At 64.2% G+C, this 56,276-nt stretch carries 52 protein-coding genes and 1 tRNA gene (2 of these 53 only partly in view); 21 read left to right on the top strand and 32 right to left on the bottom strand.

All coding sequences use genetic code 11. The annotated features are described in order from the left end of the window. The 5 genes from IC234_RS11210 to IC234_RS11190 all read left to right on the top strand — a co-directional run. Nucleotides 1-194, top strand: partial view of a glycoside hydrolase family 26 protein gene (locus tag IC234_RS11210; RefSeq protein ID WP_190924509.1) — the 3' portion only. It extends 979 nt beyond the left edge of the window; 194 of the gene's 1,173 nt are visible here — the last part of the coding sequence; its start codon lies off the left edge, out of view; its stop codon occupies nucleotides 192-194. A 185-nt stretch (nucleotides 195-379) separates the two neighbouring features. After that, nucleotides 380-1,507: an alanine dehydrogenase gene (ald, locus tag IC234_RS11205; RefSeq protein WP_190924507.1), complete on the top strand. Its 1,128-nt coding sequence runs from the start codon at nucleotides 380-382 to the stop codon at nucleotides 1,505-1,507. 140 nt (nucleotides 1,508-1,647) lie between these two features. Further along, nucleotides 1,648-3,555 carry an LTA synthase family protein gene (locus tag IC234_RS11200; RefSeq protein WP_190924505.1) on the top strand — a complete coding sequence of 636 codons (1,908 nt, stop codon included), beginning with the start codon at nucleotides 1,648-1,650 and terminating at the stop codon, nucleotides 3,553-3,555. A 34-nt stretch (nucleotides 3,556-3,589) separates the two neighbouring features. Continuing rightward, the gene (locus IC234_RS11195) at nucleotides 3,590-3,865 is read left to right on the top strand and encodes a hypothetical protein (protein WP_190924503.1); all 276 of its coding nucleotides are present in this window, start codon (nucleotides 3,590-3,592) and stop codon (nucleotides 3,863-3,865) included. A gap of 2 nt (nucleotides 3,866-3,867) precedes the next feature. Further along, nucleotides 3,868-4,170, top strand: a complete 303-nt coding sequence (locus IC234_RS11190; protein ID WP_190924501.1) for a hypothetical protein — start codon at nucleotides 3,868-3,870, stop codon at nucleotides 4,168-4,170. A gap of 143 nt (nucleotides 4,171-4,313) precedes the next feature. On the opposite strand, the gene IC234_RS11185 is transcribed toward IC234_RS11190, so the two are convergent. Continuing rightward, entirely contained in the window at nucleotides 4,314-4,799 is a 486-nt protein-coding gene (locus tag IC234_RS11185; RefSeq protein WP_317173366.1) for a type I restriction enzyme HsdR N-terminal domain-containing protein, read from the bottom strand. A 100-nt stretch (nucleotides 4,800-4,899) separates the two neighbouring features. Here IC234_RS11185 and IC234_RS11180 point away from each other — a divergent pair, with 100 nt between their 5' ends. Further along, nucleotides 4,900-5,670 (top strand): AMP nucleosidase, encoded by a 771-nt coding sequence (locus tag IC234_RS11180; protein ID WP_190924499.1) that lies wholly within the window; start codon nucleotides 4,900-4,902, stop codon nucleotides 5,668-5,670. Nucleotides 5,671-5,835: 165 nt separating this feature from the next. Next, nucleotides 5,836-7,503, top strand: coding sequence for an amidohydrolase (locus tag IC234_RS11175; RefSeq protein ID WP_190924497.1), 1,668 nt, complete (start codon nucleotides 5,836-5,838; stop codon nucleotides 7,501-7,503). 201 nt (nucleotides 7,504-7,704) lie between these two features. On the opposite strand, the gene IC234_RS11170 is transcribed toward IC234_RS11175, so the two are convergent. The 4 genes from IC234_RS11170 to IC234_RS11155 form a co-directional block, all read right to left on the bottom strand. Beyond that, nucleotides 7,705-8,214 (bottom strand): DinB family protein, encoded by a 510-nt coding sequence (locus IC234_RS11170; RefSeq protein WP_190924495.1) that lies wholly within the window; start codon nucleotides 8,212-8,214, stop codon nucleotides 7,705-7,707. A gap of 50 nt (nucleotides 8,215-8,264) precedes the next feature. Further along, nucleotides 8,265-9,689: an MFS transporter gene (locus tag IC234_RS11165; protein WP_190924493.1), complete on the bottom strand. Its 1,425-nt coding sequence runs from the start codon at nucleotides 9,687-9,689 to the stop codon at nucleotides 8,265-8,267. A gap of 205 nt (nucleotides 9,690-9,894) precedes the next feature. Continuing rightward, nucleotides 9,895-9,982: transfer RNA gene (locus tag IC234_RS11160), tRNA-Ser, on the bottom strand. Between the two features lie 118 nt (nucleotides 9,983-10,100). Then, a complete protein-coding gene (locus IC234_RS11155) occupies nucleotides 10,101-11,186 on the bottom strand; it encodes an asparaginase (protein ID WP_190924491.1) in 1,086 nt (361 codons plus the stop codon). An 83-nt stretch (nucleotides 11,187-11,269) separates the two neighbouring features. On the opposite strand from IC234_RS11155, the gene mqo reads away from it, so the two are divergent. From mqo to IC234_RS11140, 3 genes are all read left to right on the top strand, one after another. Continuing rightward, on the top strand, nucleotides 11,270-12,805 hold the full coding sequence (gene mqo / locus IC234_RS11150; RefSeq protein WP_223827610.1) for a malate dehydrogenase (quinone): 1,536 nt from the start codon (nucleotides 11,270-11,272) through the stop codon (nucleotides 12,803-12,805). A gap of 217 nt (nucleotides 12,806-13,022) precedes the next feature. After that, a complete protein-coding gene (locus IC234_RS11145; RefSeq protein WP_190924487.1) occupies nucleotides 13,023-13,472 on the top strand; it encodes a MarR family winged helix-turn-helix transcriptional regulator in 450 nt (149 codons plus the stop codon). Nucleotides 13,473-13,524: 52 nt separating this feature from the next. After that, nucleotides 13,525-13,956: an organic hydroperoxide resistance protein gene (locus tag IC234_RS11140; RefSeq protein WP_190924485.1), complete on the top strand. Its 432-nt coding sequence runs from the start codon at nucleotides 13,525-13,527 to the stop codon at nucleotides 13,954-13,956. A gap of 74 nt (nucleotides 13,957-14,030) precedes the next feature. On the opposite strand, the gene IC234_RS11135 is transcribed toward IC234_RS11140, so the two are convergent. After that, nucleotides 14,031-14,768, bottom strand: a complete 738-nt coding sequence (locus IC234_RS11135; protein ID WP_190924483.1) for an SDR family oxidoreductase — start codon at nucleotides 14,766-14,768, stop codon at nucleotides 14,031-14,033. Nucleotides 14,769-14,898: 130 nt separating this feature from the next. Between IC234_RS11135 and IC234_RS11130 the strand changes: the two genes are divergently transcribed. Beyond that, nucleotides 14,899-15,438 carry a GNAT family N-acetyltransferase gene (locus IC234_RS11130; protein WP_190924481.1) on the top strand — a complete coding sequence of 180 codons (540 nt, stop codon included), beginning with the start codon at nucleotides 14,899-14,901 and terminating at the stop codon, nucleotides 15,436-15,438. Nucleotides 15,439-15,503: 65 nt separating this feature from the next. Next, on the top strand, nucleotides 15,504-16,265 hold the full coding sequence (locus IC234_RS11125) for a hypothetical protein (RefSeq protein ID WP_190924479.1): 762 nt from the start codon (nucleotides 15,504-15,506) through the stop codon (nucleotides 16,263-16,265). 6 nt (nucleotides 16,266-16,271) lie between these two features. Here IC234_RS11125 and IC234_RS11120 read toward each other — a convergent pair whose 3' ends face one another. Continuing rightward, nucleotides 16,272-17,141, bottom strand: a complete 870-nt coding sequence (locus tag IC234_RS11120) for an SDR family oxidoreductase (protein WP_190924477.1) — start codon at nucleotides 17,139-17,141, stop codon at nucleotides 16,272-16,274. Between the two features lie 94 nt (nucleotides 17,142-17,235). Between IC234_RS11120 and pncA the strand changes: the two genes are divergently transcribed. Further along, a complete protein-coding gene (gene pncA / locus IC234_RS11115) occupies nucleotides 17,236-17,862 on the top strand; it encodes a bifunctional nicotinamidase/pyrazinamidase (RefSeq protein WP_190924475.1) in 627 nt (208 codons plus the stop codon). Between the two features lie 70 nt (nucleotides 17,863-17,932). Here pncA and IC234_RS11110 read toward each other — a convergent pair whose 3' ends face one another. Further along, on the bottom strand, nucleotides 17,933-20,821 hold the full coding sequence (locus IC234_RS11110) for an endo-beta-N-acetylglucosaminidase (RefSeq protein WP_190924473.1): 2,889 nt from the start codon (nucleotides 20,819-20,821) through the stop codon (nucleotides 17,933-17,935). 132 nt (nucleotides 20,822-20,953) lie between these two features. Between IC234_RS11110 and IC234_RS11105 the strand changes: the two genes are divergently transcribed. Further along, nucleotides 20,954-21,295 carry a hypothetical protein gene (locus tag IC234_RS11105; RefSeq protein WP_190924471.1) on the top strand — a complete coding sequence of 114 codons (342 nt, stop codon included), beginning with the start codon at nucleotides 20,954-20,956 and terminating at the stop codon, nucleotides 21,293-21,295. A 23-nt stretch (nucleotides 21,296-21,318) separates the two neighbouring features. On the opposite strand, the gene IC234_RS11100 is transcribed toward IC234_RS11105, so the two are convergent. Beyond that, nucleotides 21,319-22,146: a phosphatase PAP2 family protein gene (locus IC234_RS11100; protein ID WP_190924469.1), complete on the bottom strand. Its 828-nt coding sequence runs from the start codon at nucleotides 22,144-22,146 to the stop codon at nucleotides 21,319-21,321. Between the two features lie 187 nt (nucleotides 22,147-22,333). Continuing rightward, nucleotides 22,334-23,527 carry a DUF1624 domain-containing protein gene (locus IC234_RS11095; protein WP_190924467.1) on the bottom strand — a complete coding sequence of 398 codons (1,194 nt, stop codon included), beginning with the start codon at nucleotides 23,525-23,527 and terminating at the stop codon, nucleotides 22,334-22,336. Nucleotides 23,528-23,701: 174 nt separating this feature from the next. Between IC234_RS11095 and IC234_RS11090 the strand changes: the two genes are divergently transcribed. Beyond that, nucleotides 23,702-24,796: a mechanosensitive ion channel family protein gene (locus IC234_RS11090; protein WP_190924465.1), complete on the top strand. Its 1,095-nt coding sequence runs from the start codon at nucleotides 23,702-23,704 to the stop codon at nucleotides 24,794-24,796. Nucleotides 24,797-24,803: 7 nt separating this feature from the next. On the opposite strand, the gene IC234_RS11085 is transcribed toward IC234_RS11090, so the two are convergent. The 5 genes from IC234_RS11085 to hutU form a co-directional block, all read right to left on the bottom strand. After that, on the bottom strand, nucleotides 24,804-25,406 hold the full coding sequence (locus IC234_RS11085) for a GrpB family protein (RefSeq protein ID WP_190924463.1): 603 nt from the start codon (nucleotides 25,404-25,406) through the stop codon (nucleotides 24,804-24,806). 100 nt (nucleotides 25,407-25,506) lie between these two features. Beyond that, nucleotides 25,507-26,313, bottom strand: coding sequence for an alpha/beta hydrolase (locus tag IC234_RS11080; protein ID WP_223827609.1), 807 nt, complete (start codon nucleotides 26,311-26,313; stop codon nucleotides 25,507-25,509). A 316-nt stretch (nucleotides 26,314-26,629) separates the two neighbouring features. Further along, on the bottom strand, nucleotides 26,630-27,868 hold the full coding sequence (locus IC234_RS11075) for a tetratricopeptide repeat protein (protein ID WP_190924461.1): 1,239 nt from the start codon (nucleotides 27,866-27,868) through the stop codon (nucleotides 26,630-26,632). Between the two features lie 169 nt (nucleotides 27,869-28,037). Further along, nucleotides 28,038-28,595 (bottom strand): hypothetical protein, encoded by a 558-nt coding sequence (locus tag IC234_RS11070; protein WP_190924459.1) that lies wholly within the window; start codon nucleotides 28,593-28,595, stop codon nucleotides 28,038-28,040. Between the two features lie 205 nt (nucleotides 28,596-28,800). Next, entirely contained in the window at nucleotides 28,801-30,561 is a 1,761-nt protein-coding gene (gene hutU / locus IC234_RS11065) for a urocanate hydratase (protein WP_190924457.1), read from the bottom strand. Nucleotides 30,562-30,705: 144 nt separating this feature from the next. Here hutU and IC234_RS11060 point away from each other — a divergent pair, with 144 nt between their 5' ends. Then, nucleotides 30,706-30,978: a hypothetical protein gene (locus IC234_RS11060; RefSeq protein WP_190924455.1), complete on the top strand. Its 273-nt coding sequence runs from the start codon at nucleotides 30,706-30,708 to the stop codon at nucleotides 30,976-30,978. A gap of 67 nt (nucleotides 30,979-31,045) precedes the next feature. Here IC234_RS11060 and IC234_RS11055 read toward each other — a convergent pair whose 3' ends face one another. Further along, entirely contained in the window at nucleotides 31,046-31,861 is an 816-nt protein-coding gene (locus IC234_RS11055; RefSeq protein ID WP_190924453.1) for a DUF4097 family beta strand repeat-containing protein, read from the bottom strand. 209 nt (nucleotides 31,862-32,070) lie between these two features. Between IC234_RS11055 and IC234_RS11050 the strand changes: the two genes are divergently transcribed. Beyond that, a complete protein-coding gene (locus IC234_RS11050) occupies nucleotides 32,071-33,090 on the top strand; it encodes an MBL fold metallo-hydrolase (protein ID WP_190924451.1) in 1,020 nt (339 codons plus the stop codon). A gap of 7 nt (nucleotides 33,091-33,097) precedes the next feature. On the opposite strand, the gene IC234_RS11045 is transcribed toward IC234_RS11050, so the two are convergent. The 4 genes from IC234_RS11045 to IC234_RS11030 all read right to left on the bottom strand — a co-directional run bounded on the left by IC234_RS11045 (nucleotide 33,098) and on the right by IC234_RS11030 (nucleotide 35,998). Next, entirely contained in the window at nucleotides 33,098-34,009 is a 912-nt protein-coding gene (locus IC234_RS11045) for an arginase family protein (RefSeq protein WP_190924449.1), read from the bottom strand. Nucleotides 34,010-34,051: 42 nt separating this feature from the next. Next, entirely contained in the window at nucleotides 34,052-34,594 is a 543-nt protein-coding gene (locus IC234_RS11040) for a hypothetical protein (RefSeq protein ID WP_190924447.1), read from the bottom strand. Between the two features lie 53 nt (nucleotides 34,595-34,647). Then, a complete protein-coding gene (locus tag IC234_RS11035) occupies nucleotides 34,648-35,415 on the bottom strand; it encodes a hypothetical protein (protein WP_190924445.1) in 768 nt (255 codons plus the stop codon). Between the two features lie 73 nt (nucleotides 35,416-35,488). Continuing rightward, nucleotides 35,489-35,998 carry a hypothetical protein gene (locus tag IC234_RS11030; RefSeq protein ID WP_190924443.1) on the bottom strand — a complete coding sequence of 170 codons (510 nt, stop codon included), beginning with the start codon at nucleotides 35,996-35,998 and terminating at the stop codon, nucleotides 35,489-35,491. A 196-nt stretch (nucleotides 35,999-36,194) separates the two neighbouring features. Here IC234_RS11030 and IC234_RS11025 point away from each other — a divergent pair, with 196 nt between their 5' ends. After that, entirely contained in the window at nucleotides 36,195-36,977 is a 783-nt protein-coding gene (locus tag IC234_RS11025) for a LytR/AlgR family response regulator transcription factor (protein WP_190924441.1), read from the top strand. Here the strand turns inward: IC234_RS11025 and IC234_RS11020 are convergent. Beyond that, nucleotides 36,974-39,106, bottom strand: a complete 2,133-nt coding sequence (locus IC234_RS11020; RefSeq protein ID WP_190924439.1) for a tetratricopeptide repeat protein — start codon at nucleotides 39,104-39,106, stop codon at nucleotides 36,974-36,976. The two genes, IC234_RS11025 and IC234_RS11020, sit on opposite strands and share 4 nt — an antisense overlap. 205 nt (nucleotides 39,107-39,311) lie before the next feature. Between IC234_RS11020 and IC234_RS11015 the strand changes: the two genes are divergently transcribed. The 3 genes from IC234_RS11015 to IC234_RS11005 all read left to right on the top strand — a co-directional run bounded on the left by IC234_RS11015 (nucleotide 39,312) and on the right by IC234_RS11005 (nucleotide 41,742). Next, nucleotides 39,312-39,797 carry a hypothetical protein gene (locus IC234_RS11015; RefSeq protein ID WP_190924437.1) on the top strand — a complete coding sequence of 162 codons (486 nt, stop codon included), beginning with the start codon at nucleotides 39,312-39,314 and terminating at the stop codon, nucleotides 39,795-39,797. Between the two features lie 119 nt (nucleotides 39,798-39,916). After that, nucleotides 39,917-40,651, top strand: a complete 735-nt coding sequence (locus tag IC234_RS11010; protein WP_190924435.1) for a YebC/PmpR family DNA-binding transcriptional regulator — start codon at nucleotides 39,917-39,919, stop codon at nucleotides 40,649-40,651. After that, nucleotides 40,651-41,742, top strand: a complete 1,092-nt coding sequence (locus tag IC234_RS11005; RefSeq protein ID WP_190924433.1) for an acyltransferase family protein — start codon at nucleotides 40,651-40,653, stop codon at nucleotides 41,740-41,742. The genes IC234_RS11010 and IC234_RS11005 overlap by 1 nt, the downstream gene beginning before the upstream one ends. A 35-nt stretch (nucleotides 41,743-41,777) precedes the next feature. Here IC234_RS11005 and IC234_RS11000 read toward each other — a convergent pair whose 3' ends face one another. The 11 genes from IC234_RS11000 to IC234_RS10950 form a co-directional block, all read right to left on the bottom strand. Next, nucleotides 41,778-42,977, bottom strand: coding sequence for an ArnT family glycosyltransferase (locus IC234_RS11000; protein WP_190924431.1), 1,200 nt, complete (start codon nucleotides 42,975-42,977; stop codon nucleotides 41,778-41,780). 76 nt (nucleotides 42,978-43,053) lie between these two features. Then, entirely contained in the window at nucleotides 43,054-44,559 is a 1,506-nt protein-coding gene (gene ftsZ, locus IC234_RS10995; protein ID WP_190924429.1) for a cell division protein FtsZ, read from the bottom strand. Between the two features lie 119 nt (nucleotides 44,560-44,678). Beyond that, the gene (ftsA, locus tag IC234_RS10990) at nucleotides 44,679-46,082 is read right to left on the bottom strand and encodes a cell division protein FtsA (RefSeq protein WP_190924427.1); all 1,404 of its coding nucleotides are present in this window, start codon (nucleotides 46,080-46,082) and stop codon (nucleotides 44,679-44,681) included. Between the two features lie 84 nt (nucleotides 46,083-46,166). Continuing rightward, a complete protein-coding gene (locus IC234_RS10985) occupies nucleotides 46,167-46,925 on the bottom strand; it encodes a cell division protein FtsQ/DivIB (protein ID WP_190924425.1) in 759 nt (252 codons plus the stop codon). A 50-nt stretch (nucleotides 46,926-46,975) separates the two neighbouring features. Next, entirely contained in the window at nucleotides 46,976-48,373 is a 1,398-nt protein-coding gene (gene murC, locus IC234_RS10980) for a UDP-N-acetylmuramate--L-alanine ligase (protein WP_190924423.1), read from the bottom strand. A gap of 91 nt (nucleotides 48,374-48,464) precedes the next feature. After that, the gene (gene murG / locus IC234_RS10975) at nucleotides 48,465-49,562 is read right to left on the bottom strand and encodes an undecaprenyldiphospho-muramoylpentapeptide beta-N-acetylglucosaminyltransferase (protein ID WP_190924421.1); all 1,098 of its coding nucleotides are present in this window, start codon (nucleotides 49,560-49,562) and stop codon (nucleotides 48,465-48,467) included. Nucleotides 49,563-49,702: 140 nt separating this feature from the next. Then, entirely contained in the window at nucleotides 49,703-50,875 is a 1,173-nt protein-coding gene (locus IC234_RS10970; protein WP_190924419.1) for an FtsW/RodA/SpoVE family cell cycle protein, read from the bottom strand. A gap of 97 nt (nucleotides 50,876-50,972) precedes the next feature. Further along, on the bottom strand, nucleotides 50,973-52,337 hold the full coding sequence (gene murD / locus IC234_RS10965; protein WP_190924417.1) for a UDP-N-acetylmuramoyl-L-alanine--D-glutamate ligase: 1,365 nt from the start codon (nucleotides 52,335-52,337) through the stop codon (nucleotides 50,973-50,975). A gap of 2 nt (nucleotides 52,338-52,339) precedes the next feature. After that, nucleotides 52,340-53,560, bottom strand: a complete 1,221-nt coding sequence (gene mraY / locus IC234_RS10960; RefSeq protein ID WP_190924414.1) for a phospho-N-acetylmuramoyl-pentapeptide-transferase — start codon at nucleotides 53,558-53,560, stop codon at nucleotides 52,340-52,342. Between the two features lie 22 nt (nucleotides 53,561-53,582). Next, nucleotides 53,583-55,055 (bottom strand): UDP-N-acetylmuramoyl-L-alanyl-D-glutamate--2,6-diaminopimelate ligase, encoded by a 1,473-nt coding sequence (locus tag IC234_RS10955; protein ID WP_190924411.1) that lies wholly within the window; start codon nucleotides 55,053-55,055, stop codon nucleotides 53,583-53,585. An 83-nt stretch (nucleotides 55,056-55,138) separates the two neighbouring features. Further along, nucleotides 55,139-56,276, bottom strand: the final stretch of a protein-coding gene (locus IC234_RS10950) for a penicillin-binding protein (protein WP_190924409.1). Its footprint extends 1,322 nt past the window's final position; only the last 1,138 of its 2,460 coding nucleotides appear in the window; the start codon falls outside the window, past its right edge; it ends in the stop codon at nucleotides 55,139-55,141.

Raw genomic sequence — 56,276 nt, 5'->3', positions numbered from 1 at the left:
TTAAAGATGCCCTGGCCAGCATGCCCTTCAAATACCCGGCGGTGAAGGCGGTGGTGCTGTTCAACAACTCCAACGACGTCTCGACCACCTACAAAGCCCTGGACTGGTCCATTACCCTCGACAAACCCGTGCTTACGGCCGTGCGGGAAGCCGTTGGCGGGTGGCACCCCGCCACCGCCAGCCCGGCTCTGTAAGAAGGGTCGAATCGAGCGACGCTTCAGGCGCTTAAGCAAAGGGCCGCCCCTCACCCAGGAGCGGCTCTTTGCTTAAGCGCCGAAGGAGGGCCGGAATTCTGCGCTGCCGAACGGAACCGGGCCGCTTATCTTTGCGTCTCGAACACTAACCTTCTGCTTTCACCTCCACTCCCACCACTTCGCACATGATTATCGGCGTTCCCAAGGAAATCAAAAACAACGAAAACCGCGTGGGCCTCACGCCCGCTGGCGTGGCTGAGCTGCGCAAGCACGGCCACACCCTGCTGGTGCAAAGCACCGCCGGCGAAGGCAGCGGCTTCACCGACGAAGAGTACCAGACGGCCGGCGCCACCCTGCTCCCCACCATCGCCGATGTGTACGAGCAGGCCGAGATGATTATCAAAGTGAAGGAACCCATTGCGGAGGAATATCCCCTCATCAAGGAGAACCAGCTGCTCTTCACCTACTTCCACTTTGCCAGCGGCGAGGAGCTGACCCACGCCATGATTGAGCGCAAGGCCGTGTGCCTGGCCTATGAAACCGTGGAGCTCAGCAACCGCGCCCTGCCCCTGCTCATTCCGATGAGCGAAGTGGCCGGCCGCATGGCCCCGCAGGAAGGCGCCAAGTACCTCGAGAAGCCCCTCAAAGGCCGCGGCATCTTGCTGGGCGGCGTGCCCGGCGTGAAGCCCGCCAACGTGCTGGTGCTGGGCGGCGGCGTGGTGGGCACGCAGGCGGCAAAAGTAGCCGCCGGCCTGGGCGCCCAAGTCACCATCATGGACATCAGCCTGAACCGCTTGCGCGAGCTCGACGACTTCATGCCCAAAAACGTGGTGACGCAGTACTCGAACGAGTACAACATCCGCGAAGCCATCAAGACGTCGGACCTGATTGTGGGCGCCGTGCTCATTCCCGGCGCCAAGGCGCCGCACCTCATCACCCGCGACATGCTGAAGAGCATGCGCCCCGGCACCGTGGTGGTGGACGTGGCCGTGGACCAGGGCGGCTGCATCGAAACCTGCCACCCCACCACCCACGAAAACCCGACCTTCATCATCGACGACGTAGTGCACTACTGCGTGGCCAACATGCCCGGCGCGGTGCCCTACACCAGCACCCTGGCCCTGACCAACGCCACCCTGCCCTACGCCGTGAAGCTGGCCAACCTGGGCTGGCAGGAAGCCTGCCGCCGCGACGAGGCCCTGCGCCTCGGCCTGAACGTGGTGCACGGCGAAGTGGTGTACAAAGGCGTGGCCGACGCCTGGGGCCTGCCCCTGGCGAGCGTGGAATCCGTACTGGAAGCCGCCGCGGTGTAAAATATGTGGGGTGCTGGCTCGTCTGGCACATGCATACCGAAGCCTCCCGCAGCCGCGGGAGGCTTTTTGTTGCCTTTGCGCGGGCGCCGGCACGGCGGCCTTGCTTCGCCGGGTCTTTCACTCTGAACGGTCGTTATACGTTGTTTCCCTCTCCTGCCATCCGCCTGCTGCTGCGCCGCTTTGCCCTGCTCATGGGCGTGTACACGCTGCTGCGGCTGGGCTTTTATGTACTGAACCACAGCACGTTTCAGCGCATCAACGGCGCCGACGTGGCGCGCGCCTACGTGCACGGACTGCGGTTCGATGCTTCGGCGCTGCTGTGGCTGAACCTGCTGCTGGTGCTGCCGTCGCTGCTGGTGCCGGTGGGCTCGCGCCGCGGGCAGCAGTGGCTACGGGTGCTGTTTGTGCTGCTGAACTTCCCGGGCTTTCTGCTGAACATTATTGATTGGCAGTACTTTAAATTCATTGGTCGGCGGCTGAGCAACGAGTGGAGCACCATCGGCGACGACATTGCGCAGCAGGCCGGGCAAATCGGGCTGCATTACTGGTACCTGGCCCTTCCGCTGGCCGGGATGGTGTGGCTGCTGTGGTGGCTGTGCCCCATGCCCACGGCCGCCGAGCTGGCGTTTCGGCCGGGCCGCCGGGCCTGGCTGCCGCGCGTGCTGGAAGCCGTGGTGGTGATTGGGCTGGTGGTGCTGGGCCTGCGCGGGGGCTGGCAGTTGAAGCCGCTGCGCACCGGCACCGCCTTCGAGCTGCAACCGGCCGTGCTGGGCCACCTGGCCCTCAACAGCACGTTTACGGTGCTGAAAACCCTGGACGTGGCGCCGGTGGAGCGGGTCAATTATTTTGCTTCGGCGGAAGCGTTGCGGCCGGCGCTGGGCGCCGCCACTCTGCCCGTGCGCCCGACCCCTACCACGCCCGACAACGTGGTGATTTTGCTAGTGGAAAGCTTCGGCTCGGAATACACCGGCGTTGAAAACGGGGGCCGCGGCGGCTACACGCCTTTCTTTGATTCGCTGGCCACGGCGCCCGGCTCGCTGCTGATGCGGGATAATTACGCCAACGGCCGCCGGTCCATCGAGGCCTTGCCGGCGGTGCTCTCGGGCCTGCCCTCGCTCATGGACGAGCCCTTCATCACGTCCAGCTTTCAGACGGCGGAGATGCACGGGCTGGGCGAAATCCTGGGCCGGCACGGCTACACCACGGCCATGTACCACGCCGGCACCAACGGCACCATGGGTTTTGATATGTTTGCCGGCATTGCCGGCATGCAGCATTACTACGGCCTGAATGAATACCCCGGCGGCGACAAAAGCCCCGATTATGACGGGCACTGGGGCATTTTCGACGAGCCTTACCTGCAGTACTTCAACCGGCAGCTGTCGGCCACGAAGCAGCCGTTTTTTGCCACGCTCTTCACCCTCAGCGCCCACGACCCCTTCACGGTGCCGGCCAAGTACAAAGGCAAATTTCCAACGGGGACGCAGCCCATTCACCCCACCGTTGGCTATACCGACTCAGCGCTGCGCAACTTCTTCCGGGCGGCCCGGCGGCAGCCGTGGTTTGCGCACACGCTGTTTGTGCTCACGGCCGACCACACTTCCCAAACCGACCAGCCCAGCTACCAAAATCCGCTGGGCTACCACAAAACGCCGCTATTACTGCTGCGCCCCGGCCAGCCCCTGCCCCCCGCCAACCCCCACCGCGTCAGCCAGCAGGCCGACGTGCCGGCCTCGGTGCTCGACGTGCTGGGGCTGCCGCAGGAGCAGAAGTCGCTGCTGCCGTTTGGCTCCTCGGTGTTCGACGCGGCCAGCCCCGGCCGGGCGCTATTCCGCGACGGCGACTCCTACTACCTCGTGCATTCCGACTTCGTGACGGAGCTCACGAATACCAACCAGGTGCGGCTCTACCCCTACCAAACTCATTCAATGCCCTTGAAGCCGGTGGCCAACCCCGACCCGGCGCTGGTGAAGAAATACGGCGACGAGCTACGTGCCTGCGTGCAGTTTTACGTGAACGGGCTCGTGGACAACCGGCTGTATAAGTGAATTACCGTTAAGTGAACCTTTACTTTTTCCTGGTATGCCTCGAATCAGTTACCTAACTCGCCGGTGTAGCTGGGTGCTGCTGGGGCTGCTCGCCCGTCCCGGCGCCCGCGCCCAGTCAGCCGCCGCCCTTCGGCTGGAAATCGTGCCCACCAACTACGCCAGCACGGCCTCGCCCCGGTCGGCCATCGCGTGCGGACATTTCCACGTGCTGCTGACCAACGCGTCGGCGGGACCCGTGGCCTTGTTCGAGGAAAGCAACGGCTGGGGCTATTACGGCTTATCCTTCGACCTCACCTACCCCGCCGGGTGAGGGTGACAAAACGGACCCGCCCGTGGACCTACAACGTTCCCAGCACCGTGACCATCGCCCCCGGCGGCTATTACGTGTTTGACGTGGACTTCGACCCCAAGACGTGGGACAACTCGCCCCTGCAGGAAAGGCGCACCCCCGTTCGGCAGCGCCCCGTCGACGGAGGCGCCCGCTGCCGGCTGCGGGCCCGCTACACCATCACTGCCCCCAAACCCGGGGACGTGCGCATCCGGAAGCCCAGCGGTGTGCCCCTGTGGACCGGGACCGTGTCCTCGGCCGAAAAAACCTACGTCCTGTGGCCGTAAAAGGTCCTGCTCGAAGGTCGAAACGCTCCGTTTGGTGAACTGACAATTCTAGACACCCAGCGTCCTTTCGTTGCTTGTGCCAAGTTTGATAAGCCCGTCTACCGATTTAAGTAAAAACATATTGAGCCGACGAGTTTCGTAACCTACCCCCGCACCGCATCCACAAAGGCCGGCACCTCTTCCAGCCGCACATTGGTTCGGCTCGCAAAATCGACCCGCCAGCAGTAGTGCACCAAGCCATTGGTGAGCAGCAGCAGCGGGGCGCCGATGGTTTGGTTGTAGGTGGTGGCCTGCCGGGCCACGGCCTGCGTGATGGGCACCGAGGGCGCTTTGCACTCCACCAGCAGCAGGGGCTGTCCTTCTGGGTTGAGAGCCAGCAGGTCGGTGCGCTTTTGGCGCTGGTTGTAGCGCAGGCCGCGCTCCAGGGCCAGCAGGCCGCGCGGGTAGCCGAGGTGGTCGGTGAGGTAATGCACCACGTGCTGGCGCACCCACTCCTCGGGCGTGAGCACGACGTGCTTGCGCCGGAGCCCGTCCCAGATGAGTGGCTGATTTGTGGCCGATTGTGTAAGTTTGGCCTCGAAAGGCGGCAGGTCCAGGGCTTGCATCACCTCCAAAGGTACCTTTTTCAATGGGTGAATGAGTGAATGGGTGAATGGGTGAATGGCTTAACGGCCAGGCCCCGTCGGCTATTCACCCATTCACCCATTCACTCATTCACCCATTGGCCCCATGAAGACCAAAGAAGAAATTGTTAATAACTGGCTGCCGCGCTACACGGGCGTGCCGCTGAGCGAGTTCGGGCAGTACATCCTGCTCACCAACTTCAGCAATTACGTGTACATGTTTGCCGAGCAGTTCGGCTGCGAAGTGCGCGGCACCGACAAGCCCATGCAAACGGCCACGGCCAACGGCATCACCATCATCAACTTCGGCATGGGCTCGCCCATGGCCGCCACGGTGATGGATTTGCTCTCGGCCATCAAGCCCAAGGCGGCCCTGTTTCTGGGCAAGTGCGGCGGCCTGAAAAAGACCAAGCTCGGCGACCTGGTGCTGCCCATCGCGGCCATCCGCGGCGACGGTACTTCCGACGACTACCTGCCCAAGGAAATCCCGGCCCTGCCCTCCTTCCGCCTGCAGCGCGCCGTGAGCAGCATGATTAAAAAGCACGAGTTGGACTACTACACCGGCACGGTATACACCACCAACCGCCGCGTGTGGGAGCACGACCAGGAATTCAAGGAATACCTGCGCCGGGTGCGCGCCCTGGCCGTCGACATGGAAACGGCCACCATTTTCGTGTGCGGCTTCATGAACGACATTCCGCACGGCGCCCTGCTGCTGGTGAGCGACAACCCGATGACGCCCGAAGGCGTGAAAACCTCGGAGTCGGACTCGAAAGTGACGGCCAATTTTGTGCAGCAGCACCTGCAAATCGGTATCGAGTCGCTGCAGGAGCTGCAGTTCTCGGGCGAGTCGGTGAAACACATGCGCTTCGAGTAGGCGACTCCCGCCACCGAAAGCACGTCATGCAGAGCGCAGCGAAGCATCTTGCCCGCAATAAGTAACTCATTCGATTGGATTACTATTGCGGGCAAGATGCTTCGCTGCGCTCTGCATGACGTGCTTTTTATTTCTCTCTTAAACCTCTTTCCTAACCTTTCTCGCATGGCCCACTTCTCCCCCTCGCTACTTCCTAAGCTCGCCTCGCCCCTGCTGGCCCTGACACTCCTGAGCGGCTGCGGCGCCAAACGGGAAGCCGTCGACCTGCTGGTAACCAACGCCACGGTGTACACCGTCGACTCCACTTTTTCCAAAGCCGAAGCCTTTGCGGTGAAGGACGGCAAGTTTGTGGCCGTGGGCTCGGCCGCCGACCTTAAAGCGAAGTACCAGGCGGCGCAGGAAGTAGACGCCAGCGGCCAGTACATCTACCCCGGCTTCTACGACGCGCACTGCCACTTCTACCGCTACTCCCTGGGCCTGAGCTACGCCAATCTGGTGGGCACCACCTCCTGGGACGACGTGCTGCAGAAGCTTCGGCAGCATCGGCAGCAGCACCCGCAGGCTGCGTGGCTGCTGGGCCGCGGCTGGGACCAAAACGACTGGCCCGACAAGCAATTTCCGACCAAAGAAAAGCTCGACCAGCTGTTCCCCAATGTGCCGGTGGCCATCATTCGGGTTGATGGGCACGCGGCGCTGGTCAATCAGAAAGCCCTGGACCTGGCCGGCGTCACGGCCGCCACGCCCATCAGCGGTGGCACCATCACGCGCGACGCACAAGGCCGCCTTACCGGCCTGCTCGTCGACAACGCCCAGCGCCTGGTAGGCAAAGACATTGCCGAGCCTTCGCCGGCCGAAGCCGCCCAGCTGCTGCTGCAGGGCCAGCAAAACTGCCTGGCCGTGGGCCTCACCAGCCTCGCCGACGCCGGCCTCGACAAGGCCGATATCGACCAAATGGCAGCCCTGCAACAGCAAGGCAAGCTCAAGCTGCGCCTCTACGCCATGCTGGCGCCCACGCCCCAAAACCGCGCGTACTACCTCAAAAACGGCCCCGTTCTGACCGACCAGCTCACCGTCAGCTCCTTCAAGGTGTACGCCGACGGCGCCCTGGGCTCGCGCGGGGCCTGCCTGGTGCAGCCCTACGCCGACCGGCCCAAGGAAACCGGCTTCCTGCTCTCCACCGAAAAGGAATACCGGGCGCTGGCCAAAGAGTTGGCCGCGTCGAAGTTTCAGATGAACACCCACGCCATCGGCGACTCGGCCAACCGCATCATCCTCAACATCTACGGCGAGGCGCTGAAGGGCCAGAAGGACCGGCGCTGGCGCATCGAGCACGCCCAGGTCATCACCCCGGCCGACATGCCCAAGTTTGGGCAGTTTGGCATCGTGCCCTCGGTGCAGCCCACCCACGCCACCTCCGACATGTACTGGGCCGGCGAGCGCCTCGGGGCCGAGCGCGTGAAAACGGCCTACGCCTACCGCGAGCTGCTGAAGCAGTACGGCCAGCTGGCCCTGGGCTCCGACTTTCCGGTCGAAGACATCAACCCGCTGTTTGGCTTCCACTCGGCCGTGGCCCGGCAAGACGCCAAGAACTACCCCAAGGGCGGCTTTCAGATGGAAAACGCCATTAGCCGCCCCGACGCGCTGCGTGGCATGACCACCTGGGCCGCCCACGCCGCTTTCGAAGAAAAGCGCAAGGGCCAAATCAAACCCGGCATGCTGGCCGACTTCGTGGTGCTGAACACCGACTTGCTGACCGCGCCCAACGAGCAGCTGCGCGGCGCCCAGGTACTGCAAACGTGGATAGGCGGGCAGCGGGTGTTTGAGAAGAAGTAAGGGTCATTGCGGGGGCGCAGCCCGCGGCGACCCGTCCTCTCTTCGCAACCAGCCCGGAGTTGCGACAACGTCTGTGATAAAATGCAAAAAGCCCCGCCTCTACCCAGAGCCGGGGCTTTTTGCAGCAATTGGGTTAGTCGCCCATAACAGGACGTATTGCTTCGCGACGCTTGCAATGACGGTTGAGGCCTAACGCTTCGCCTATTTCTCGTCGGCACTGGGGCCGTAGAGGCCGGGCACCGGAATGTCGAGCAAACGCAGGTACACCGTGAGCTGGCCGCGGTGGTGAATGCTGTGGTTGAGGCCCATGATGCGGATGGCAGTGGCTTTGGGGTAGTCGAATACCACGTGTTCGCCGCGGTGCAGCTTAAAGTTGTGGCTCAGCTTTTCGTCGTCGCTTTGCTGCAGTTCTTGCTTCAGAATGGTGCTGTATTCGTCGAAGCGAGCCAGCAGTTCTTCGTGGCTGGTGGGCGTGGGGCCGGGCTTGGGGGCATTGGGGTCGAGGAAATCGCGCGAGTCGTGCGTTACAAACAGCGTTTTGAAAGCCAGCAGGTTAACCGTATGGGTAGCCAGCTGCCACAGGCTCATGCTCTTGGGGTGCGGCTTGTAGTCGGCTTGGTCAAAAGGCACTCGCTCGAGGATGCGGCGGGTTTGCGTCAGCTCGTGGTTGAGCTCGGCGAGGATGTTTTTCTGAACAGAAGAGGTGTACATGCGACGGAGTAGTGGTGGGGTTTGGGTGGCGTAAAGTAAGCCCGCGGCGGCTACCGAGCCATGGGCGCGCCCATCTCGGCCGCGGCGGAGGCCGGCGGCGGGCCCGGCAGCGAGATGGGCCCCAACGATTCTTCGCGCAGCTTCTTGCCGCGCAGTTGCAGCAGGAAAATTAGCCCCAGGATAAAGAACACAATCAGGGCCAGCAGGCTGTTGCGCATCGAACCCGTTACTTGGTTAATGATGCCGAAAGTGGCGGTGCCAATCACAATGCTCAACTTTTCAGTCACGTCGAAGAAGCTGAAAAAGGCGGCCGAGTTGGGCGTGTTTTCAGGAATGATTTTGGAGTAAGTGCTGCGACTCAAACTCTGAATGGCGCCCATGGTGAGGCCAATGACAGCCGCCAGCGCGTAGAAGCTCCAACCGGCTTGTACGAAGTAACCGGCAATGCAAATCAGCATCCAGATGAACACCGACCAGCTCAGGGCGCGCGTGTTGCCGATGCGCTCAGACAGCTTAGCAAACAGGTAGGCGCCCGCAATGGCCACCACCTGCAGCAGCAGTATGGTGAGGATGAGCGCGCCCGATTCGAGGTGCAGCTCGTCGGTGCCGAAGAGCGTGGCCACGTACATCACCGTTTGCACGCCCATGTTGTAGGTGAAATAGGCGAGCAGGAATTTCTTCACGTTGGGCAACTGCTTGAGCTGGTCCCACACCTTGCCCAGTTCGCGGAAGCCGTTGAGCAGCCAGCCGCCGTCGGCAGCAGGCGCATCGGCCGGGCGGCCACGGTCGGGCGGCAGCGTGGCGAAGGGAATTTGGGCGAAGCCGGCCCACCACAGGCCGGTAAGCAGAAAGGAAATCTGGGCGGCGCGCTCGGCCCCAATGCCGATTTTGTCGTGAAACTGGTTAATCACCAGGCAGGTCACCAACAAAATGACCGAGCCGATGTAGCCCATCGAAAAGCCTTTGGCGGAGAGCGAGTCAAACTTCTCCTCAGAGCTGATTTCGGGCAAATACGAGTTATAGAACACGATGCTGCCCGAAAAGCCCACCGTGGCCGCCACGAAAATGAACGTGGACATGGTGAGCGTGGCCGGCGAAAAGAAAAACAGCCCCGCGCACGAGGCCGCCCCGATGTAGCAGAAGATTTGCAGAAACAGCTTCTTGCGCCCCGAAAAGTCAGCCAGCGACGTCAGGAACGGGCTCACAATGGCGATGAGCAGAAACGACACCGAAATGGCGTAGTTCAGCAGCGACGAGCCGGGCACCATCATGCCCAGAAAGCTCACGGGGCTTTGGCCGCTGTCGGTGTGCGTTATTTGCTTGATGACGCTGGACCAGTAAATGGGAAAAATGGAGCTGGTGATGACGAGCGGGTACACGGAGTTGGCCCAGTCGTAGAACGTCCAGCCGGTGGTGATGCGCTTGTTGTCTTTCTCGATGCCGGGGGCGGCGGTTGGCGTCGGGGTTGGGGTCATAAGTGCGCGCAGAAAGTGTGAGGGGTTGCGCCGGGGAAGGTAACGGGTTTTGGGCGTTTGCGTTGCGGGGGCCACGGTTGGGGCGCCTCCACCAACGGGCTGAACGGCCGGGGCAGCAATGCACCGGGCTCACTCCGCGTCAAAGCTACAGACCGGCCAAAAGGCATAAAAAAAGCCCGTTCCTGATTCAGAAACGGGCTTTGTGCTGAGGGGATGGGATTCGAACCCACGATGACCTTTTGAGCCATACACACTTTCCAGGCGTGCTCCTTCGACCACTCGGACACCCCTCAAGGTTGGCGGTTGATGGGGCAAAGATAGAGGCTAGTTGCCAGTTGTTGGTTGTCGGTTGTCAGTTTTATGCTCACCGACCAGTTCAACAACTGACAACCAACAACTGGCATCTTAAAATCAGGGCGTGATTTCGCCTCGCAGGTCCTGCATCAGCAGCTGGCGGGTGGGCTCCTCCCCCAGCCCAAGGCCGAGCACGAACATGAGCTTGGTCACGGCCGACTCGGTGGTGATGTCGTCGCCGCCCACAATGCCCAGCTCGGCGAAGTGGGCGCTGGTTTCGTACTTGCCCTGCACCACGCGGCCTTCCTCGCACTGGCTCACGTTCAGCAGCCACACGCCGCGCCGGCGGGCCTCGGCCAGGCAGCCCAAAAACCACGGCGCCGTGGGCGCGTTGCCCGAGCCGTAGGTTTCGAGCACGCAGCCGCGCAGCCCCGGAATGCCCAAGATGGCCGATACCACCGCCTCCGTGATGCCCGGAAACAGGCGCAGCACGGCCACGGCGGTTTCGAGGGTTTCGTGCACCTTGAGGCGGGCGCCGGGCAGCAGGCGAATGCTTTTGTCGTCGAACTCCAGGCTGATGCCGGCCCGGGCCAGCGGCGGGTAGTTTTCACTTTTGAAGGCAGCAAACTGCTGGCTTTCGACCTTCTTGGCCCGCGTGCCGCGAATGAGCACGTCGTTGAAAAACACGCACACCTCGGGCACGCGCACGGTGCGGCCGCGCGGATGGCGGGCGGCCGCGATTTCCAGCGCCGTGATGAGGTTGCGCTGGGCATCGGAGCGGTTGGCGCCCACCGGCACCTGGGCGCCGGTGAACACCACGGGCTTGCCCAGGTTCTCCAGAATGTAGCTCAGGGCCGCCGCCGAATAGGCCATGGTGTCGGTGCCGTGCAGCACCACGAAGCCGTCGAAATCGGCGTAGTGCCGCTCGATGAGGCGGGCCAGAAACAGCCAGTCGGCCGGCGTCACGTTGCTGCTGTCGATGGGTTCGGGCAGGCTCAGCAGCTCCAGCCGAAACGGCAGGCGCGTGAGCTCCGGCATCTTGCGGTCGAGGCGGCCAAACTGCATGGGCACCAGGCCCCCCTTGCGGTTCAGGGCCATGCCCACCGTGCCGCCGGTGTAGATGATGAGCAGGCGCGGGGCCGCGGTGGAGGTGGCGTCGGCGCGGGTGGGCAGGGGAAGCAGCGGCAGGTCGAGGGTGGGCATGGGTGGGAGGTGGTCGTTCGGCGGTGCAAGGTAGCGGGTTGGTTTTTTGTCCGCGGGGCAGCCTGGCGGCCGGTTCAGCCGTATTGGCTGGGTTCTTTCTCCATCCGTTTGCCATGACCCCAACCGACGCTAACCCCGACAAACCCGTTACCGACGTCATCGTCATTGGCGCGGGCATCATGAGTGCCACGTTGTGCGTGCTGCTCAAAACCCTCGACCCCACCATCACCATCGCCGGCTACGAACGCCTCGACGCCGTGGCCGCCGAAAGCTCCGACGCCTGGAACAACGCCGGTACCGGGCACTCGGCTTTCTGCGAGCTCAATTACACCCCCGAGCGGCCCGATGGCTCCATTGACATCAGCAAGGCCGATAAAATTGCCGAGCAGTTCGAGCTGAGCAAGCAGTTCTGGGCTTCGCTGGCGCTGGAAGGCGTGCTGCCCGACCCTACCTCCTTCATTCGCACCATTCCGCACATGAGTTTTGTGTGGGGCGCGGCCAACGTGGAATACCTGCGCAAGCGCCACGCCGCCCTGCTGCACTCGCCGCTGTTCCAGGGTATGGAATTCAGCGAAGACCCCGAGCAGATTGCCCAATGGATTCCGCTGGTGATGGATGGCCGCGACCGCAGCGTGCCGGTGGCCGCCACGCGCATGCCCATCGGCACCGACGTCAACTTTGGTGCCCTCACCCGCGCCCTGTCCAACTACGTGAAGGCCCTGCCGGGTGTCGACTTCAACCTCGGCCACGAAGTGGAAGACTTTCGGCGCAAGGACGACGGCATCTGGCGCCTGAAGGTGCGCAACCTGGCCACCGACCAAAGCCGCATCGTGCGGGCGCGCTTCGTGTTCATCGGGGCCGGTGGGGGCTCGCTGCCGCTGCTCGAAAAGTCGGGCATTCCGGAGGCCAACGGCTTTGGGGGTTTCCCCGTGAGCGGGCAGTGGCTGAAGTGCCGCAACCCCGCCGTGATAGCCCGGCACGAGGCCAAAGTGTACGGCAAGCCGGCCGTGGGCTCGCCGCCCATGTCGATGCCCCACCTCGACTCGCGCCAGATAAACGGGCAAAAAGAGCTGCTGTTCGGGCCCTACGCGGGCTTCAGCACCAAGTTTTTGAAGAAGGGCTCCTACACCGACTTGTTCCGCTCCATCGAATTGGGCAACATCCGGCCGCTGCTTTATGCCGGCGCCCGCAACCTGGGCCTGACCAAATACCTCATCGGGCAAGTGCTGCAGTCGCCCGAGGACCGCACCGCCGCGCTGCGCGAATATTACCCCACTGCCAACCCCGCCGACTGGCAGCTGGAAGTAGCCGGTCAGCGCGTGCAGGTCATCAAGAAAGACAAAAAGCAGGGCGGCGTGCTCGAATTCGGCACCGAGATGGTGACGTCGGCCGATGGCTCCATCGCGGCCCTGCTGGGCGCCTCGCCGGGCGCCAGCACCGCCGTGGCCATTATGCTGGAGCTGGTGCAGAAATGCTTTCCGCAACGCGCCGCCTCGCCGGAATGGCAGGCGCGCTTCCGCGAGCTGGTGCCGTCCTTCGGCAAGCATCTGGCCGACGACCCGGCGCTGACAGCCCAAGTGCGCGAGCGCAGCCGCCAAGCCCTCAAGCTGGACGCGTGAGGCATTTGGCATGACGCGTCGGACGCCCTTTTGTCTGTCATGCTGAGCGCAGCAGCTTCTCACCATTGAGTGCATCGTTCAATGGTGAGAAGCTGCTGCGCTCAGCATGACAAACTTTTTTTCTGACTGAAAATCAAGGATACAGCGCTGGATATAATATTTAATTGTGCACAATTAAAACTTATACAACTAGTTTTGACTTGTAATCCCGAAAGCCATGAAAAAGCTCCCCGATTCGGCCCTGAACCCGCTGCTCAAACTGGACAACCAGCTGTGCTTTTCGGTATATGCCCTGTCGCGGCTCATCACGAAAGCCTACCAGCCCCTGCTCGAAAACCTGGACGTGACCTATCCGCAGTACCTCGTGCTGCTGCTGCTGTGGGAGCACGAGGAGCTGACCGTGAAGCAGCTGGGCGAGCATCTGCTGCTCAATTCGGGCACGCTCACGCCCCTGCTCAAGCGCATGGAGCAGCGGCAGTGGCTCAGCCGCCGCCGCGACGCCCGCGACGAGCGCTCGGTGGTGGTGGCCCTCACGCCGGCCGGCCGCGCGCTGCAGGCCCAGGCCGCCCACATCCCGGTGCGGCTGGCCGAGAAAATGCAGCTGACCGAGCCCGAAATGGCGGGGCTGCGCACTCAGCTGCGCCAGCTGATGACCCTGTTATCCTAACGCCGTTCCGGCATTTTTTACTTCCAACCCCCTTTTTACTAAGTTTCTCCTCATGAGCATCCAACGCCTGTACACCGCCAAAGCCAAAACCTCCGGGGGCCGCGACGGTCGCGCCGTTTCTTCTGACAACGTGATTGACCTGCCCCTGAGCACGCCCAAGGAAATGGGCGGCCCCGGCAAACCCGACACCACCAACCCCGAGCAACTGTTTGCCGCCGGCTATTCGGCCTGCTTCGACGGCGCGCTGAACCTAGTGGCCCGCATGGCCAAAACCCCCATCACCGGCAGCACCGTGCAAGCCGACGTGAGCTTCGGCAAAGACGGCGACAACTTCGGCCTGGCCGTGGACCTGCTGGTGAACATCCCCAACCTGGACCAACAGCAAGCCGAAGAATTGGTGGCCAAAGCCCACCAGGTATGCCCCTACTCCCGCGCCACCCGCGGCAACATCGAGGTGACGCTGACCACGACGACCAACGCCTAAGGCGTCGGGGTATCGCCCAGGAAAAAGCCCAGCCGCAGCGTAGCGGCCGGGCTTTTTTGTGCGCCAGTTGGTTGCTACCGGTTGTTCATCATCCTGAAACGCTCGTCCAGTTCGGCGCGGGACGCCAGGCGGGCCTGCTCCGACGTGCCGAAGCCCACTTCTTCTTCGCCGGCCGCAAGGCGAGCCATCACGGAATCGGCAAACTCGTCCACGTTCACGCCAAAGGTGTGCAGGCCGGGCCCGCCGAGGTCGGTGTTGACGGCCGGGGGCACGATTTCGAGCACCGAAATGCCCGTGGGCTGGAGCTGGTGGCGCAGCGAGAGCGTGAAGGAGTGCAGCGCGGCCTTGGTGGCGCTGTAGATGGGCGCAAACGCCGCCGGCGCAAACGACAGGCCCGAGGTGACGTTGACGATGGCCGCGTGGGCCTGCCCGCGCAGGTGCGGGATGAGCAGGGTGCTGAGGTGAATGGGCGCCTCCACGTTGATGACGATTTCCTGGCGCAGGTGGTCCCAGTCGGCGCCGGGCTCGGCCAGCTGCACGCGGTTCTGGATGCCGGCGTTGTTCACCAGCACGTTGAGCCGGGGGTAAGTGGCGGTGGCCCAGCGCGCGAGCTCGGCGCGTTCGGCGGCGTCGGCCACGTCGGCCACGCGCGTGATGAGGCCGGGGTAGAGCTGCTGGGCCTCGGCCAGCTTTTCGGCGCGGCGGCCCACGATGATGACCGTGCTGCCGGCCCGCAAAAAGCGCACGGCCAGCGCCAGGCCGATGCCCGTGGCGCCGCCGGTGAGGAGAACGGTGTTGGTGGAAAGGTTCATGAAAGGAAAGGATAGGTGGGTGAAAGAAAGCCGCTAACAAGCCAAGGGGTGCGTTGGTTGAAGGGTTTATTTCCGAGGGCGCCCTTTTGCACCCGAACTTGCGGGGCCATTTCCGCTTTTCCCCCACTTTATGATTCAGCTCGAACCTTTCACCGCCAACGACTTCAACCAGCTCATTGAATGGGTGGACGACGAACGCCTGATGAAAGAATGGAGCGGCTCGCTGTTTTCCTTCCCCCTCACCGAGGCCGGCCTGAATTGGTACGTGGAAGGCTCCAACGACCTGAACGACCCCGACGTGTTCATCTACAAAGCGGTGGAAACCGCCACGGGGCAAACCGTGGGGCACATTTCGCTGGGCGGCATCAGCCAGCGCGACCGGGCCGGGCGCATCACCCGCGTGCTGGTGGGCAAGAGCACCGAGCGCCGCCGCGGCATCTGCCAGGGCATGGTGCGGGCCCTGCTGCGCATCGGGTTCGAAGACCTGAAGCTGCACCGCATCAGCCTGGGCGTCTACGATTTCAACCACGCGGCCATCAAATGCTACCTCAAATGCGGCTTTACGCAGGAAGGCGTGCTGCGCGACGTGGTGCGCCACGGCGATGACTACTGGAGCCTGGTGGAGATGGGCATCCTGGAAGACGAGTGGTGGGCGCTGCAGGCAGGCTAGTGCAGTACGGTGGCTTTCCGGAAAAAGGGTACATTGGCCAGCACCATTCATTCCTGCCCTTTTCCATGAAACCTTCTGTACGCCTGCTCCTGGGGCTGTGCCTGGCCGGTGCCAGCGCCCACGCCCAAACCTCCAACATCGCCAACCTGCCGGTGGCCCAACGCGACTACAGCAAGGAAGGCGCCAACGACTACGCCAACCTCAGCAACCTCACCAACGGGGCCCCGCACCTGCTCAGCCGCCACCCCAACACCGTGGGCTCGCCCTACGCCGACAACCGCTGGCTGACGGCCCACGTCGTGCTGGCCAACAAGCAGCCGCTGCTGCCCATGCTGCTCAAATACGACGTGCTGGACCGCGCCCTCGTCATGCGCAAAGAAGCGCCCTCGCCCGACTCGGTGGAGCTCAACGACAGCAAAGTGGCCTCCTTTGTGCTCGAAGAGCCGGCTTCGGCGCTGGGGCCGGCCCGTCGGCGGCTGTTTCGCCGCTTCGAGGAGGGCCCGGCCGCCCGGCAGCGCGACTACGTGGAAGTGCTGCACGCGGGCCGCTACGCCCTGCTCAAGCACCACCTCAAACAGATTAAGCGGGAAAGCTTCGGCGGCATGTACAGCAACGGCGCGCCCACCGACGAAATCGAAGACGCCTCCGTGTACTACCTGCGCTCGCCGGAAGGCACCCTCACGCCCGTGAAGCTGACCCTCAAAGCCCTGCAAGCCGCCGCCCCGGCCCTGGCCGAGCCGCTCAAAACGGCTGCCGCGGCCCACAAGCCTCGCAGCGAAGCCGGCTGGGGCGCCGTCCTCGACGCCGCCGACCCGGCCGCAAAATAGCCGCGCTTAATCCAGAAACCGGGCGCCCGTGAGCTCTTCGCTCAGCTCCCAGAGCTGGCGGGCGTGCTCGGGCGTGTTGAAGGGATGCTTCACGGCTTCCGCCTTTTTCTTGGCAAAAAAGCCGCCGCTGATGCTGGCCACTTCGGGTGCCGAGGCCAGGAAGATGCTGGTTTCGGCGCCTTTTTCTACCGAAATCATGAACGGACGGGCCAGGGCCGTGAGCTTGCTCAGCCAGCCGCCGGCACTGGCCCCAAAGCTGGTGGCCACCACGCCGGGGTGCACCGCGTTGGTCGTGACGTTGGCGATGCCCTGGCTGCGCAGGCGCCGCGCCAGCTCCTGCGTGAACAGGATGTTGTAGAGCTTGGTGTTGCCATACACGCGCATGGCGCCGTAGTTGCGCTCGGACTGAAAATCGGCGAGGTTGGGCTTGGCCACGCGGTACGCCTCCGAGGCCAAGTTCACGATGCGGGCGGCGGGGCTGGCGCGCAGCTTGTCGAAAAGCAGGGCCGTGAGCAGAAAGGGCCCGAGGTGGTTGGTGGCCACGCCCAGTTCGTGGCCGTCGGGCGAGAGCTGCCGCTGGGCGCCGAAGATGAGGCCGGCGTTGTTCACCAGCACATCCAGGCGCGGGTAGCGGGCGTTGAACTCGGCGGCGGCGCGGCGCACCTGGCTGAAGTCGGCCAGGTCGGCCAGCAGCACGTCGACGCGCTGGTGGCCGGCGGCGGCTTTCATTTCGCGCTGGGTGGCTTCGGCCTTGTCGGCGTTGCGGGCCAGAATGACGACGTGCGCCCCCATTTTCGCCAATTCGGTGGCGGTGACCTGGCCAATGCCGGACGTGGCACCGGTAACGAGTACGATTTGCTGCTGAAGGTCGGGCATGGGAAAATGCGTTGATGAAAATGCGGTGTGCACGTAGACGTAACTCCCGGGCTTTTGCTTGGTTTATTTGCCCACACGCTTCACTTTCGCCCGCATGAAAGCTCTTCTGCTCATCGACATTCAAACCGACTTCCTGCCCGGCGGCCGCCTGGCCGTGCCCGACGGCGACGCCATCATCCCGCTGGTGAACACGCTGCAGCCGCAATTTGAGCTGGTGGTGGCCTCGCAGGACTGGCACCCGGCCGGGCACCAGAGCTTTGCCAGCAGCCACCCCGGCCGCAGCCAATTTGAGCAGATTGACCTGCACGGCCTGCCCCAGGTGCTGTGGCCCGACCACTGCACCCAGGCCAGCGCCGGCGCCGACCTCGCCCCCGCCCTGCGCTCCGAGCGCATCGAGGCCATTTTCAGAAAAGGCACCTCGGTTGAAATCGACAGCTACAGCGCTTTCTTCGACAACGGCCACCGCAAAAGCACCGGCCTGGCCGACTACCTCCGCGGGCGCGGCGTGACCGAAGTGTACCTGGCCGGGCTGGCCGGCGACTACTGCGTGTACTATTCCGCGCTCGATGCCCTGGCGGCCGGCTTTGCCACCACCGTCATCACCGACGCCACCCGGGCCATCAGCGTCGAAGGCTTTGCCGCCGCGTTGGCCGACCTGCGGGCCAAAGGAGCCACGCTGGTGGAAAGCGCGGCGCTGCTGGGCCAGGCTTCAATGGCATAAAAACGGGGGCGGCGCTTGCCAATCAGCAGCGCCGCCCCCGTTTTCCGGTAAGCCGTTGGACGGGGACCTGCTATTGCCGCTCCAGCTTGGCCGAGGTGGTTTGAGTGGGCGTGCTGGCGCGCAGGATGTACAGCCCCGCGGCGGCCGGCACCGGCACGCTGGTGCGGGGGCCGCTCAGGCGCTGCTGCCACACCACGGCGCCCAGCAGGTTGCACAGCGTAAGCACCACGGGCTGGCCCTGGGCACCGCTGATTTCGACTTCGGCCTGGCGGCCGGGCACGGGGTTGCCGAGCACCTGCAGCTGCAGGCCGGCAGTGGCGCGGCCCGGCAGCACGGCCGTGATGGCCGGGCAGGCCGTGGGCACGTTGGCCGACCAGTCGGCGGCATTCATGCCGATGAGGTTGCCGGTGTGGCCGTGGCCGGTGAGGTCGTTGGCCACCTGCCCGGTGGCTTCGTTAAGCTTCCAGTAGCCTTCCAGGCCGGGAGCGTTGGCGGGCACGTCGCAGGCATTGGCCAGGATTTCGGCGGCCGTGAGGGCCCGCTGCCACACCCGCACCTCGTCGATGGAACCGTCGAGGCAGCGGCTGCTGGCGTAGTTGCGGCCGAAAGAGAAGGCCGCGTTCACCGTGGGCGTGGTGGTGGCGTTGAGCGAGGCATTGAGCACGCCGTTGATGTACAGCCTCATGGCTGCGCCGTCGTAGGTGGCCGCCAAATGGTACCAAGTGCCGGCCGTGAGCGTGGTGGCCGAGGTGAGCTTGCGCGACAAGGTGCCGGTGTTCATCACAAACTGCGGCCGGTCGCCGGTGATGTTAGCGTCGCCGAGGCGAATCTGGGCGTTGTTCACGCCGCCGTCTTCCATGCCAATGACGCTGGAAATGAACGGCGAGCCCGTTTTAAACGAATTCGCCTTCACCCAGCATTCCAGGCTAAAGCCCGCGGGGTTGAGGGCAATGACGCCGGCATCGACGTACTTGCCCACGCCGTCGAACAAAAGGGCCGTGTTGCTGCCCGCGGCTGGCGGCGTGACCACCCGGATGTAGGCCGTGCGGGTGAGCGAGTCGCGCCCCACCGCGTTTTGCGCGCGCAGCTTCACGGCGTAGGTGCCGGCCGCGGCGTAGCGCACCACGGGGTTCACGTCGGTGCTGGTGGCCGGGGTGCCGCCGGCAAACGTCCACACGAAGCTCGTGGCGTTGGTGGACGAGTTGGCGAAGGTGACGGGCTGGTTGGCAACGACGGTGGTGGCGTCGGCGGTGAAGTTGGCGGTGGGCTTGGTGGTCACCAGCGCGTTGTTGTACACGCTCAGGCGGCCCAGGTTGAGGCGGTAGGTGCGCACGGCGGTGTTGCTGCTCACGTCCACGCCGATGATGGCCAGCTCGCGGGCGGCGTAGGCGGCCAGCGGGAAGGAGGTGGTGTGCCAAAGCGTATCGGCCGCAACGGGCAGGTCGAGCAGGGCGGGCGTGGTCAGGTTGTCGCTGAAATACAGGGCCAGGCGCGTGGCGCTGCCGGCCGTGCCAGCCGCCTTGTAGGTGATGTCGAGCTTGGTGGGGGCCGTGATGGCCAGCTTGGTTTGGTAGAGCTTCACGTTGGCGGCGTTGGTGCCGCTGAGGCTGCCGGCCAGCTTGATGGAGTTGCCGGCGTAGTAGGCACGGTCAAAGTCGAAGCTGGCCGTGATGGGCGCCGAGCCGGTTTTGGCCCATTGCCAGGAGGGCAGCAGGCTTTGCTTGGCCATGTCGGTCCAGGGCTTGCGCACCTGCGCGCCGTTGTTGGCAAACACCTGCCCCTGCCCCACCGAGAAATACGTGTCGAACGGCAGCGTATTGATGACGCTGCGCACCGGCAGATACTGGCCGAAACCCTGCCAGCCGGTGGCGTCGGTGGTGGTCACGTCGAGGTCGTCGCCGGAGAAAAGGCGCTGCTCGGTGCGGTAGAAGTTGGCGTAGTCGGCGGGGTTGGTGCTGAAGTTGTTCTGGCCGCCGTTAAAGGTCATGTTGGGCGCAAACACGGCCAGCGAGGTGCGCGGCTGGGCGGGGCTGCCGCCGGTGTAGAAGTCGCTCAGCCAGCTGGTGTTGGTGAAGAGGCGCTGCGGGTTGCGGCCGGGCCAGATGTCGGCGCCGGTGTACACGTCGAACGGGCTGCGGCCCAGGCTGGCCGCCGTGCTCACCGCCGTATTAAACGTGCCGGCGCCGGTCCAGAAGTAGTTGGTGAACATGGCGTCGTTCACGCGGGCGGTGCCGTCCTGCAGCAAGCGGGCGTTGTTTGCGTTCAGCGTGTTTTGGTACGACACGGCCCCGCTGGGCAGCATGGAGTCGTACCAGTGAATCTCCATGCCCGCCGGCTTAAGGGCTTGGAGCTGCTTGAGCAGGTTGATGACTTCGCCGGCCTCGGTGGCCGTCAGGGCCGATTCTTCGTTGAAAAACCAGCCGTCGAACCCGTAGTAGTTGGCCACGTCCACCAGCTTTTGGGCGCCGAGGTAGTTGCCGCTGGCGTCCTTCTGGCACAGCGCCACGAAGCCGGCCCGGTCCGTAAACACCGTGCCGATGATTTTGACGCCGTTGCGGTGGGCCGTTTCCACCCAGGGCCGGCACGGAATGCCGATGGGACTAGCAAACCAGGTCAGCACGTCGACGTACTGCCAGTGCGTGAAGTTGTAGAGGTTGAACTGCGGCTGTTCGTTGAGGTAGCCCGAAAAGTTATTCATGCCGTCGGGGCACCAGTTCACCTTGGCGCTGAAGCTCTGGGCGGGGTTGAGCTGCGGCGCCAGGGCGTTTTGGCGGGTGGCCAGCGGCACGGTGCTGACGTTGGCCGGCACGGCCGTGGGGCCGGTGGCCGTCCAGGCCATGAGCTGGGCCGGGGTGAGGGTGGTGTACTGGGCGGCGGGCTCAATCTGGGCCTGAGCCGCCGGGCGCACGCCCAGCAGGACGAGCAGTAGCAGGCAGATGCGCGGGTAAAGGTTGGTCATGGGCAGCGGGGTGAAAAAGGGGAATGGGTATATACCGGGTGGTAAATTTTGGTCAAGGTACAACCCTCCCTTCCCCCTGGCAACGGCAGCTGGCATAATGCCTGCCAGAAGGTTACGCCCTAGCTTTGCCCTATGAAGCCTTTCCTCTCCGCCCTGCTGCTCAGCGCCGCGGCCACCCTCGCCGGCTGCCAGCAAACCCCGCCCGCCAACGAAAGCCCGCAAGCCCCGGCGGCAGCGCCCCAGCCTCCCACGGCCGGCAAAACCGAAGCCGAAGCCCGCACCCTGGTAGCGGCCTACGTCAAAACCCTGCCCACCCCCGAGCTATACGTCACGGACTCGGCCCGCGTGAACGACAACGGCGCCACCTGGCAGGTGCTGGTGCCCCGCCGCGACTGGGCCCGGCGCATGCCCAACAGCGCCCGCTTCGAGGTGCAAAAAGAAACGGGCGCCGTGAGTACAGCGCCCGTCAAGTAGGTCGGGAATAGAGGATTGGGCCGCTACAGCTGCTTGGTCAGCATCATGCCGCTGTAGGAATAGCCGTTCACGTTCAGGCCCTGCATGGGGGCCAGCGAGACGCCTGCGCCTTTGTTTTTGTGCAGCTGCGGCACCACAATGCCCATGGTGGCGCCCACGGCATAGCCCACGAGGTTGTCGGACAGAAAGTGCTTGCCGGCCTCGATGCGGAAGTACGCCACGGCGGCGGGCACCACGGCCGCCGCGCCCCACACCAGCCCCTCGCCTTCGTAGCCGGGGTTGAAATCGTGCAGCACCTTGGCGGCGAAGAACGTGGCCGTGGCCGTGTGCGCCGTGTGCCCGGCAAAGAAGGAATTGGTGGCAATCTTGCCCGAGCGGCCGCTGCCGCCCTCGCTGCCGTAGAGGTAGGGCCGGTAGCGGTAAATGTTGCCCACCGAGGTGGTGAACAAGGCATCCGAGGCCAGCATGGCTTCCACGTACATGCCCAGCACCTGGCCGTAGCGGCCCCGCACCTTGTCGTTGAGGGCCAGCAGGCCGGGCGCGATGACCAGCGTGGGGTAGCAGAGCAAGTCGCTGGCGGTCTGGGCGCTCTCGCTGTACCAGCCGGCCGAGAAACGGTCGAAGCTCGGCACGTCTTCTTTCTTCAAATTGGCCAGCTCGGCATCGCTCAGGCCGCTTTTCTGCTGCACGCGGTAGAGGCCGAAGGCGCTGGTGGCGCCCAGCCCCAGGATGATGGGCCCATCGACGGCAAAACGGGTGTGGTACGGCGACTCGGCGGTTTGTTGGGCCGTGGCCGTGGGGGCAGTGGCCAGCAGCGAGCCAGCCAGAGCAAGCGAGAAAAAGAACTTCATTAAAAAGAGCAAAGTGTGATAAGCGGCTGAAACGAGCGTTTGCAAGCTTGGGTTTAGCTCAACCGTGCCCAAACCTGTCTCCACCGCGCACATTCTGCCGCTACCGCCAGCTGCTGCTGCTCAACTGCTCCGACTCACTCAAACAAACCAGCTCATTACCACAGCAATATCATATTCCAAAGCTCGGCTACAGGTAGGAGAGCCACCAGTAGCTGTGCCGCTGCTTGTAGCCCTGGTACCAGCGGCACGGCCAGTAGAGCAGCAGCACCACGGCGGCCCACACCACGTAGGCCCGCGCCAAGCTGGGCTGGTAGCCCGCCGGCCAGTCTTTGGGCGTGGCGAAGGAAAAATTGAACGGGTGCCCAAACGCCAGCCACGACCACAGCCAAGCCCCGCCGCTGATGAGCAGCAGGTGCAGGAGGTAGTAGAAAAACGGCACCTGCCCAAACGTGCGCAGCCAGCCACTGAGCCGGCCGCGGGCGGTTTCGGTGCCGCTGAGCAGCAGCAGGGCCACGCCCAGCGTGAGGCACAGAAACAGCAGCGAAGGCGGGTATTTGGTGATGTTGATGAACGACAGCGCCGTGTAGAGCACTCCGCGCGGCTGCACGCTCCAGGGGCTGGGGTCGCCGTACACGTTCAGGGCCCGCACCACCGCGAACACCGCCAGCGCGGCCACGCCCGCCAGGCGCAGGCGCCGCGTGCGCTCGGGCAGCGGCAGCAAGAACCAGGGCCCGATGACGTAGCCGGCCAGCATCACGCCCAACCACGGCCCGATGGAATAGGCCACCAGCATGGGCGGCAAATGCGGCACCGGCAGCAGGAACGGGGCATTGTGCAGCAGGGCCCACGGGGCATTGGCCGCCGTCACGGGCTGAATGTTGGGCAGCAGGTTGTGCCCCGCAATGATGAGCAGCGCCAGCACCGCCAGCAGCGGCCGGGGCAGCCACAGCAGGCCCGCCAGCAGCACCATGCCCCAGCCAATGGCCCAGATTACCTGCAGCAGCAACAGGTTGTAGGCGCCCCACTGCAGGATGAAGTTGATGACCACCAGCTCCAGAAACACCAGCCACAGCCCCCGCGTGAGCAAAAACCGGCTCATATGGCCGCGGCTGGGCTGCTTTTGCTGCGAGAGAAAAATGCTGCAGCCCGACAAAAACACGAACGTGGGCGCGCAGAAATGCGTGACCCACCGCGTGAAAAACAGCAGCGCCGAGGCCTGGGCCACGTCTTCGGGCCGCACCGCGGTGGGGCTCCAGAACTCGCGGATGTGGTCGAGCGCCATGATGACCATGACCAGGCCCCGCACCACGTCGATGGCCTGCACCCGGACGCGGGGCGATGAACGGAGCGAGTGCGCGGGCAAAGCGTCGAGCTGCAGCATGAGCAAAGACTGAACGGGCGAAGAAGGGCGCCAAGGTAAAGATTTATTCGCCAGGCCCTACTCCTCGCCTTTGGCTACTCTTGGGCGCCCTCGAAGGGGCCGCGGCCAACCTTTGGAACCGGCCTTGGGTACACCGTGGTAGCCCCCCCGCGCCGCCCAGCCCCGCACCCGCCCATGACCGAAGTCCAGCATTACCTAAGCCATTTGCCCGACGTGTTCACGACCCTGGGCGTGCTGCTGGGCGGCTTTGCGAGCGGACTGGTGGCGCATTACCTCCTTTTTGCCGTGCTACAGGCCTTTGCGCGGCGCGAAGATTCGGCCGTGGCGCGGTCGCTGGCCCGGCACCTGCGGCGGCCCAGCGCGTGGTTTTTCCCCATTTTGGCGGTTTCGCTGGTACTGCCGCTGGCCATGCTGCCGCCCCGGCCCCACGAAGTGCTGCGCCGCATTGTGGAAATGAGCCTGACCCTGGCCTTTGCCTGGGGCCTCATCAAAACCCTCGACGTGCTGCAGGACCTGGTGCAGCGCCGCTACCAGCTCAGCAGCGCCGACAACCTGCGCGTGCGCAAGCTGTTCACGCAGCTGCAGTTTCTCAAAAAGCTGGCCGCGTCGCTGGTGCTGTTTGTGGCCGTGGGGCTGGTGCTCATGAGCTTCGAGACGGTGCGGCGCCTGGGCACGGGCCTGCTCACCTCGGCCGGCATTGCCAGCGTTATTGTCGGCTTTGCGGCCCAGCGCTCCATCAGTAACCTGCTGGCGGGCTTCCAGATAGCCTTCACCCAGCCCATCCGCATCGACGACGTGCTGGTGGTGGAAGGCGAATGGGGCCGCGTCGAGGAAATCACGTTTACCTACGTGGTGCTCAGCATCTGGGACGAGCGCCGGCTGGTGCTGCCCCTCAACTACTTCATCGAAAAACCCTTCCAGAACTGGACCCGCAACAGCGCGCAGATACTGGGCACGGTGTTTCTACAGGCCGACTACACGGTGCCCGTGGAAGCCGTGCGGGCCGAGCTGCGGCGCATCGTGGAAGGCAGCCCGCACTGGGATTCGCGCGTGTGCGTGCTGCACGTCACCGACGCCAAAGAGCGCACCCTGGAGCTGCGCTGCCTGGTGAGCGCCGCCAACGCCGGGGCCGTGTGGGAGCTGCGCTGCGCCGTGCGCGAGCAACTGGTGGCTTTTTTGCAGCGCGAATACCCCGGCAGCCTGCCCCGCACCCGCGCCGAGGTAGCCCCCGGGCCGGGCGCGGCCGGTGCGGCGGCCATCGGCGGCTAGCGCCGCCTCATTGGCCGGCAAAATCGGGCTTCCAGCGCTTTTTGGCGGCCCACAGCTCGGCCGCCTGGTAGATGAGGTGAAAAACCGGCTCCTTCAGGTAGAGGTAGCCCTCGATGCTGTCCGGAAACACCTCGCTGGCCCGGCGCTTCAGCAGCTCGTATTCGTCGCGGGCGGCGTCGTTGGCCCGCAGGTAGTCGCGAAACAGCAGCGCAAACCGGGCGTTGAACCGGCCCGTCTCGCGCACGTGGATGTGGGTGCGGCGCCCGCCCAAGGGTTCGCGCAGGTACAGCTTGCGCAGCTCCTCCGACTGGGCCGGCAGGCCGTGGTACACATCGTACTCGAAGGCGCCCTGCCGGAAACCGGCCTGCCACAGCGGGTGCGTAAGCTCGGCAATGTCGTTGAGGTTGGCCACCGTCACCTGAATGTCGATGACGTCTTTGGCGGCCAGCCCGGGCACGGCCGTGGAGCCAATGTGGTCGATGCGCAGCACGGCCGGACCCGCGGCGGCGCCAATGCGGCGGGCGGTTTCGGCAAACTCTTGGGCCCAGGTGGGCTGGTGGGGCAGCAGCACCACCGGCCGGGATTTTTTTAACCGCGCAGATGCAGGCATGGCTGTATGCTAATCAAACAATAAGCATCAAACTTACTGGATAAATACCATGCGCCAATGCCCTTGCCATGGTACCGCTTTGCAGCACCTTGGGCGGCGGCTATTGCTCCAGAAAACGCGACACGGCCGTGTTCATTTCCTGCTTTTGGGCTTCGGTGCCGCCGTCCCACATGTCGTTGTGAATGGTGTGGGCCAGCGGCACAATGGTGATGCCGTAGCGCTGCTGCTCGGCCGAGGTGGGCAGCACGCCGGGGTCGGCCACCTGGTCGGAGCTGCGCAGCGACAGCACCCGGGGCCGCCGCGCCCGCGGAAACGGCACCCGGCGGTTGTCGAGCGAAATCACGCGCTCCACCCGCTCGGGGTGCTGCTCGGCGTACAGCATCGACACGTCGCCGCCGTTGGAATGGCCGGCCAGTAGCAGGTGGCCAAAGTCGATGGCGGGGTAGCGCTTGTGCAGTTCCTGGCGCGCAAACTCGATGTTTTGCACGCCCCGGTCCCACATGGGGCGCCGCACCACGCGAATGACGCCGGTGTTGGGCATGGGCGCATCGGTGGGCAATTCGTGCTGAATGCTGGCCACCAGGTAGCCGTGCGCCACCAGGTTGCGGGCCAGAAACGAGTAGCCGGTGCAGTTGCCGCCGTAGCCGTGGCTGAAAATGGCGGCTTTGAGCTTGCCCTGAGTGGCGGGCTGGGCGGGCTGGTACACCATGACCGGCACCGCGCGCTGGCGGGCGGCGTCGTAGAGCTCGAGCCGGGTGGTGAGCAGGCTGTCGGTGGCCACGGGCGTGGCCAGGGCAGTGGCAGCGGTTTGCTGGGCGGTGGGGTTGCCGCTCATGCAGCCGGCAGCCACCAGGGCAAGGCCGGCCCACAGGCCCCAAACAGTACGGCGGGTAGAAACCAGAAGCATGAAACGGAAGCGCTAGCGCCCGGCATTGGCAGCCCGACAGCCGCTTGAAAAATGAACGAACTGGGTAAAAACGGGGCAATATACTGCCCCGGTGCAGGTAATGCCATGGGCGGCCTGCGGTGTCGAATGCTGCGCGCCGCGCGCCGGAACGGCCAGATTACTACAGGCCAGCGCAACACTCCCGGCCAGCGGTGGATGCTTTCCGCGGTTGGTAAACGTGAGGCACCCGGCCGGGGCCTAATCGTCGAGAAAAAATAGCGTCGCCGTGTTCACAGCGGGCTTTGCTGGGCGTCAGCAGGCCGGGCGACGGATGCGCCTACTGGTGGGCGCGCGCATACTCGTATAGCGCTTGCAGGTCGGGCGATTCAAACGGGTATTTATTGGTGGGGAAATACTGTTCGACCAAAGCCACCAAGGGGCCGATTTCCGGGCGCTCATTCTCGTTCAGCTTGCGGTTAAGTCTGTCCAGAATGCCGTAGCGCAAGGTTCTTACCATCATCACTTCGCTACCGCTGTTCATGTTGGCCGTGGCCACGAGCGGCAATACTTGCTTCATGCCTGCCAGATATTCCGTCAAGGACGGTTCGGGCTCGTTGCCGGCGTTCACCCGATGCACCACCAGTTGCTGCTTCAACTCGGTATTTGGCCGCAGGCCCAGCTGCTGTTCGGGCGGAAAGGCAGGGGTGAAATACACATCGCGCTTAAATCCATTGCCTTGCAGCAGGGCCAGCAGCAACACATCGGTGCGGTAGAGGTATTGGCTGTCAACGGTTGGCGCCACTTTCCAGGAAAATGGTAGCTGCGTGCGGGCATCCGGAATGGTTATCACCGTGGTTTTCCACGGCAAGTAGTCAATCGAATCCCGCAGAGTGCCCGGCAGCTTAAAGGCCACGGATGCAGCATTTTCCAGCAAGGCCGGAAACCACCTGGAGCCCAGCAGGCCAACATCGACCACCGTCACGTCGGGGCGCAGCCCGTTCATGGTTTGGAGGTACCAAAGCGGGAACGTGAACGCGTCGCCGGCCGATACCAGCAGGCCATTGGGACGGCACTGCTGCAGCAGGGCGGTGGCATTAGCCAGCACGAAGTCGCTGAAGCCGCCGCGCTTTCGGCCCTGGGCATACGCCCACCGGGCAGAATCAGGCTTCTGAATGGCGGTGTAATGCACGGCGAGTGAACTCCATTCGCTGGCTATTTTGGCATACGGGTCCAAGGCCAGCTCTTCGCCGCGGTAATGCGGCGTGAGGCGGTTAACGGTTTCAAACTCCTGGCTGGCCTTCAGGGTCAGTGGCAGCCGGGCCCGCGGCAGGGCCTCGCCGTCTTTGCAATTCAGGCGGCTGTAGGCGTAGCCCAGAAAGTAATGCGCTTCCGGGTTGGCGGGCTGCAGGCGCACCGCAGCCTCTAGGGTTTTGACGGCGGCCGCGTAGTTCTGCAGCGCAAATTCTTTTTTGAATTCGGCCTTGCCACGGGCCATCAGCTGTTGATATTGAGCGGATTGAGCGCGGCCGCTCAGTGCCCAGCACAGCAGCAGTAGCGAAGGCAGAAATCGTAACATGAATAGTCTCTTGAGTCTTTTACGCAGCAAAAACGACCTGCTATGCTTCGCGCAGCAGGCGATTTCAGGTCGTGGTTCCTGTTGATTGCGCCATGCCCGGCGTCGGTGTGGCGCCCATGCCGGAGTCGGGGGTGAGGATGCGGTGCAGGCGCTGGGCCTTTTCCGGAATTTACTCGGGCGTGGGCTCGGCCTGATTGGCGCTACGATGGATTATTTTGCGCAGCCTATAATCGAAGGTCACGGCTTGAGTGAGGCTGGGGCAGCAATGCCCGGAGCCCGGTCCAAATTCAAAATAATGGCCGTAGATTCTATTTGAGGCGATGCTGTCGACATGATAAAACCCATCCTGCGGGGGGGCCGAAGCCACCAGTTGGTCGAGCCGGAGGGTGTCGTTGAGCTGGTAGCCCGAGCCGTGCGAAAGCAACAGTACCGCTTCCTGGCTCCACATGCTGCCGTTGCCCCCGTCACACTGCTCCGGCGTGAAGGTCATCAGCCCGTCCAGCGTCCCGTCCTGGTTGAGGTCGGCGTAGGAGTACCTGATTTCTTCCGGCACCGGAAACGCATACTGCTCTTCCATGTCCTCGTCCGGGTGTTCGTCCAGCCGTTTGCGGTAGCTGGCGCAACTATCGGGCAGGGTGAACCGGCCCGCGGCTAGCTGCGCCTGCTGCCAGCGGTCGAATCGGGTGCGCAGGTCCGCCGTGCTAGCGGCAGCACGGCGGGGAGCCACCTGCGGGGAAGCGGTAGCAGTCGCGTCAGCCGCATGTTCGCCTGCCGATTCGCAGGCCAGCAGCGCCAAAGCCAGCCCGCCGAATAGAGAAAATCGGCAAGCGGAAAGAAAACGACGCATTACGTGAGCTGTTGGTCTATCATTATGCGGAAGCAGCGGCGCGGGCAGCCCGGAACCGGAAATCAGACGGCCCGCACCTTCTGGCTTAAAGGCCCGGAATCTTGGCACCGCGCTCGCGGGCCACGTCCTGGGCCAGCTCGTAGCCGGCGTCGGCGTGGCGGAAGATGCCCATGCCAGGGTCGGTGGTGAGAACGCGGCGCAGGCGCTCGGCCTTTTCGGGGGTGCCGGTGGCCACGATGACCATGCCGGAGTGGGTGCTGTTGCCGATGCCCACGCCGCCGCCGTTGTGCAGGCTCACCCAGTCGGCGCCGCTGGCGCAGTTGGCCAGGGCGTTGAGCAGGGGCCAGTCGGCCACGGCGTCGGAGCCGTCCTTCATGCCTTCGGTTTCGCGGTTGGGCGAGGCCACCGAGCCGCAGTCGAGGTGGTCGCGGCCGATGACAATGGGCGCTTTCACTTCGCCCCGCGCCACCAGGTCGTTGATGACGAGGCCGAACTTCTCGCGCTCGCCGTAGCCCAGCCAGCACACGCGGGCCGGCAGGCCGATGAAGGGCACTTTGGCCTGGGCCTTCTCAATCCAGCGGGCCAGCAGCTTGTTGTCGGGAAAGGTTTCGAGCAGGGCGCGGTCGATGCGCAGAATGTCCTGCGGGTCGCCGGAGAGGGCGGCCCAGCGGAAGGGACCTTTGCCTTCGCAAAACAGCGGGCGGATGTAGCCGGGCACGAAGCCGGGGTACAGGAAATGGCCAGCTTCGTCGCGCACGTTCAGGCCGCCTTTTTCGGCTTGGCCGCGCAGGTTGTTGCCGTAGTCTACGGCGATGGTGCCGCGCCGCTGCATCTCCAGAATGGCCTCCACGTGCTTCACGATGGACGCCAGCGCCTGGCGCTTGAACTCCTCGGGGTTGGCCGTTTTCAGGGCCAGCACCTCCCCTATCTCGCCTTCGGGAATGTAGTCCATCAGGTCGTGGGCCGAGGTTTGGTCGGTCACGATGTCGGCCTGGAAGCCCAGCTCCAGCAGGCGCGGCAGCACGGTGGCGGCGTTGCCGGTGAGGCCCACCGACCAGCCGTTGCCGTCGGCTTTGGCGCGCTCGCACAGTTCCAGGGCATGGGTAAGGTCGCGAGCCTGCTCGTCCACGTAGCCTTCGCGCACCTTCTGCTTCACCCGCTCGTCGATGGGCTCGATGACGAGGCAGACGCCGTCGTTCATGGTCACGGCCAGGGGCTGGGCGCCGCTCATGCCGCCCAGGCCGGCCGTCACGGTGATGGTGCCGCGCAGGCTGCCACCGAAATGCTGGTCGGCCATGGCGGCAAACGTCTCGTAGGTGCCCTGCAAAATGCCCTGGGTGGCAATGTAAATCCAGGAACCGGCCGTCATCTGGCCGTACATCATCAGGCCCATGCGGTCCAACTCGTCGAAGTATTCCTGGGTGCTCCAGGCGGGCACGATGTTGGAGTTGGCGATGAGCACGCGCGGGGCGTGGGGCCAGGTTTTGAGCACGCCCACGGCCTTGCCGCTTTGCACCAGCATGGTTTCGTCGGCTTCCAGCTCCTTCAGGGTTTTGACGATGGTCTGGTACTCTTTCCAGTTGCGGGCGGCGCGGCCGGCACCGCCGTACACAATCAGCTCGTCGTACACCAAGCTCACGGCGGGGTCGAGGTTGTTTTCCAACATCCGCAGGGCGGCTTCGGCTTCCCAGGTTTTGCAGCGTAGCTCGGTGCCGTGCTTGGCCTTCACGGTTTCCGTGGGCTTGAATTCGTAGAACATCGGGCGCTTGCCGTCGGGCCGGGGCGCACCGGAGGAGAGTGAAGTGGCTTCGAGGTTTAGCTCGGGGGTGGCGGTGTGGGTGGTCATGAGGGTGGGATGGTTTGGGTGGTGCGGCGAATATAGAGAAATGTAGCGTGGACTCTGCGAGTCCGTGCCGGGCTGCATGGAACGCCCGTATAATCTCCTACAACCAGGCGCGGACTCGCAGAGTCCACGCTACATTCGACAGACATGAGCACCAACTACAAACCCATCGACTGCAACTACTACGACCTGCTCGAAGCCGCCGCCACTCAGCGCCGCCGCGTCGACCTGCAGTATTTCAACGACCTGCGCCAGCTCTGCCTCGGCTCGGGCGTGATTGAAACGCTGTTCATTCGCGACAAGGTGGAGTACATGCGGCTGAAATCGGGCGAGGAAATCCGCCTCGACCACCTCATCCGCCTCGACGACCAGCCCGCGCCGGGCTACGCCGATTACCCCGATTTCAGCTGCGCCTGCTGATTACCGCCCAACGCAACAAGCCCCTCCTGCTACGGCACGAGGGGCTTGTTGCGTTGGGCAGCGGATTTTAGTCGCGGCTTTGCTCCAGGCTCACGCCGCCGTTGGTGGTCACGGCGCGCACCAGGGCGCCGCCTTTGCCGAGGTTGGTGGCCAGCTCGCGGCGCAAAAAACCCGTTCTGGTAACGGGAATATTGGCCCGGATGCTGCCCATGTTGGTGCTCGTGAATAGCTGGGCCGAGTAGTCCTGCGGCACGCTCCAGCGAATGCCGCCGTTGGTGGTTTGCACGTCAAGGCCCTTGCCTTCCCATTGCTTGCCGGTCAGGTTGATGGTGAGGCCGCCGTTCACGGTCTGGCCCGTCACCTGGCCGCCCATGTTGGCCAGCGAAACGCCGCCATTGGTGGCGTGAAACTTCACCTCCGACAGCATATTTTCGAGGTGAATGCCGCCGTTCAGGGTGTTGAGCACCAACGCCGTTTGGCGCGGCACAAATACCTCGTAGCTCACGCTGTATTGCTCGGTGGCGGCGGTGGAGCTTGCGCGCAGCGTGTTGTTGGCCGTGCCAATGCTCACGGCTTTCACGCGGCTTTGCGCTTCGGCTTCGGTGCTGGCCCAGCTCGTGACCTTGGCCCGGATGCGGACGTTGGGGCCCGACCAGCCGCGCACGGTGATGCCGCCGTTGGCCCCGCCTTCGATGGCCAGCGGCTGGCCGGCGGGCGCGCTCATGGTCAGGTCGCGGGTTTCGCAGAAGCGCTTGTTTTCGCCGTCGTGCCGGCCCCAGTTGCCTTCGTCGCACGTCATGTTGAAGGCGGGTTCGGGGGCGGTTTGGGCGGCGGCCGGCAGGGCCAGGCAAGCGAGGGCGAATGCAGAAAGAAGGATTTTCATGATGTGGAGAAAGTAAAAAAATGAAGGAGACGGTGCTGCCGGACCTGGCCCGGGCGCCTAGCCAGGTGGGCTTTGGCAACGAGTACCTGGCCCGGCGCCATTCGTTACAGCGCCCCGGCATTTTTATGTAAGCTCGGCCTTGGGCGCCTACTTTCTGCCGGGTTTGCCGTATGCTTGTTGCATTCCGTCTCATCCCAAACCGCTTTTCTATGGATACAGTAGCCGCCGGCGTCACCCAGCTGCGCATTCAGCGCTTTGTCAATGTCTACTTCGTCGAAACCGGCACCCCCGGCGAATGGGTGCTCGTCGACACCGGCCTGCCGGGCAGCGCCAAAACCATCATCGCCGCCGCCGACAAGCTTTTCTACCCCGGCACCCACCCCGAGGCCATCCTGCTCACCCACGGCCACCTCGACCACCTCGGCTCGGCCCGCGAGCTGGCCGACCACTGGAAGGTGCCTGTGGTGGCCCACCCCCTGGAGCTGCCCTACCTCACCGGCAAAGCCCAATACCCGCCGCGTGACCCCACCGTGGGCGGTTCCCTGGCCTTCATGAGCCGCTTTTTCCCTTCGCAACTGCCCAACCTGGAGGAGCGGGTGCAGGCCCTTAATACTGACGACCCGGCGGCGCCGTTCCTCATGAATTGGCGCTGGCTGCACGTACCCGGCCACGCCCCCGGCCAGCTGGCCTTCTTCCGGCCCGCCGACGGCACCCTGCTCGGGGCCGATGCCTTTGCCACCTGCCACCACGACTCGGTGCCCGCCGTGCTGCTGGGGCTGCCCAAAATCAGCCGCGCCGGCACGCCGTTCAATTACGACTGGGAGGCCGCCCGCACCTCGGTGCAAACGCTAGCCGACCTCGCGCCCAAAGCTATTGGCTGCGGCCACGGCCCGGTCATCACGGGTCCCGAAGCGGCCGCCGGCCTGCGCGCCCTAGCTGACAATTACCCCGTGCCCAGCCACGGCCGTTACGTGCACGAGCCCGCCCGCACCGACGCCAGCGGCGTGGAGCACCTCCCGCCCGCGCCCAAAGACAAGCTGCCGATGCAGGCAGCCATCATCGGCGCCGGCATGTTGGCGGCTGGGGCGGCCTGGCTGCTCACCGGCGGGCGGCGCCAGTCGCGCAAAGCCCACGCCCAGCACCGCGCTTACACCACAGCGTTGAAAAAGTCAAAAGGCTACCAGTCGCCGCCCGTTCCCCCGCTGTACCGCGGCGGCGTGGGCGACTAAGTAGCGCTTACGCCAATTGGCTGGCCACCCCGGTTAAATAGGCCGTGATGATGGTGGCGCACAAGCGGGCGGTCTGGTTGTCGCGGTCATAATGGGGGTTAAACTCCACGACCTCGAACAGCCGGACCGCCTCTTTTTGCCCGGCCAGGAAGGCCGCTTCCACCGCCTGGCGGGGCGTAAACCCATCGGCGCTGGGTGCCGACACGGCCGGCGCATACGCCTCGGCGCAGCCATCAATGTCAAAACTCACGAAGGCCGGCCCGCCAGCGGCCGCGCGGCTCAGGGCCCGGCCGGCGTAGAGCGCCATCCCGTCCTGCTGCACGTGGGCCAGCGGCACGATGTGCGCCTGCTGCCGGTGCAGAAACTCGATGTCCTCGCGGGTGTTGAGGTTGGAATGCAGGCCGATTTCCGTGAACCGCTCGCCCGGCACGAAGCCCTCGCGCAGCAGCTTGCCGAAGGGCGTGCCGCTGCTGATGAGGCCGGGCTTGTCTTTCACGTCGGCGTGGGCGTCGAAGTTGATGCCGCCCACGGGCTGCCCGCCGCTGGCATCCGCCAGCCCGCGTACCGTGGAGTAGGTGCCGTCGTGCGAGCCGCCCAGCACCAGCACGCGCGGGTATTGCCGCAGCAGCGCGGCCAACTGCGTACGAATTTCGGCGTGGTTGGCGGCGTGGTCGGCGTGGCGCAGCGCAAGGTTGCCGGCGTCGGCAATGCGCAGGGCGTCGAGGCTGACGTTGTGCTCCAGGTTGTAGGTCTTGTGGTAGCGGCGCAGCTCGCGGCGCATGGCGTCGGGGGCGCCGGCGGCACCCGCCCGGCCGCCTTCCAGCACAGTCCCAAAATCGAGGGGCAAGCCCACGAGGCACACGTCGGCGTCGGGCAGCTCGGCGGCGGGGCGAATGAGTTCGCGAAGAAAAACAGGCATACGCAGGGCGCTTAATTTTCCTCAAAGGAAAGCCCCGGCGCCTCAGTTGCCCATTTTCACGGTGCCGTCGTCGTTGAAGGTGCGCTTCACCGTTTCGGAACCCGCCACCACCAGCCCGAATACTTCGCGCCCGCCGTCGGCCTCCTGGTTCAGCACCATGGTCAGGGCCAGGGCGGGCTCGCTGTAGTCGAACGTGCCGCCGTAGGTTACGGCCTTGCCCTTGGAATCGGTGTACGTGAATTCAATGTTCTTGCCCTTCAGGGTGTAGCGCCCCACTTCGTCGAAATGGTTGGTGCCATAGGGCCCCGGGAATTTGAGCTTTTTCTCGTAGCGGCCCGTGGGGCCCAGCGTGAGCGTGCCGCCCACGCCGCGCGTGTTGGTGGGCTTTGGGCTGTACTTGGGCGCGTAAATCAGGTACACCGTGTAGGTGTAGGTGGTGTAAAACTTGGTGGGTAGGGCGCCGGGCGGGGGCGGCACGGCCGGGCGGCGGGCGGCGGGCACGTTTTTCGGGGGCGTTTTGGCCTGCGCAAAAGCTAGGGCAGCAGTAGCGCACAGCAGTGCGGTAGTCAGGAGTTTCCGATACATGCGGCGAAAATACATCGGGCTGAAAGGCATTTAAAAGCGAACCTGCCGGGGCCTCACAGCCGCTTGTAGGCCACGTTGTTGAAGTAAAAGCGCGTCACCTGTCCCGTTTTTTCGTTTTTCTCAATGGGGTAAGCCACGCCGCTGCTGGTGCGGCCCGCGGCGTCGGTGAGGGTCAGCGTCCAGCCGCTGAGGCTCCAGCGGCCGGCGCTGCCGCCACTGCTACCGGCCGAGTACGTGCTGGCCCCGGCCTCATTGCGCCCGCCGAAGCTGCTGGCGCTGCCGCCGCTGTAGGTGCCATTGGCCCGGAAAGTCAGGCTACTCACTGCCGCCGCGCTGCCGCTGCTCGTGCTGATGGAGTTGCCGCCCTCAAATGCCCCCACCAGTTGGCTGGCACTCGCAAAAGGCCGCCCGGCCAGAAAAATGCCCATGTTCCAGGCAAAGGTTTCGGACTGGGGCTCCACGTCGGCGCTTTCGGTCTGGCCGTTGGCCCAGCGCACGCTGAGCTTGCGCCCTGCCACCGTGTAGCTGCCCCGGGAGGCAGCCGGCACGGCCGCCAGCTGGGCCGCCGAAAACCCCGCCGGGTCCACGTACACCTGCCCATTGGGGGCAAAGTAGTACGTCGACTTTTCCAGCGAATGGGTAGCAATCCAATACCTCGTCATGAAAAACAAGCCCACAGGACGCCCGCCTTTCACGGAACCGGCCAGCGGCTGGGTGGCAGCGGCCGGGACCGAGGCAGCAGGGTGAGCCCCGAGCAGGAGCGCCACGCCCGAAGCGCCTGCCAGGGCCGCGGCCGCGGCGAATAAACGCAGTCTTTTCATCGGAATGGAGCAAAAAGTGAGAGATTGCCTGGGAAGTAAGGCTTAGCGGTGAAGACGGAAACGGGTCGGGCGGCTATTCAATCTCCACGTCGGTGGCCACGTTGGCCTGCATCTCATAGCCCGGCGGAATGGTGGCGTCTTTGCCTTTTTTCAGCAAAAACAGCGGGCTCAGGGCCACGGCCAGCCCGATGGTGGCACCCTTGGTGTCGGACCCGGCCGAGCCCACGGCGTTGCTGCTCAGGGGCACCATCTGGCCGTCCACGGCTTGCACCACGCTGGGCTTGATGCTCAGGCTGCCTTCTTTGCCCATGCCCTTGCGGTGCTCGGCATTCACCACCTGGGCGCTGCCGGCGGCACCGGCTTTGATGAGGGTGCGGCCCTTGATGATGACGTCGTATTTCACCCGCAGCGACACCGACTGGCCCATCTGGGCGTCTTTGGAAGAAAGCGGACTCGTGGTTTCGAGCACCACCAGGGTGCCGGTTTTGAGCAGTGCGGGCTTGGGCGCCTCGGCCCGGCTCGCCAAAGCCAGCATCAACAGCGCCGGCATTGCCGTTTTAAAACGCGTAAAGGAAGTAACCATGGGAGGAAGTAAAATGGTGGTGGAATGTGCTGGCTGTCTATTTTTAGCCCTTTTTTGAGCCGAAAACTAGCTACGCCCTACCTTGCGCCGCCAACAAAGTCGAGCAAGTGCGCCGAGAAGTCGACAGACGTGCGCCCCCGTAGATGAAACCCGCCCGCCGCCGGGCAAGCCCTTTCCGGACCGTTTATTTCTTTCCATGCTCCCCGCTCCGCTCCCGCCCTTTAGCTGCCTGGTTCTCGACGATGACCCGCTGGTAAGCGACCTGGCGAGCAGCTTCGTGGCGCGCATTCCGGCCCTCGCGCTGGCCGGGCAGTACGCCGATGCCCTCCTGGCGTTCGAGCACCTCGCCCGCGAGCCCGTCGACATTCTCGTCACCGACATTGAGTTGCCGGAGCTCAACGGCTTGGAACTGGTGCGGGCCCTGCGGCAGCCCCCGCAGGTCATTTTCATGACCTCCCACCCCGAGTACGCCCTGCCCACCTACGACCTCGACGCCGTCGACTTTCTGGTGAAGCCCTTGCGCTTCGAGCGGTTTCTGCGGGCCATCGACAAGGCGCTGCTGCACTTGCGGGCCCGGGCTGCCGAAGCCGCCAGCCGACACGCCACCGCAAGCCCCGCCCCCGTCGACGAAAACGACACGTTTTTCATTCGCACCGAACTGCAGTTTGTGAAGCTGCGCTACGCCGACGTGGCCTACGTGGAAGCCATGCGCGACTTCAGCAAAGTGCACCTCCTCGATGGCACCGTGCACATCACCTTGGTCAGCCTCAAGCATATGGAAGGCCAGCTGCCGCCTCAGCTATTTGTGCGCACCCACCGTTCATTCCTGGTAAACGCAGGTAAAATCGACGCCGTTACGGGGCAGGAAGTGCGCGTGGGCCGCGTGGAGGTGCCGCTGGGCCTCACCTTTCGGGATGCGGTGCTGGCGCAGGTGGTGCAGCAGCGCCTGCTGAGCCGCCACCCCCACAAGCCCGCTTAACCAACGGCTTCCGACGTGGCCACCGACGCGGCCACGGGCAGGCTCAGGGTAAACGTGGTGCCCTGGCCGGGGCCGGCGCTGGCCACCCACAGCCGGCCGCCGTTGCGCGCCAGCACGTCGCGGCTCAGCAGCAGGCCCAGGCCGGTGCTGCGGGCCTGGCCGCCCTCGCCGGCGCGGCGCGGCAGGCTTTCGGGGCGCAGCTCCTGCCAGGGCGTGGGCTCGGGCAAGCCGCGGCCGGTATCGGCCACGGCCAGCTGCCAGGCGGCGCCCTCGCGCCGGGCCGATACCTCCACCGTGCCCCCCGCCGGCGTGAACTTGATGGCGTTGGCCAGCAGGTTGCGCAGCACCAGGCGCGCGGCGGCGGGGTCGGCCCAGGCGTGCTCGTCGCCCGCGAGGTGGTGCACCACGCTCACCTGGGCCGCCTCGGCAGCCGCGGCCAGCAAGCCGATGTTTTCTTCCACCAAGGCGGCCAGGTCCAGGGGTTCGGGGCGGGGCGGGCCGGCGGCCCGCATTTGCAGCGCGGCCCAGTTCAGCAGGTTTTCCAGCAGTGCCAGGGTATGGTCGAGGGTGCGGGTGAGGCGCTGGGTGTACTGGGCCAGCTTATCGGGCGGCAGCGGGGGGCCGGCCAACAGCTCCACAAAGGCGTGGAGCGAGTGCAGCGGCCCGCGCAGGTCGTGCCCAATGATGGAAAACAACCGGTCTTTGGTCGCGTTCAGCTCGGTGAGCTCGGCCCGCTGCGCCTCAATTTGCTGGTTTTTGCGGCCCAACAGGCGGTTGAGGCGCCACAGGGCCAGCCCCGCGGCGGCCACCACGCCCAGGCCCAGCCCCAGGCCCCAGAGCTGGCGCTGCTGGGCCTGCAGGCGCTGCTGCTGGGCCTCGCCGGTGCGGGCCAGACCTTGGGCCCGCTCGCGCTCCTGGCTGAGCTGGAAATCGCCCTGCAGCCGCCCCATCTCTTCGGCCTTGGACTGCGAAAACACGGTATCGTGCGCGGCCTGGGCCAGTTCGGTGTACTGCAGCGCCTGGCGGTAGTCGCCGCGGCGCTTGAGCAGGCCGGCCAGCAGCGCCCCGCTCGATTCCTGCACGCTCCAATCCTGAACGGACGTGGCCAGGGCCAGGGCGCGGCGGGCCTGGGCTTCGGCCTCTGCCGCGTGGCCGAGCTTGCTGTGCAACTGCCCCAGCGCCACGAGCGTAGCGGCCAGGGTGCCCACGTCGCCGGAATTTTCCAGCAACGCGCGTGCCCGTTCCAGCGTGGCTTGCGCGGCGGGCAGGCGCCGCTGGTCGGTGAGCAGTTGGGCGTAGTCGCTCAGCACCACGCCCAGCTGGGCCCGCTCGCCGGCCTGCTCCGACACGGCAATGGCTTGCTGATAGAAGGGCTCGGCCTGCTTGAACTCGCCCAGCTGCTGATGCGCAGCGGCCAGGTTGGTCAGGCAGTCGGCCAGCGCGCCCTGGTCGGGCCGGTGGCGCACCAACGGCAGGGCCTGCTCGAAATAATGCAGGGCTTGCCGCGCGTCGTTGTGCCGAAAATACACATTGCCCAGGTTGGTGAGGCAGTTGGCCTGCAGGGCGCTGTCGCCCAGTTGCTGGGTTTGGCGCAGGGCCGGCAGCAGCATGGCCAGCGCCCGCGGGAAGTCGCCGCGGCTGCTGTAAATAATGCCCAGGCCGTTGCGGGTCCGGGCCTCGTCGCGCACGGCGCCGCGTGCGTGGTACAGCCGCAGGGCTTCTTCGCAGGCGCGCAGGGCGCCGGGGTAGTCGTCCTGCTCGTTGGCGACCTGGCCCAGGGTCAGGAGCACGTCGGCCAGGCCGGGCTGGCCGGAAGTGCGCCGGGCCAAGGCCACGGCTTGGGTCAGGTAGGCGCGAGCTTCGGCAAAGCTGCCGTGCACCAGCTCGGCTTTGCCCAGCACGCGCAGGCTTTCTACTTCGCCGGCCGCGAAATGGCCGCGGCGGGCTAGGTCGCGGGCTTGCTGCAGCAGCGGCTGGGCGGCCTCGTTCTGGCCGGCGCGCAGCAGGTCCTGGCTTTGGCGCAACAGGTCGCGCACCCGGGTGGTGTCGGACGCGGCGGGCGGCCCCGCGGCCAGCAGCGCCAGCCCGCTGGCCAGCGTGGCCGCCGCTTTCGCCAGCCGCTTGTTCAAAGGGTTTCGCCGGTTTGTCGGGGGTAAACTGTTTTCCATGCTTCCGCAATTACTTATGCCCTTGCCAATTCCGGTAAATAAAAGAAGCGGCACCGCTTTTGCCAAATGCGGCCGCCGGGCGTTCCTCAGCGCCCGGGTTTTACTTTCGTTCTCATTCATTTCCGCCCCGGGCTTGATTTGCCCGCGGGCGGCTCTGTTCCAACTTATGCGAATTCTTCTCAGCGTTGCGGGCTTTTTGTGGTTGCTGGCGCCCACGGCGCAGGCCCAAACCCTGGCGGCGCCTCCCACTTTCTACTCCACGTATACCTACACGGCCTACACCGTGTACGACACCACTAGCGCCGGCCCGCCCACCCGCGTGAGCGGCGTGGGCGGCACCCTCACCCTGCGGGCCGATGGCACCTACGAGAAGCACCTGAGCATTGTGGCCTCGGGCAGCCCGCACTATTTCAACCAGACCGGCACCTTTGCGCTCGCCGGCGACAGCATTCGCTTCGCGTTTTCCGACATGAAGGGGGCCGACGTGCAACGCGGCACCTTTCGCTTTGTGCCAGCCACCCGCCAGCTCAGCATCACCATCCTGGGCTACCCCGCCGGCAACCGCGGCGTGTACGACCTGGTGGCCACTCCTGCGAAAGCCCCCGGCAAGGCCCCCAAGCCCCGGGCCAAAGCCCCGGCCCGGCGTAAATAGCCGCGCATTTGGCGTCCCCCGCCCGTTCTGGCTAACTTGCGGCCCGTTTCGCCGAATCTGCCCCTGGGGCGCTTCGCCGCAGCGGTTCACAGCTCACTGTTAACTGAAAACTGACCCCTATGGGACGCGCGTTTGAATTTCGCAAAGGCCGCAAAATGAAGCGGTGGGACCGGATGTCGAAAGACTTCACCCGCATTGGCAAAGAAATCGTGATGGCCGTGAAAGAATCCGGCCCCAACCCCGACACCAACGCCCGCCTGCGCACCGCCATGCAGAACGCCAAAGGCGTGAACATGCCCAAGGACCGCGTGGAGGCCGCCATCAAGCGCGCCACCGGCAAGGACGAAAAAGACTACCAGGAAGTGGTGTACGAGGGCTATGGCCCGCACGGCGTGGCCATTGTGGTGGAAACCGCTACCGACAACCCCACCCGCACCGTGAGCAATGTGCGCCTGTATTTCAACCGCAACAACGGCGCCCTGGGCACGGCCGGCTCTTCCGATTACACCTTCACCCGCAAGGGCGTGTTCAAGCTCGACGCCGCCGGCCTCGACCGCGACGAGCTGGAGCTGGAGCTCATTGATTTCGGCGCCGAAGACGTGTACGAAACCACCGAGGAGGACGAGCACGGCGCCGAGCACAAGTACATCGTGGTAGAGTCGGCTTTCACCGATTTCGGCCAGCTGCAGAAAGCCCTCGAAGCCAAAGGGCTGAACGTGGTGAGCGCCAACCTGCAGCGCGTGCCCAATGCCACCGTGACCCTCACCGACGAGCAAGCCGAAGAAGTGCTTGCCCTCATCGAAAAGTTTGAGGAAGACGAGGACGTGCAGGCCGTGTACCACACCATGGGCTAGTGGCCACGGCATCGGTGGGCGCGGGCCCGCACCCGTTGGCCTACCGCCCCGGCCTGGATGCGGTGCGGGCCGTGGGCATCCTGCTGGTCATTCTGGGGCACTGGACGCACCCGCGGTTCCCCATCAGCAACATGGGCAGCATGACCTTTTTCGTGCTGAGCGGCTACTTCATTTCCGGCATCATCTGGAAGCAGAAGGTGTACGTGGGCGCGCCCGGCGGCTGGCCGCGCCGGCTGGGCGTTTTCTATTTGCGCCGGATTACGCGCACGCTGCCCCCCTACTACGTGTCGCTCATTGTGGGCGCGGCCCTGCCCCTGGCCACCCTGCACGAGTACCCGCTGTGGTTCATCGTGCCGGTTTCCAACCAGTTGTTTTACCACCTGCAGCACTGGGGCGAGGGCGTGGGCCACTACTGGACCATGGCCGTGGATGAGCAGTTTTACCTACTATGGCCGGTGGCCCTGGCTGTGCTGCCCAAGCGCCTGCGCTGGCTAAGCCTGGTGCTGCTGAGCGGATTGGCGTTTCGCTACGTGTGGGGCTACTGGGTACATCCGGGCGCGTCTTTGGTCTTGGCCCTGATGCCGTCCTGCCTCGACATGTTTGCGGCCGGGGCCATGCTGCGCCACGCCGAGCAGCAGCCCTGGGTGCGGCGCCTGGCGCATTTTCGGTGGGTGGTAGTGGGCTGGCTGGCCTGGGCGGCGCTGTGGCTGGTGCTGTACGTGAATGAAGCCCACGAAATGTGGAACCTCGTGTACCCCACTGCCGGCTGCTTGCCGGCTGCTCTCACCCTCAATTGGGCCCTGCACCAGCCCACCCGCCCACCCTCTGAAAACCGGGGCCTGGAACTACTCCGCTGGGTAGGCCAGCGCAGCTACGGCATTTATCTGTACCACCTCATGCTGCCGGTTTTTTATCAACGGGCCGTGTATAAGCTGTTTCCCGGGGCTGAGGCGCGCCACTTTTGGCTAGGGCCGCTGCCCACCGTTGTGTTTCTGTTGCCGCTGGTTTTCGTGCTGGCGTGGGCATCGTGGGTGTGGCTGGAAGCACCGCTCAACCGGTGGAAAAACAAGCTGGAATACGAGCGCACATAAGTACCGGGGCACTCACGCAGCACCCCAAAATGCCGTTAAGGCTGCCTGGGCGCGAATACCTCCACCGTCTCGGGTAATCGTAGCACCAGCACGTTGTGCCCCACCCGCACGGCCGAATACGCCAGCCAGGCCGCCACTACCCCGCGCTGAGCCCATGTTGCCCAGGGTTTCTCGGTCCTGGGCCACGCCGCCAGGGCCAGCAGCAGCACCGGGCCACTGAGCACCGCGGCATAGCGCTCGGCATCATACAGCCCGGTAGCGCCGCGCGTCATGTTCACGGCTAGCAGCAGCCCCAGCACATACACCAGCGCGGTCACCCAAAGCAGCCGCAAACCGGCGGTGCTTTTCTCAGGTGTTGCCGACTTTTTGATGGCGCCCAGCCAAAGTCCGGCCAGCCATGCCGGCAGCACCACGGCAAACAGCCCGGCTGCTACCGTGCGCCAACTGGCCGGCAACGGCAAAAACCACCGCAGCAACACAAAGCCATAGTCAGAAAAAGAGCCCCACAGCTTCGCCAGGGTCCCAAAGCCACGGTCCGGCCGCGTGCCGGCCACCCGCTCCGCGTAGTAGTTCCAGGCCACTCCCCCCGCTGCCGATGCAACCCCATGCAGCAACAGCCGCCGCCACCGCCGCCGCCCCGGATATAGGAGCGCCCCAACTCCCACCCCGGCCAGCAACGCCATGCCCGCCGTGCGCTGTAGCGGGATGAGAAAAGCCGCCCCCGTAGCTAGTGCCAGCCAACCAGGCCGGTCGGTTCGGCACCAGTGTAGCAAGGCATACACATAAGCCGCCAGCAGCAGCGCAAACACCGTTTCCGACCACACAAAGGCCGCCGGCACCATCATGGCCGTGCTCAGCGCCAGGGCCCACGGCAGCACCAACGCCCGCTTGGCCGGCAGCAGCATCCGGCCCACAAGTGCCCACAGCCACAGGTTTCCCACCAACGCCAGGCCGTGCAGGCAGCGCGTGGCCCAGGTGCTTTCACCCAGTGCCAGGAGCATGGGATACAGCGGCCCCCAGTAGCGGTACAGGCTGCCATCGGGGTGCAGCAGGCGCCCGCTTTGCGCCCAGCTGCGGGCGGCCGCTATGTAGTAAATCGAGTCGCTGGTGGTATGCAACCCGTTGGCCGTCATCAACCAGAACAGCGCCAGCAGTACAACCGCCGCGCCCGTCAGGCTCAGGCGGAAGGCCTTATCAGGCGAGCCAGGGCCGGCAATTTCCTTCTCAGTTTGCACGCAACTCACATAAAGGCAGCTACAAAAAAGCCGTCGCAGCGGGGCTACGACGGCTTTTTTCCAAAGAAATCAGTGCTTAGTCGACGTTGTCGTGCAGGAAGCGGTTGTCGCCCAGCAGCTCATTGTCGTCCGACAGGTTGAAGCGCGAGATATTTTGCGCCGAGCTGGGCTCCACGTTTTCCAGCTTCACCTGCCGACGCAGGTAGGCGGGCGTGTCGTATTGGCTCACCGCCTCGGGGGGCAGGCCGTTGCTCAGCTCCTGCAGGCGCCGCCGACGCTCCAGGGCTTGGGCATCCATGGCCGGCCGTGGGCGGGCAGCCCCTGCCGCAGCGGCCTCGGGGGCCGGGGCGGGTGCGTTCGAGGTCAGCACCGGCTCACCGGGCGCGGTGGCCGGAATACCCGCCAGCGGCGGTGCCGTGTGGGCCGAAGGGCCGTTCAAATCGAAGGTCACACGGGCCGGCTCGGGTGTACCAAAGCTGGGCACGAACGGCGCCGCAGTCGGATTGGAAACCGGCGCAGCCGGAGCTTCGGCCCGGGGCGCTTCGGCCACCGGCGCGGCAGCCACCGGCTCGGAGGCAGCCGCACCGCCCATGGCCGGCGTGGTGATGGAATGCGCGTCGCGGGCAAAACCCGTGGCAATCACCGTCACGCGAATGCTCTGGCCCAGCGACTCGTCGATGCCGTGACCGAAAATCATTTCCGCGTCCTGGCCGGCTTTCTCCTGGATGTACTCGGTGATTTCGGTCAGCTCGTCCATCTCCAGCTCGTGCTCAGCGCCCGACATGATGGAAAGCAGAATGCGCTGCGCCCCGTGGATGTCGGTGTTGTTGAGCAGCGGCGAGTTTAGGGCTTCCTCGGCGGCGCGACGGGCGCGGTTTTCACCTTCGGTCACGCTGCTGCCCATTACGGCGGCGCCGCTGTCCTTCATCACCGTTTTCACGTCTTCAAAGTCCACGTTCACGTCGGCCGTCACCGTGATGATTTCGGCAATGGACTTGGCGGCCGTGGTCAGCACCGTATCGGCTTTGGCGAAGGCGGCGCCCATGGTCAGGTTGCCGTAAATCTGCGGCAGCTTGTCGTTGAGAATCACCAGCACCGTGTCGCAGTGCTCGCTCAGGGCTTTGATGCCTTCCTCGGCCTGCTGGCGCTTTTTCTTGCCCTCAAACATGAAAGGCGCCGTTACGATGCCCACGGTGAGAATGCCCAGCTCCTGCGCTACCTGCGCAATCACCGGGGCCGCGCCCGTGCCCGTGCCACCGCCCATGCCGGCCGTGATGAAGAGCATCTTGGTGCCCTGGTTGAGCAGGTCGCGGATTTGCTCCTTGCTCTCGATGGCGGCCTGGCGGCCCCGCTCCGGCTTGGCACCGGCGCCGAGGCCCTCGGTCAGGTCAACGCCAATCTGAAGCTTGTTGGGCACCGTGGAGCTTTGCAGCGCCTGGTGGTCGGTATTGCAGATAATGAACTCCACGTCCTTGATGCCCTGCTTGTGCATGTGCTTCACGGCATTGGAGCCCCCGCCGCCAACTCCAATCACCTTAATGATGGACTTATTCTGGGCTGGAATGTCGAATTTGTAATTCATGATAAGTATGTCATGTTGAGCGAAGCGAAACAACTTGTCGCGCCCGCGCCGCAAGGGTTAGTAACTCTGACAAACGCAGCCGTGATAAGATGCTCCGTTCCTCAGCATGACAGTCGGATTTAGTAGGATTTATCGTCGTAATCGTCAATCAGCAGCCCTTTGGTGCGGGTGATGATGTCTTTGAAGAAGCGGCTGGCCGCACCGGGCTCCTTTTGCTTTACCGGCTGAGGGGCCGGGGCGGGAGCGGCAGGCGTAGCGGCGCGCGTTTCCACCGGCGCCGGCGCGGGCGCGGCCACCGGCTGCGGAGCGTAATACGCGGGCGCGGCGGGCAGCTCTTCGTGGTCGTAAGGCGTGCGCGACAGGTTGCGCTCGTCGAGCGAGTGGTAGCCCGACAGCACCAGGCCTACCGTGGTGGCGTACATCGGCGACTTCACGGCCTCGATGCGGCTCTTGCCGAGGTGCTGGTTGGGGTAGCCAATGCGGGTGTCCAGCCCGGTGATGTACTCGGTGAGCTGCTCCAGGTTCTGGAGCTGCGAACCGCCGCCCGTCAGCACGATGCCGGCCGACAGCTTGTCGTGCAGGCCCATGCGGTAGATTTCGGCATACACCAGCTCCATGATTTCCGACATGCGGGCCTCGATGATGTACGCCAGGTTTTTCAGCGACACTTCCTTGGGCGGACGGTTCGGCAGGCCGGGGATGCTTACGATTTCGTAGTCGCTGGCTTCCTGGGCAATGGCTTTGCCGAACTTCACCTTCAACTGCTCGGCCTGGCCGGGGGCCACGTTGCAGCCGGCTTTGATGTCCTGCGTGATGATGTTGCCGCCAAACGGCAGCACCGCCGCGTGGCGGATGATGCCGTCCTTGAACACCGCGAGGTCGGTGGTGCCGCCGCCGATGTCAATCAGGGCCACGCCGGCTTCCTTCTCCTCCTCCGAGAGGATGGACATGGAGCTGGCCAGCGGTTCCAGAATCAGGTCGGCAATTTCGAGGCCGGCCTTGGTCACGCACTTGTTGATGTTGTTGATGGCCGTGCTCTGGGCGGTGATGATGTGGAAGTTGCCTTCCAGGCGCACGCCCTCGTAGCCCACGGGGTCGGCGATGCCTTCCTCGTAGTCCACTTTGTAGTCCTGCGGCATCACGTGGATGATTTGCGAGCCGGGCTGGGTCACCAGCCGGTACATGTCCTGCGTGAGGCGGTTCACGTCGTCCGGACCAATGGTATCGTGCGAGTTGCGCGTGATGCTGCCGTTGTGCTGCAGGCTCTTGATGTGCTGCCCGGCAATGCCCACGTTTACCACTCCAATGCTAATTCCGGACTGTTCCTCGGCTTGCCGAATGGCGCGTTTGATGGCGTCGACGGTCTTGTCGATGTTGAGCACGATGCCCCGCGAAACACCCTCCGACACGGCTTTGCCCATGCCCAGGATTTCGAGTTTACCGAACTCGTTTTTGCGGCCCACCAGGGCGCAGATTTTTGTGGTACCAATGTCGAGCCCGACGACGATTTTGTCTTGTTGCATAGGAGCGGTGCTGGCGAGCAATGAAAACGCGAGAGTTGTGAACGGTGGGATTGTCGACCTTACGGCCTATGTGTCAGCGAATTACTATTCGCAAATAATCTGATTTTGGTATTCAACGTTTACGCGGTGGTAGGTGTCCCACCCCAAAACTGACGGAATTTGCCGGTAAAATACCATCAGCTTGGCAAATTTTTCGGAAATATTTTCGGGCAGCCCAAATTCGATGCGTTGGTCGCCTACCTGCTGCGTAAACGACAGCTTGCCGCTTGGCTCAATGAACACCTCCGATACCTGCGCTTTCCAGAATTCGTGCTCGTCGACGTAGCGCAAAAACTCCAGGTAGCGGCGCCCGACGCTGTCTTGGAAAAATGCAGTTGGCAGGTTGGCGCCGTTGGGCCTTGCCACGGTGGCTACGCGGGCGGTAAACAACGGCGAAAGCGGTAGCACGTGGCCTTCGGCATCGACGTACGTGTCGAGGCGGGTATCGGGGTGCGTGAGGCGGGCAATGGGCCGGTTTTGGCGCACGTCGGCGTGCAGGTTGCCGGCCAGGTCACGGTACACCTGGGCCTCGCGCACGAACGGATGTGCCTTGAGGCGGGCTTCCAGCTCGCGCAGGCGCGGGCCTTCGGGCAGGGTGCCCACCACCGGCTCTTTGCCGCCCCGCGTGAGCAGGGCCGTCACGCCGCGTTCGCTGATAAAGAAGTTATCGAACTCGTTGGCGATGTTGACCTGCACTTCGCTCACGGGCCGGGAGGCCTGGCGCACGGCAGCAAACACGCCCAACCCGCCCAGCACCAGCAGGCAGGCAGCGGCAACAAGCAGGTTTCGTACGGTGCGGTCCAAACAGAAAAAATTGGGGTAGATGAATGACTCCCGGGCTTGCCGGCGATGGGCTATTTCCAGCGTTCGGTGAGAATGGTTCGCAGCTGGGGCACGAGGGTATCAATGTCGCCGGCGCCCACCGTGGCCAGAACGTCGAACGACGTTTCAGATTGCGCCCCCCGGAGGACTTCTTCCTTGGTCAGGAGGGCTTTGGTGGGAGCGGTGATGTTGGCCAGCAGCATGTCGGAGGTAACGCCCGGCAGCGGCTTCTCGCGGGCTGGGTAAATATCCAACAAAAATACCTCATCTGCAATGCTTAAGCTTTTCGAAAAGCCTTCGGCGAAGTCCCGCGTGCGGGTGAATAGGTGGGGCTGAAAAATGACGCGCAAGCGTTTGCCCGGATACAGGGCACGCACCGAGCGCAAAAAAGCCTCTATTTCGCGCGGATGATGGGCATAATCGTCCAGATAGACGTTTTGGCCCGCTGTCACCACGAATTCAAAGCGGCGTTTTACACCCCGGTACGCAGCCACGGCGGCGCGCAATTTTTCCGGTTCAACGCCTTGAATTTGAGCCACGCAGGCGGCGGCCAGCATGTTTTCGACGTTGTGGTAGCCCGGCACGGCCAGCTGCAGGTCGGCCACGATGCCCTGGGGGCCGTGCAGGTCGAAGTGAAACTGGTGGCCTTCGGCCGAGATATTGGCGGCAAAAAGTTCGGGGCCCTGCCCGGCGCTGAGGCCGTAGCGAATGACGCGGGTACCGGCCGGCACGGCGGCGGCCACGCTGGGGTCGGCCGTGTGGTTGATGAGCAGGGTGCCGCCGGGCTTGAGTTGGGCCACGAACCGGCGGAACGACTCAATCAGGGCCGACTGGTCGCCGTAAATGTCGAGGTGGTCGGCGTCGGTGCTCGTGACGATGGCCACGTCCGGAAACAGGGTCAGGAAGCTGCGGTCGTACTCGTCGGCTTCCACCACAATGGGGGCGGCGAGCGTGGCGGGCAGCAGCAGGTTGCTGCCCAGGTTCACGGCAATGCCGCCCAGGAAGGCGCCGGCATCGAGCCCGGCGTGGTGCAACAGGTGGGCCACCATGCTGCTGGTGGTGGTTTTGCCGTGCGTGCCGGCCACCGCTATGGTGTAGCGGCCCTGCGTGAGCACGCCCAGCACCTGGCTGCGCTTGCGGATGTCGTAGCCGTTTTCGCGCAGCCACGCCCATTCCTGGCTATCGGCCGGGATGGCAGGCGTGAGCACCACGAGGGTGCGGTCCCGGTTTTCGCGCACTTCCAGCGGGATATTTTCTACTGCATCGGCGTAGTGAATGGCAATTCCCTCGGCGGCCAGCGCCTGCGTAAGCGGCGTTTCGGTTTTGTCGTAGCCGCTCACCTGGTGGCCGTTGGCCCGGAACCAGCGCGCCAGCGCCGACATGCCGATGCCGCCGATGCCGAGAAAAAAAACGTAGGGAAATTGCTCCAAGGGCCGTCGTTGATGAAAGTGCAAAGGTAGAGGCCAAACGGGCAGAATGGGCTAAAACTGCGGTTTTGGCCGTAATTTTACCTATCTGGCGTTACTTCTTCACCAGGCTCAGCAGCTCATCGACGATGGTGGCGGTGGCGTGGGGCCGGGCCAGCTCGCGCACGCGGGTGCTGAGCTGCTGCTGGCGCTCGGGGTCGGCGAGCAGGCGCAGGGCTTCGTCGTAGAGGCGCTCGGCGGCGTGCTCGTCGGTGATGAGTACGGCAGCGCCTTTGCTCATCAGGGCCAGCGCGTTTTTGGTTTGGTGGTCTTCGGCCACGTTGGGCGAGGGCACCAGGATGCTGGCTTTACCGGTGAGGCACAGCTCGGAAACTGACAAAGCCCCCGCACGGCTGATGACCACATCGGCCGCGGCGTAGGCCAAATCCATGCGCTGAATGAATTCGAGGGCGTGCAGGTTGTGGGGCTGGTCGGCTTGTTGGCGGGCTTCGGGGAAGTACAGCTTGCCGGTTTGCCACAAAAGCTGGATGCCGGCGTCGCGCAGGCGCGCAATGGCGGCGGCCGTGGCCAGGTTGAGGGTACGGGCCCCCAGGCTCCCTCCTATCACCAGCAGGGTTTTCTTATTGGGGTCGAGGTCGAAGAACTTGAGGGCTTCGGCGCGGTCGCCGCTGGCTATTTCGGTGCGGACCGGGTTGCCGGTCAGGACGAGCTTTTCCTTCGGGAAAAACTTCTCCATGCCGTCGTAGGCCACGCAAATTTTGTTCACGCGCTTAGCCAATAGCTTGTTTACCAGGCCAGCATAGGAGTTCTGCTCCTGAATGAGCGAAGGAATGGCCCGCGAGGTGGCCGCCAGCAATACCGGCGCCGAGGCATAGCCCCCCACCCCCACCACGGCATCGGGCCGAAACTGCTCAATCAACTTCCCGGCCTTGCGCACCGAGCGAAACACGCGCACCGGAAACAGGAGGTTTTGCGGGGTGAGCCGGCGCTGCAGGCCGGTGATGTCGAGGCCCACAATGTTGTAGCCGGCTTCGGGCACGCGGGTCATTTCCATGCGGCCGTTGGCGCCCACGAACAGGATTTCGGCATCGGGCAGGCGCCGGCGAATCTCATTGGCAATGGCTACCGCCGGGAAAATATGGCCGCCGGTGCCGCCGCCGGAAATGATGAAACGGAGGGGAGTATGGTTCATGTGGGGAATTGCGTCGGGACAAGAACGTCATGCTTAGCTTGGCGAAGCATCTCTACCGCGAAGAGTAATCAGTTACTGCTCCGGTAGAGATGCTTCGCCAAGCTCAGCATGACGTTCTTTTTTACCTATTACCGAAGTCGCTAGGCATACGCCGCGCGCTGGCTGGGGATGCGTGCCGTGTCGTCGGGCTCGCCGGTCATGGGGCGCACTTCGCGCTCGCCGCGGCTCACCGCCAGGATGATGCCGATGCTGATGCCGGTGAAAATAAGCGAGGTACCGCCCATGCTCAGCAGCGGCAGCGGCAGGCCGGTGATGGGCCCCAGGCCCACGGCCACGCCCATGTTCACGAGCGCCTGCAAGACCAGACTGAAACTAAGCCCGGCCGATAGCAGCCCACCAAAGGCCCCGTAGCTGTTCATCACGGTTTTGAGCCCTCGATAGAGGAAGGCCAGGTAGAGGAACAGCACCACGGCGCCGCCCAGCAGGCCGTATTCTTCGATGATGATGGCGTAAATGAAGTCGGAATACGGGTGCGGCAGGATGTTGCGCTCCGTGCTTTTGCCGGGGCCTTTGCCCGCAATGCCGCCCGTGGCAATGGCGATGTAGCTGTGTTCAAGCTGGAAAGGAGTTTTCTTGGTGGGGTCGGAAAAGTTGGTGATGCGCGACTGCACCGTTTTCCAGCGCTGGCCGCTGGCCAGGGCCGTGCCCCCCACCGTGACGCCAATGAGCACCATCACCAGCATTTGCTTGAGCGGCACGCGGCCGATGAACATGAGCAGCAGGCAGGTAGCGAACAACAGCGAGGACGTGGAGGCGTTGGTGAGCGCAATCAGGCCGCAGATGATGCCCACCCACAGCATTACCGGAAACAGCGTGGTCCAGAAATCCTGCAGGTGCTGCTGTCGCCGGCTGAGCATGCTGGCCAGGTGCGAAATCAGGGCCAGCTTGGCCAGGTCCGAAGGTTGGAACGTCTGGTTGATGACCGGAATGGTCATCCAGCGCGAGGCGCCGTTGGTTTCGCCGCCCAGCAGGTAGGTAAACAGCAGCAGCGGCACCGAAATGAGCAGCGCGTACAGCGCCAACCGCGAGTAGTAGCGGTAGTCGATGCGGTGCGCCAGCCACATAAAACCCAGGCCGGCCACAATCAGGGCGCTGTGCTTGAGCAGGAAGGCCTCGGTGTTGCCGTTCATCTTCTTATACGCCAGCGTGCCGGTGGCTGAGTACACCACCGCTATGCTGATGAAGGAGAACAGAAACACAATGGCCCACAGAATGGGGTCGCCTTTGAGGTTACGTTGCAGCCAGTCTTTCATGACAATGGGCGAATGAGTGAATGGGCGAATGAGTGAATGTAGGGCAATGAGCAGCTGAGCGAATAGTTAAACAGGTGGGCGTGAAACCGCCATTCACTCATTCACCCATTCGCTCATTCACGCATTGAGTAAACTGTCGGCCCCGGTCTTCGTAGTTCTTAAACAGGTCGAAGCTGGCGCAGCACGGCGAGAGCAGCACCACGTCGCCGGGTTCGGCCAGGGCTGAAGCGCGGGCCACGGCCTCGGCCATGCGCTGGGTTTCTTCTAGGTGCGGCACCACGTTGCCGAAGGCGGCGCGCAGCTTGGTATTGTCGACGCCCAGGCAAATGAGGGCTTTCACGCGGCTTGCGGCCAGTCCTAGCAGGCTGCTGTAGTCGTTGCCCTTGTCGGTGCCGCCCGCAATCCAGACGATGGGCTGGTGAATGCCGTCGAGGGCGTACCAAGCGGCTTCCACGTTGGTGGCTTTGCTGTCGTTGATGTAGCGAGCACCGTTGATTTCGCCCACCAGCTGCAGGCGGTGGTCGGCGTTTTGGAAGGTGGCCAGCGCGGCTTCAATCTGCTTGGGCGCCAGGCCGGCCACGCGGGCGGCGAGCACGGCGGCCAGGGTGTTCTGGCGGTTGTGCTGGCCAATGAGGGGCGAGTTAGCGGTACTAATTTCCACGCCGCGGTCTTCGTCGAGGCCGGGCGCGAGGTTGGTACACAGCTTCTGTTCCTCGGTATAGTAGCCGGCCAACTGCACGTCGCGGCGGTGGTGCAGGCTGAAAGGCAGCAGGCGCGTTTCCGTGAACGCCGACTGAAAGTACCGGCCCGTTACCTCGTCGTCGGCGTTGTAGATGAAGGCCCCGCTGCTGTCCAAGTTGCGCGTGATGCGCAGCTTGGCCTGGGCGTAGCTTTCGAGCGAGTAGCCGTAGCGGTCGAGGTGGTCGGGGGTGATGTTGAGCAGCACCGATATCCACGGCCGGAAATCGTAGGTGTCGTCGAGCTGGAAGCTGCTGAGTTCCACCACGTAGTAGTCGTGCTCGTCGGCAATCACCTGCTCGGCCAGGCTAAAGCCCACGTTGCCGGCTAGGCCCACCTTCAGGCCCGCGCTTTTGAGCAGGTGGTAGGTGAGCAGCGTGGTGGTGGTTTTGCCGTTGGTGCCCGTGATGCAGATGCACTTGGCCGCGGTGTAGCGGCCGGCAAATTCAATCTCCGAAATAATGGGGATGTTGCGCTCCCGCAGGGCCTGAATAACCGGCGCCTTCTCCGGGATGCCAGGGCTTTTGATAACTTCCTCGGCCTGCAGAATGCGCTCCAGCGTATGCTGGCCTTCTTCAAACTCGATGCCGGCTTGGGTAAGCTGCTCCTTGTATTCGACCTGAATGGCGCCGCGGTCCGACACAAACACCGTGTGGCCCTTGGCCTGTGCCAGCAGGGCCGCGCCCACGCCGCTTTCGGCGGCTCCGAGGATGACAATGTTCATGCTTAGCGCAGTTTCAGGGTTACCAAGGTGATGACGGCCAGCATGATGCCCACAATCCAGAAGCGCGACACGATTTTGGACTCGTGGTAGCCCAATTTCTGGTAGTGGTGGTGCAGCGGCGACATGCGCAGCAAGCGCCGGCCTTCGCCGTACTTTTTGCGGGTGTATTTAAAGTAGCCCACCTGCACCATCACCGACAGGTTCTCAATCAAAAACACTCCGCAGAGAATGGGTATGAGCAATTCCTTGCGCACGATGAGCGCCAGCACGGCAATGATGCCACCTAGCGCCAGCGAGCCCGTGTCGCCCATGAACACCTGCGCCGGGTAGCTATTGTACCACAAAAAACCGATGCAGGCCCCCACGAAGGCCGTGCAGAAAATAACCAGCTCGCCGGAATCCGGAATAAACATCACATCCAGATAATCAGCCAATAGCGCGTTGCCGCTCACAAAAGCGAAGATGGCCAAGGTGACGCCGATGATGGCCGACGTGCCGGCCGCCAGCCCGTCGAGGCCGTCGGTGATGTTGGCGCCGTTGCTCACGGCCGTAATCAGGAAGATGACGATGGGGATGTAAAGCAGGCCGTAGAGGCCGTTGAACAAGGAGCCGGCCGTGGCAAACAAGTCGCCATAGTTCAGCTCGTTGTTTTTCATAAACGGCACCGTGGTAATCATCAGGTGCACGTCTTTGAAAAACTTGGTCGCCTCGATGGCCGAGTACTGGCCGTTGGGCAGCAGGTACTCGCGCACCGTGATTTCGTTGCTGTAGAACAGCACCCAGCCCACCGTGATGCCCAGGCCCACCTGGCCCAGCACCTTGAAGCGGCCGCTCAGGCCTTCCTTGTTTTTGCGGAACACCTTGATGTAGTCGTCTAGGAAACCAATCAGCCCCAGCCACACCGTGCTCAAAATCATGAGAATGATGTAGATGTTGCGCAGCCGGGCCAGCAGAATCACCGGCACCAGAATGGCCAGGATGATGATGAGGCCGCCCATGGTGGGGGTGCCTTTTTTCTCGTTTTGGCCCTGCAGGCCCAAGTCGCGAATGCTCTCCCCTACCTGCTTTCGCTGGAGCACGCGAATCAGACGGTGCCCAAACGTTTGGGCAATGAGCAGGGAAATGACCACCGCCAGGCCGGCCCGAAACGTGGTGTACTGAAACACCCCGGTGCCGGGCAAGTGGAAATGGTCGTGCAGGTAACGGAAGAGGTAATAAAGCATTCAGATTCGGTTAGCGCGGGGGCTACTTGCCCTGCGCGGCAAAAACTTCGGTTAAAATCAGCTTGTCGTCGAAGGGTGCTTTGACGCCGCGAATTTCTTGATAATTCTCGTGGCCTTTGCCCGCCACCAGCACAATATCGTTGGCCCCGGCCAGGCGCACCGCCGTCTCAATGGCCTGGCGGCGGTCGGCCACGGTCTGGACTTTTGCTGAATCCGAGGCCGTCACGCCGGCCTGCATCTGGGCCAGAATCTCGTTCGGGTCCTCGAATCGGGGGTTATCGGAGGTGAGGACGACTTTGTTGGACAAGCTGGCGGCCAGGTTGGCCATGATGGGGCGCTTGGCCGCGTCGCGGTTGCCGCCGCAGCCCACCACGGTGATGATTTGCTGGCTGGGCTGGCGGATTTCGTGCAGCGTCTGCAGCACATTTTCCAGCGCGTCGGGCGTGTGGGCGTAGTCCACGATGCCCGTGACGGCCTGCGTGGGCGACACCACCGGCTCGAAGCGGCCGGGGGCCGTGGTCAGGCCCGAAAGGATGGTGAGCACCTCGGTGGGGTCTTCGCCCAGCAGCACGCCCGCGCCGTACACGGCCAGCAGGTTGTAGGCATTGAACACCCCGATGAGGCGGAACAGGATTTCGCGGCCGTCGATTTCGAGGTGCAGGCCGTGCACTTCGTTGGCCACGAGCTTGGCCCGGAAAGTGGCCGCGCCGCGCAGGGAATACGTTTCGCGGCGGGCGGCGGTGTTCTGCAGCATCACCGGGCCGCGCTTGTCGTCGGCGTTGGTGAGGGCGAAGGCGGTTTTGGGCAAACCGTCGAAGAAGGCCTTTTTGGCCTTCAGGTAATTATCAAAGGTGCCGTGGTAGTCGAGGTGGTCGTGGGTGAGGTTGGTGAAGATGCCCCCCACAAAGCGCAGTCCCGTGATGCGGTGCTGGGCCACGGCGTGGCTGCTCACTTCCATGCAGGCGTGGGTGCAGCCGGCGGCCACCATGCGCGCCAGCAGCGCGTTGAGCCGAATGGCGTCGGGGGTGGTGTGGGTGCTGGGAATGACTTCCTCGTCAATCTGATTCTGCACCGTGCTCAGCAGGCCGGCGTGGTAGCCCAGCTCGCGCAGCAGCTTGTGCAGCAGCGTGGCGCAGGTGGTTTTACCGTTGGTGCCCGTCACGCCAATCAGCTTGAGCTGGCGCGAGGGGTGGCCGTGAAACGCGGCCGCCATGTGGCCCAGGGCTTCGGCGCTGTCCTTCACCTGCACGTAGGCCGTGGCCGGGTTCAGCGTGGCCGGCAGTTCCTCGCAAATGACCGCCGCCACCCCCTTCTCCACCGCACCTGCGATGAAATTATGCCCATCGGCAGCGGTGCCGCGCAGGGCGCAGAACGCCACGCCCGGCCCGGCTTCGCGCGAGTCGAGGGTGAGGCCGGTGATGGGCACGTCGGTGGGGCCGTGCTGGGCGAGCACGGCAACATCGGTGAGCAGGGAGAAGAGCGGCAGCGAAATCATTCGTTGAGTTAAAAATTAAAAGTCAAGAGTTAATAATGAGGGCATTATCCTTTTCACTTTCAACTCTTACCTTTTAACTAGTATCAGGTGCGGCGCACGGTGGGTTTGGGGGCGGCCGCCTTCTTCGGGGCTTTGGCGGCGGAACTGGCTGATGCTTTGGCTTTCGCGGCAGCTTTTTCAGGTGATTTTGCGGGCTGGTGGGCAGCGGCCGGGCGGGCCTGGGGCTTTGCCGCGCTGGCTTTCGCCGGGGCCGGCTTGGGGGCTGGCTTAACGGCGGTTTTCGCCTTGGCTACGGCCACCGATGGCTTAGTCGGCACTGCTTTTGCGGCCGACTCCAGCTCCACGGGCACCAGCAGCTTGTTTTCGGCCAGGTCGGTGTGCTCGGGCTCGGGCAGGGCCTGCGGGGCCGCGAGGCGCGGGCCCGATTCTTCGAGCGTGAGCGTGATGAGGTCGCCGCGCCTGATGGGCGTGCCCACTGCCAGCGACTGCTCTTTCACGCGGCCGGTACCCAAGGCGCGCACGTGCAGGCCGCGGTTTTCCAGCAAAAACAACGCATCGCGCCGCGTGAGGCCGCGCACCAGGGGCACCCGGCCGGTTTGCACGGGGTTTACCACCAGCGCCACCGTGCGGGCGTGGAAAGCGGTATCGGAGGCTGCGCGCACCCATTCTTCGCCGCCCGTGGCCTGGGTGTTGCCGGCCAGGCCCAGCTTCTGGCACACCAGGGCCAGCTCGTCCTGCATGCCGGCGCGCACCAGCGGCACGTGGCTCTTGTTGAGGCGGGCCTTGGCCAGCAGCGGGCGCTGGCTGAGCAGGTCGCGGGCCATGCACTTGTCGGCCACTTCGCGGAACACCGGCGCGGCCACGTCAGCGCCGTAGATGCGGCCGTTGCGGGGCGAGTCGACCACCACAATGCAGCTGTACTTGGGCTTGTCGGCCGGAAAATAGCCGCAGAAGCTGGTCGAATACGTTTTGGTGTACTGGCCGTTTTTGAACTTCCAGGCCGTACCGGTTTTGCCAGCAATGCTGTAGTCCTTGGGCCGGATGCTGCGGGCCGTGCCTTCCAGCACCACGCCTTCCATCATGGCTTTCACCTTGGCCAGCGTGGCGTCGGAGCAGATTTTGGGGTTCAGCACCTTGGTTTCGTTGTGCTGAATGACCTGGTCGGCCACCTTGATTTCGCGCACTATCATGGGCTGCACCTTCACGCCGCCGTTGGCCACG

The sequence above is a fragment of the Hymenobacter armeniacus genome (genome assembly GCF_014699055.1).
Classification (GTDB): domain Bacteria; phylum Bacteroidota; class Bacteroidia; order Cytophagales; family Hymenobacteraceae; genus Hymenobacter; species Hymenobacter armeniacus.
Note: the sequence above shows the minus strand (reverse complement) of the source record. Positions and strands in the feature narration are given on the sequence as shown.

Bases quoted from the DNA above. Each gene is read 5' to 3' on its own strand.
- ald (WP_190924507.1), top strand. From the start codon at position 380: ATGATTATCGGCGTTCCCAAGGAAATCAAAAACAACGAAAACCGCGTG.
- IC234_RS11195 (WP_190924503.1), top strand. From the start codon at position 3,590: ATGCCTCGAATCAGTTACCTAACTCGCCGGTGTAGCTGGGTGCTGCTG.
- IC234_RS11180 (WP_190924499.1), top strand. From the start codon at position 4,900: ATGAAGACCAAAGAAGAAATTGTTAATAACTGGCTGCCGCGCTACACG.
- IC234_RS11175 (WP_190924497.1), top strand. From the start codon at position 5,836: ATGGCCCACTTCTCCCCCTCGCTACTTCCTAAGCTCGCCTCGCCCCTG.
- IC234_RS11170 (WP_190924495.1), bottom strand. From the start codon at position 8,214: ATGTACACCTCTTCTGTTCAGAAAAACATCCTCGCCGAGCTCAACCAC.
- IC234_RS11165 (WP_190924493.1), bottom strand. From the start codon at position 9,689: ATGACCCCAACCCCGACGCCAACCGCCGCCCCCGGCATCGAGAAAGAC.
- IC234_RS11155 (WP_190924491.1), bottom strand. From the start codon at position 11,186: ATGCCCACCCTCGACCTGCCGCTGCTTCCCCTGCCCACCCGCGCCGAC.
- IC234_RS11145 (WP_190924487.1), top strand. From the start codon at position 13,023: ATGAAAAAGCTCCCCGATTCGGCCCTGAACCCGCTGCTCAAACTGGAC.
- IC234_RS11140 (WP_190924485.1), top strand. From the start codon at position 13,525: ATGAGCATCCAACGCCTGTACACCGCCAAAGCCAAAACCTCCGGGGGC.
- IC234_RS11135 (WP_190924483.1), bottom strand. From the start codon at position 14,768: ATGAACCTTTCCACCAACACCGTTCTCCTCACCGGCGGCGCCACGGGC.
- IC234_RS11130 (WP_190924481.1), top strand. From the start codon at position 14,899: ATGATTCAGCTCGAACCTTTCACCGCCAACGACTTCAACCAGCTCATT.
- IC234_RS11125 (WP_190924479.1), top strand. From the start codon at position 15,504: ATGAAACCTTCTGTACGCCTGCTCCTGGGGCTGTGCCTGGCCGGTGCC.
- IC234_RS11120 (WP_190924477.1), bottom strand. From the start codon at position 17,141: ATGCCCGACCTTCAGCAGCAAATCGTACTCGTTACCGGTGCCACGTCC.
- pncA (WP_190924475.1), top strand. From the start codon at position 17,236: ATGAAAGCTCTTCTGCTCATCGACATTCAAACCGACTTCCTGCCCGGC.
- IC234_RS11110 (WP_190924473.1), bottom strand. From the start codon at position 20,821: ATGACCAACCTTTACCCGCGCATCTGCCTGCTACTGCTCGTCCTGCTG.
- IC234_RS11105 (WP_190924471.1), top strand. From the start codon at position 20,954: ATGAAGCCTTTCCTCTCCGCCCTGCTGCTCAGCGCCGCGGCCACCCTC.
- IC234_RS11100 (WP_190924469.1), bottom strand. From the start codon at position 22,146: ATGAAGTTCTTTTTCTCGCTTGCTCTGGCTGGCTCGCTGCTGGCCACT.
- IC234_RS11095 (WP_190924467.1), bottom strand. From the start codon at position 23,527: ATGCTGCAGCTCGACGCTTTGCCCGCGCACTCGCTCCGTTCATCGCCC.
- IC234_RS11090 (WP_190924465.1), top strand. From the start codon at position 23,702: ATGACCGAAGTCCAGCATTACCTAAGCCATTTGCCCGACGTGTTCACG.
- IC234_RS11085 (WP_190924463.1), bottom strand. From the start codon at position 25,406: ATGCCTGCATCTGCGCGGTTAAAAAAATCCCGGCCGGTGGTGCTGCTG.
- IC234_RS11080 (WP_223827609.1), bottom strand. From the start codon at position 26,313: ATGCTTCTGGTTTCTACCCGCCGTACTGTTTGGGGCCTGTGGGCCGGC.
- IC234_RS11075 (WP_190924461.1), bottom strand. From the start codon at position 27,868: ATGTTACGATTTCTGCCTTCGCTACTGCTGCTGTGCTGGGCACTGAGC.
- hutU (WP_190924457.1), bottom strand. From the start codon at position 30,561: ATGACCACCCACACCGCCACCCCCGAGCTAAACCTCGAAGCCACTTCA.
- IC234_RS11060 (WP_190924455.1), top strand. From the start codon at position 30,706: ATGAGCACCAACTACAAACCCATCGACTGCAACTACTACGACCTGCTC.
- IC234_RS11055 (WP_190924453.1), bottom strand. From the start codon at position 31,861: ATGAAAATCCTTCTTTCTGCATTCGCCCTCGCTTGCCTGGCCCTGCCG.
- IC234_RS11050 (WP_190924451.1), top strand. From the start codon at position 32,071: ATGGATACAGTAGCCGCCGGCGTCACCCAGCTGCGCATTCAGCGCTTT.
- IC234_RS11045 (WP_190924449.1), bottom strand. From the start codon at position 34,009: ATGCCTGTTTTTCTTCGCGAACTCATTCGCCCCGCCGCCGAGCTGCCC.
- IC234_RS11040 (WP_190924447.1), bottom strand. From the start codon at position 34,594: ATGTATCGGAAACTCCTGACTACCGCACTGCTGTGCGCTACTGCTGCC.
- IC234_RS11035 (WP_190924445.1), bottom strand. From the start codon at position 35,415: ATGAAAAGACTGCGTTTATTCGCCGCGGCCGCGGCCCTGGCAGGCGCT.
- IC234_RS11030 (WP_190924443.1), bottom strand. From the start codon at position 35,998: ATGGTTACTTCCTTTACGCGTTTTAAAACGGCAATGCCGGCGCTGTTG.
- IC234_RS11025 (WP_190924441.1), top strand. From the start codon at position 36,195: ATGCTCCCCGCTCCGCTCCCGCCCTTTAGCTGCCTGGTTCTCGACGAT.
- IC234_RS11015 (WP_190924437.1), top strand. From the start codon at position 39,312: ATGCGAATTCTTCTCAGCGTTGCGGGCTTTTTGTGGTTGCTGGCGCCC.
- IC234_RS11010 (WP_190924435.1), top strand. From the start codon at position 39,917: ATGGGACGCGCGTTTGAATTTCGCAAAGGCCGCAAAATGAAGCGGTGG.
- ftsZ (WP_190924429.1), bottom strand. From the start codon at position 44,559: ATGAATTACAAATTCGACATTCCAGCCCAGAATAAGTCCATCATTAAG.
- ftsA (WP_190924427.1), bottom strand. From the start codon at position 46,082: ATGCAACAAGACAAAATCGTCGTCGGGCTCGACATTGGTACCACAAAA.
- murG (WP_190924421.1), bottom strand. From the start codon at position 49,562: ATGAACCATACTCCCCTCCGTTTCATCATTTCCGGCGGCGGCACCGGC.
- IC234_RS10970 (WP_190924419.1), bottom strand. From the start codon at position 50,875: ATGAAAGACTGGCTGCAACGTAACCTCAAAGGCGACCCCATTCTGTGG.
- murD (WP_190924417.1), bottom strand. From the start codon at position 52,337: ATGAACATTGTCATCCTCGGAGCCGCCGAAAGCGGCGTGGGCGCGGCC.
- mraY (WP_190924414.1), bottom strand. From the start codon at position 53,560: ATGCTTTATTACCTCTTCCGTTACCTGCACGACCATTTCCACTTGCCC.
- IC234_RS10955 (WP_190924411.1), bottom strand. From the start codon at position 55,055: ATGATTTCGCTGCCGCTCTTCTCCCTGCTCACCGATGTTGCCGTGCTC.